This window comes from Streptomyces sp. NPDC037288, assembly GCF_055603265.1.
In genome coordinates, this window is sequence record NZ_JBVJVY010000004.1 from 58,760 (window position 1) to 111,410 (window position 52,651).

Genomic DNA, 52,651 nt, shown 5'->3' on the forward strand with positions numbered 1-52,651 from the left:
CACGCGCCGGGACAGACACCCCAAAACCCACAACTCACAGCCCAACACCAACCGACCCCCCGACCTACCCCGCACCACGCGCCGGGACAGCCAGCCCAAAGCCCACAGCTCGCGGTCCGGCGCCGACCGACTCCACGCCCCACCCCCACCACGCGCCGGAGCGGCCACCCCAAAGCACGCATCTCGGGATCCGGCACCCCCCGACCCACCCCCACCACGCGCCGGGACAGACACCCCAAAACCCACAACTCACAGCCCAACACCAACCGACCCCCCGACCTACCCCGCACCACGCGCCGGGACAGCCAGCGCAAAGCCCACAGCTCGAGGTCCGGCGCCGGCCGACTCCTCGACCTGCCCCGGCCGCGCGACGGGGGCGACTCGTCGCCCTGGGCTCAGCGCAGCGCCCCGTGGTCGCGCAAGGGGCCGACCGCAAGACCGGCCTCCCGGCAGTCCGCCACCAGGGCGGGCAGTGCGCCGAGGGCCGAGCGCCAGCAGCCCGGGGCCGCGAACCGGTCGGAGTCGTGCAGCAGGACGGTGCCGCCGCCACGCAGATCCGCCGCGACCAGGGCCCGCACGGACGCCGGGGTGGCGTCGGCAGTCCAGTCCTTGCCCCACGCCGACCACAGCACCGGCCGCAGCCCGGCCCGGTGTGCGGCCAGCCAGCGTCCGGAGGTGAGGATCCCGTAGGGCGGCCGGTACCACTGCGGACGGTGGCCGCAGACGTCGTACAGCGCGCGGACGGTCCGGGCGACCTGGGCGGCGTCCCGGGCGGGGGCGGGCCGCCAGGGACGGTCGTGCGTCCAGCCGTGCACCGCCAGTTCGTGTCCGCGTCGGGCCGTCTCCCGGGCCAGCGCGGGATGGCGCACCACGTTCTCGCCGAGCACGAAGAAGGTCGCCCGCACGCCGAGGTCGTCCAGCGCGTCGAGGAAACGCGGCGTGGACACGGGGTCCGGGCCGTCGTCGAAGGTCAGCGCGACGTGCCGGCGGCGGCCGGTGCCGCAGAGCCCGGGGAACAGCAGCAGCCGTACCCCCGGGAGCCAGGTGGCCGCCGGTCCGATGTGCGCGGCGGCGACCGGCAGCAGGAGGGCAGCCTTCCGCCATGGACGGCCGGACGTCACGGACATCGCTGAACTGCCTTCCTGGTGGTGGCGCCCCGCCTGCTCACGGTGGCGTCCTAACGGGCGTACTCGGTTCCGGTGGCGTGTCCCGCGGTCCCCGCGGTCCCCGCGGTCCCGCACATGTGTGTCCCACTGCTGTCCCTCGGCCGAGGCGCGGCCGAGTCCGAGGCTGCCCACGCCGATCAGCCCGATGCCGATCACTTCCGGGAGCACGCGCAGCCCGAGATGGATCACCTCGTCGAACAGCACCCAGCCGAGGACGACGCTGGTGATCGCGTCGCCGAGGGTGAGGGCGGGCTGGGAGGCGGTCAGGGAACCGGCGCCCAGCGCGCTCTGCAACAGCAGGAAGGCGACGAGCCCGGCGGCTCCGGTGGCGTACAGCGCCCAGTGCCCGAACATCGCGCCCGGCCCCTGGCCGAGCCGCCCCACGGCCTCCTTGAGCAGTGCCGCGGTGGTCGCGAAGGACACGGCCGAGGCGAGACCGAGCAGCGCGGCCCGGGGGGCACCCTTCGTCGGACGGGCGACCACCACCAGCAGCACCACGGCACCGAGCGCCCCGCCGCCGCCCACCAGCCAGGACCGGGGCGACGCCGTGGGCCGCCCGGCGGACGGCGACGCCGCCACGAGGAAGAGGGCCAGCCCGACGGCGAGGGCGGCGAACGCCAGCCAGGTCCGGCGGTCCGGCGCACGCCGGAAGACGACACTGCCCACGACCAGGGTGAACAGCAGCTCGGCGGCGAGCAGGGGCTGGACGAGGGACAGGCTGCCCGTGGCCAGCGCCCCGCCCTGCAGCACGCTGGACAGCGCCAGCAGCCCGGTGCCCGCCAGCCAGTTCGGGCGTCGCAGCAGACGGGTGAGCCGCCGCAGGGCAGCCCGCGCTCCCGTGCCCTCGTCGGATTCCTGCACGGCGGCCCGGCGCTGCAGCACCGAGGCGGACGCGTTGGAGAGCGCCGCGAGCAGGGCGAGCAGCACGGTGACGGCGGTCATGACCGCTCATCCGAAGCGGGCGGCGAGCCGCCGGTAGAGCCCGGGCGCGACGCCGCGCACCCGGGCCGGGAAGCCCAGCCAGCCGGGGACGTACACCTCGTCCCTGCCGTGCAGGACGGCGCTCCAGACGGCGTCCGCCACCCGTTCGGGTGACACCGGACGCGGCCATGTCCTGGCGTAGGGGGCGCCCCGCCGCTCGAAGAAGGGAGTGTCGACCGCGCCGGGGACCACATGGGTGACGCCCACCCCGGTACGGCGCAGCTCGTAGCGCAGGGCGTCGGCGAAGGTGGCCAGGGCGGCCTTCGCGGCGGAGTACACGGCCTCGCCGCGCACACCGAGGCTGCCCGCGACCGATCCGATGAGCACGATGCGCCCCGTGCCGGCCGCGACCATGTGGGGCAGCAGGGTGCGCACGAGGTGCAGCGTGGCCAGCAGGTCGACGCCGACGATCTCGTCGATGCGGGCGTGGGGCATCCCGGTGAAGTCGCCGGCCCAGCCCACGCCGGCGCCTGCCACCAGCAGGTCGAGTCGGCCCGCGTGGTCCAGGACGAGATCGGTGAGCAGACGGTCGGCGCCCGGCCGGGTGAGGTCCGCCGGCAGGGCCAGGGCGTCGACCTGGGCGGCCACCTGCTCCAGACGTGTGGCGTCGCGTCCGTTCAGCACCAGCCGCCAGCCGCCCTCGGCGGCGAGCCGGCGGGCGACGACGGCGCCGATGCCCGAGGAGGCGCCCGTCACCAGGGCGGTGCGGTGCCGGCCTGCCGGGTCCCCGGCTCCATGGACGGGATCCGCCTCGGGGACGGAGGTCGCGACCGGCCCGGTGCGGTTCGACGGTCCTGCGGGGGGCGGGGCGTGGGACATGGTGACGACCTCACTGCGACGTGTGTGCACGGGCTCGCGAGCTCCTGGGCCGAACCCTCGCGGTGTATCCAGGGCGCCACACACTGAAACACCGCGCACGGCGGAACGCGCCGGCCGGCTCCAACGAAACGTTGCCGTTTCGCTGGAGCCGCCCCTAGTGCGTACGAAACAGTTTCGTCTACTGACTGTTTCCGCACGACTTCCTCGGCGCACTGCTCACCTTCCTGCTCCACCGGCGCGGGGTGCCGCAGCAGGGCGCGAGGGCCACACAGGTCACCCCCATGTGACCGCCAAGCCGCCCGTACCCGAGGGGTCGCCGTCAGCAGGGAGACGGCGACCCCTCGCCCTGTCATGGCGGGGGATGACGGATGGCCGCCGCCGCGGCTGCTCGGCCGGCCGACCCGGGCGCCCCGCGTCCGGTGCGCACGGGAGGGGCTGTGCACATCCGGGTCTGCCGCGCCGCCCGCGCGGCTGGTGGCGAGCGGCCCCGACCGGCACGTGCGCCATCCGGGCCAGGCGGGGCCCGCCGCTCCCCCGGCCGGCACTCTTCGGCCCTGCCTCCGACGGCCGGGTGCCGACCCGGGCGTGCGTCCGCCGGCACGAGGAGGAGCCCGGTGGCACCGGCGCCCTCCCTGGCGGGACGCTTGAGACGGCACGGGCGGGTAACCCGTGGTGGATCAAGACGTCGGCGCTACGACGGGAGGCGACGCCATGCCCGGTGGGAACGGCGGGAACGAGCACGAGGACCGGCCCGAGACGGCCCTGGAGGAGGTGCTCCGGGAGGTCGAGGAGGCCGAGAAGCGCGACGAGGCCAAGGCCTCGGGAGGTGAGGCCGGGGACGCCATCACCCCGAACACCGGGGCGCAGGAGCAGGCGGGAGGGGAGTGAGACGACCGGGCGGCGGCCCACCCATACGTCACGGGGGACCCGGAGGGCTCACTGATGCCTCGCGGGCGCGGGGGTACCCGAGCCCCATGAACAGCCACCCACGAGGACCGCGGCTGCCCCGGCCCCGAGGTCCTCTGTCCACGGCGATGGCCGCGTACCTGTGCGACAGGGGCTCCCTCCCCGACCCCGAGGAGGCCGAGGCCGCGGATCCCTACGGCGACGACCCGCAACTCGCCCTCTACCTGTGCTACGAGCTGCACTACCGGGGCTTCGCCGGTGTCGGCCCGGAGTTCGAGTGGGACCCCGACCTGCTGCGCGTCCGCGCCTCGCTGGAGCGGCGTTTCCTGTCCGCGCTGCGCGCCGACACGCCGGGCCATGACAGCCTCGACGACGCGCTCGCCGCGCTCCTCGTCGAACCGGCCGAGGGCACCGGGGTCACCCACTTCCTGTGCGCCGAGGGCGAGTTGTGGCACCTGCGCGAGTACGCCGCCCAGCGTTCCCTGTACCACCTGAAGGAGGCCGACCCGCACGCCTGGGTGCTGCCCCGGCTGTGGGGCAGGGCCAAGGCGGCGATGGCGGCGGTCGAGTTCGACGAGTTCGGCGGCGGCCGGGCCGACCGGGTGCACGCGCGCCTGTTCGCCGCGCTGATGACGGACCTGGGCCTGGACACCGCCTACGGCCGCTATGTGGACGCGGCCCGCGCGGAGATGCTGGCCGTCGTCAACCTGATGTCCCTGTTCGGCCTGCACCGGGAACTGCGCGCCGCGCTGGTGGGCCACTTCGCCGAGGTGGAGATCACCTCCTCGCCGGGTTCCCGCCGGCTCGCCGAGGCCATGCGGCGCACCGGCGCCGGAGCCGCCGCGGAGTTCTTCTACGACGAGCACGTCGAGGCGGACGCGGTGCACGAGCAGGTCGTACGCCATGACGTGATCGGCGGACTGCTCGCCGAGGAGCCGGAACTCGCGGCGGACATGGCCTTCGGGATCGACGCCACCGAGTACCTGGAGGACCGTCTGGGCCAGCGGCTGCTCGCCGACTGGCGCGCCGGGCGCTCGTCGCTGCGGACGCCCCTGGAGCCGGACATGAGCCATATATCCTGAATGACCGGGTACCCGCGCGGTGTGATCGCTTTTGTGCTCCCGGGCGTGTACGCCCCCCAGGACGACACGGAGTTGCTGGCCGAGGCCCTCCGCGAGGAGGCTCCGCCGCCCGGTGCGCGCGTGCTCGACGTCGGCACCGGCAGCGGGGCGCTGGCCCTGGAGGCGGCCCGGCAGGGCGCCGATGTGACCGCGGTGGACGTGTCCGCCATGGCGGTATGGACGGCACGGGTGAACGCGTGGCTGGCCCGGCTTCCGGTACGGATACGGCGCGGCAACCTCTTCGCACCGGTCCGCGGCCACACGTACGACCTGATCCTCGCGAACCCGCCCTACATGCCGGCACCCGGTGCCGGTCGCGGCCCGCGCGGCAGGTCCCGGGCCTGGGACGCGGGCCGGGACGGCCGCCTGCTGCTGGACCGCATCTGCCGGGAGGCACCGGCACTGCTGCGCCCGGGAGGCGTGCTGCTGACCGTGCACTCCTCGCTCAGCGACCCCTACCGCACGCTGGAACTGCTGCGTGCCGCGGGCCTGAAGGCCGCGGTGACCAGGCGCCGCTGGATCGCCTTCGGTCCGGTGCTGCGCTCCCGGGAGGAGTGGCTGCGCGGATGCGGTCTCATCCTGCCGGACGAGGACAGGGAGGAACTGGTGGTCGTCCGTGCCGAACGAACGCGCTGACCGGGCCCGTCGGATCACCGTGCAGCGACGGGGGCCGCTGCTGGTGGAGGGACCGGTCGAGATCGAGCTGGAGGACGGCACGACGGTCTCCTCGGACCGTTTCCGTGTCGCTCTGTGTACCTGCCGCCGCAGTCGCCGCTACCCGTGGTGCGACACGAGTCACCGGCGCAGGGCCAAGGACACCGACTGAAACCGCTTCTTTTTCGCCGCCCCCCGGGAAAGGCCCCCCACGGGCCCGCCCGGGGAGCGGCTGTGTGCCCGGAAGCCGGCGGGCGGCCCCACTCCGCCCGTCGGTTCCGGTGCGAGATCGCAGGTACCCCGCTCCAGGGGCCGCACTCCCCAGTTGCGGACCTGATCCGGCGTGTGCGGGGACACGTGCGATCCCGGTCTTTAGAAGGCGAAGACGCCGTCGCCGATGGCGTCACGCTCACAGCTGTTGCCGAAGGTGCGCTCGTACGAGACGCGTTTGCCCTGCCAGACGCCCTGAACGGTCACGACGACCGGGCTGTACAGCTTGTTGCACCACACGTCGCCGGCCTTCAGGGCGTTGAAGTCGCCGCCGGTGCCGCGCAGTTCTGCGCAGGCCTGGGCCGCGGCCGGGTGGGTGCCGGAGGCCGTGGGGGCGCACGTCAGAGTGACGGCGCGCTCCGGGGTGACCGTGGCCGCGTCGCTGCCGTGGCCGGTGGTGAGGACCAGCGCCGAGGGGGCGTAGAGCGACGACGGGGCGGCGCCCGGTGCAGCGACGGCGGCCCCGGTCAGGGGTCCGCAAACGGCGGCGGCCGTGAGGCCGAGGGCCGCTGCCCAGCGCGCGGTGTTCCGCATTGTGTGCATCCTTCCGCTCGAACATACGAGGTGCCGGCCCGGACCCGGTCGGACCGGGGCGGCGAGCGCCACTCTGCCGAGTCCGCCGTCGAAACTCACATCGAACGCATGCGTTTCGGTAACCTTTCGTGTTGAAGTAGTGGCGTGAAGTCACGGAACCCGCACAGCGTGACCCAGGAACTGAGCGGGTCCGGCCCTTCGAACCCGTCCGGATGGCTGAAAATCAGCGCTTCGTTAATCGTCCTGAAACATTCCGACTCCGCCCTCCCCGAGCCCCTTCGTGACGCCTTGTGTTCATGAAATGATCACCGTGATCGCGGGTGGCCCCCTCCGGGCGGCCCGGGTCCGATGGCCGCCTTCCGTCCGGGAACACGGACCCGACGCCCCGGCCCGGCGGTCCCCCGCGGACTACGGCCTGACCGCCCCTCGTGAGCCGTGCGGCGGCGGCGAGGTGATCACCGAGAACCTCACCGGTCCGCACCGCCGGTGGGTGCCGAGCCGGTCGAGGTCTCCCTCTCCCCGCTGAGGCTCCGTGGCGGACGGGCCCGCTCGCCGGGCAGCCGGGACCGGAATGGTCAACTCCTGGTCTCGATCGCACAGTTGCCGGATCTGTCCGGTACGTTGACGGTCATGACCGACTTCGTTCTGGGGGCGGGCGCCTGACTGGGGGCGTCGTGGGACGAGGTGGCAGCCGATCTGCGGGCCGCCGGCCACCGGGTGCACGCCCGCACCCTGTCCGGGCTCGCCGAGAAGAGCGAGCTGCCCGCGGGCCAGCGGACCCATGTCCAGGACATCGTGGACGAGGTCGAGCGGCTGGACCTGCGGGATGTCGTCCTGGCCGGGCACGGCTACTCGGGCGTGCCGGTCGGGCAGGCCGCCGAGCGGATCGGCGACCGGTTGCGCCGGGTGGTGTTCGTCGACTCCAACCTGCCGGCGGACGGTGTGTCGTTCCTCGACGGCTTCCCCGGCGACCACATCCGTACCGCTGTGACCGGGCACGACGGCGTATGGCCGCTCCTCCCGGCGGCGGCCTACGCGCACCAGGACCTCACGGACGAGCGGATCGCCCGGCTCATCGGCGAGGGCATCCCGCACCCGGCCGCCACACTGACCGAACCGGCCGTGCACAAGCGGCCCCTGGCGGAGCTGCCGGCGACCTACGTCAAGTGCCTCCTGGACGGCCGCGATCCACTGCCCACCGTGACCGGGGCGCCGCGGGGCGGGCGCTGGGACCCGGCCGAGCTGAACACCGGTCACTGGCCGATGTTCTCCACCCCCCGCGAGCTGGCCCGCATCCTGGACGAGGCGGCCACCCGCCGCTGAAGGGCCGCCCCGCAGTCGGCAGCCGACCCCCGCCCCCTACGGCCGGTGGCCGCACGGACAACGCACCCGACGGACCCTAGGCGCGCCGCCCCGACAGCGTCGCGGGCCGCGCCACCGGTCCCCCCGTACCCGCGACCGACAGGGATCCGGGGCTCGCCGAAGGCGTGTCGGCCGTCCAGCGCTGGCCGGCGGAGCGGTCGCGGACCTTGACGACGAGGTCGGCGCCCGCGTTCTCGGCGGACGTCGCGAGGGCGAGGGTCCGGTCCCAGTGGGGCAGCAGCTCGCCCTGCGCGGTGAGGTCGTAGCGCACGTCGTCGGCCCGCGGGGAGCCGGCGTCGGCGCAGGTGCCGAGGATCACCACGCCGGCGTCGGCGTGCGAGTCCAGGCACAGCCCCGAGTCGGCCGCGCTGCGCAGCAATCCGTCGGCGTCGTACGTCCACTGCTGGCTGAGGGACGAGGAGCAGACGGCGAGGACCGGGGCGGCTCCGGCCTTCGGCGCGCCCCCGATGTCCAGGCACAGCCCGGCGGCGGCGTTGCGCAGCCGGGTGGGACGGCCGGCTGTGGGCAGCCCCGCGGTGGCGGAGGGCGGCGAGGACCGGCCCGCGGCGGTGCCGGGGACGGCGCTCGTGGAGGCGACCGGGTCGGTGCCGTCGCCGTCCGGCCATACGCTGATCGCGAGGACGGTCGCCAGCAGCCCGGCCGAGGCGACGCCGACCCCGGTGAGCAACGCCCTGGAGGACCAGGCGGTGCCGGGGATCCGGGCGAGCGGACCGGGCTCGCCGCCGCGCCGCCGGCCGCGCGGGGCCGGGTCAAGGTCCCGGGGTTCGCCGTCACCGCGCCGCCGGGCGACGGCCAGGGCGGCGCGGGCGAGCAGACCGGGCTTGCCGCCGCCCCGCCGGCGTCCGCCGGAGCGCCGGGAGCCCCCACGGCCGCGGGCGGGGCCGGGGCGGCGGCCGGGGCGGGATTCGAGGTAGCGGCGGGCGCCCCAGCCGAGCACGGCCTCGGCGAGCAGCACGCCCGGGGCGGCGTCGGCGTGGCCCAGTTGCTCGGCGGCGTGCCGGCAGTAGGAGCAGGCGGACAGGTGCTCCTGGACGTCGGGCAGCAGGGCGCCGGCGCCGCCACGGCGGATCGGAGCGTCGAGCAGGCGGTTGTAGTAGCGGCATTCCTTGCCGGGCGCGAGTTCCCGGTGCGCGCGCACCAGGCCCTCCCGGAATTTCTCGCGGGCCTGCTCGAGTGCGACGGCCGCGCTCTCGATGTCCACGCCGAGCAGCCCCGCGGGCACGGTTATCGGCTCGGCCTCGACCTCGATGTGCCACAACAGCGCCTGCTCCAGCCGGGAAAGGGCGTGAAAGGAGCGTTCCGACAGGGCGCGGTTCTCCGGTATCAGGGCCTTCGCGGCGCGCATCCCACGGCCCCCGGCGGGTTTTCCGAGTCCGGGCAGTACGGCGGTGATCCGGTCGGTGCCGGACCAGTTGACGACCGTGTCCCGGACCGTCACCAGCAGCCGGGGCCGCAGTGCCTCGGCTCCTTCGCCGAGTGCGAGCCGGCCGAGGACCTGGTGGAAGGCGGTGGCGGTGACCATGTGGGCGAGCGGCCCGGACAGCGCCAGGCAGACCACGGCGTAATCGTGGGCCGGCTGCCAGTGCCGGGCCAGCAGCAGGGCGGCGGACCGGGAGCCCTCCGCGTCGGAACCGGCCCGCAGCGGTCCGGCGAGCGACTCGTCGGACTCCCCGGGGTCGTCGCCGGGCGGCGGATAGGGCGGACGAGGGGGGTGGGGGGTGAGCACTGAGCGTGTTCCTTATGGTGCGTGCTGCGTTGATGCGTTACCTCTGCGGCGCGCGGGGAGGTGACGGGGCCGGAGCTCGGCCGGTCAAGTTCCGCATCTGCCGGAGGAACCCCGGACTTTACCCTCCGCACGGGCGTTTCAACCCTTGCACAACTTCCACACGAGCAACAGAGCACCCGCACAACATCGGAAGTTTTGAAAGAAAGTCAGAAAGCGGGCCCGACGACCGCTCTGACGCATCGGCTTCCGACAGGTCGTGCGCCCCGTGTGAAGCGCGCGCACGGACCGGCCGGCCGCGCACGCTTCCGGGGCGGGCGGGCCGGGAGTGAACTGGGGCCGACCCGCTGGGAAACCGGCCGCCGGCCCCGTCCCTCCCGCCCTCGGCCGGCGGCCCCGCTCGCCCTGCCCCGGCCGGCGGCTCCGGCGGCTTCCCCCCGCCGGCCGGGACGGGCGGGCCGGGCCCCGTCGCCGGGCTCCCGCCGTTCGCCCTGGGCAGGAGCCCGGGAGAGGTTGTGCGGCTTCCTCAGATCTGCCAGGAGCGCAGCCGGTCGGCCGCGCCGTACACGTCCGCCTTGCCGGACATCAGATCGCGGGCGAGGTCGACGAGGGCGCCGTAGGGCGGGTCGATGCCGACGCCGCTGACGAACATGTAGGCCACGGCGGTCGCGCAGGCGAAGCGGGCGTTGGCCGCGGGCAGGGGCTTGAGCACGGCGAGGGTGTGCAGCAGGGCGGCGGCCCGCCAGGCGGCGTCGGAGTCCACGCCGAGCCGGGGCGGATCCACGCGGTGCCGGGCGACGGCGGCGACCAGCGCGGAGAAGTCGTCGACCGCGGGCTGGTCGGGCAGGACCTCCTCGTGGCGCTGGAGCAGCCAGGGGACGTCGATGTGGATGACAGAAGGCATGCGTCAGGCGGCCTCGTCCTTCGCGGCGGGTTCGTCATCGGGGAAGGCCGCCGCGAACTCCTCGGCGTGCGCGGCGAAGAACCGCCGGAATGCCTCGGCACCCTCCTGCAGCGCCCGGTGCCGCGCTATGTCGGCGGCTGCGGCCTCACGCACGAGGGCCTTCATCGACGTACCCCGCTCCTTGGCGATCTGCCGCAGGTCCTCGAGTTCCCGTTCGCTGAACTCCACGTTGAGAGCTGGCATGCCCCTCACGGTACCGCGCGGGTACTTACCCGTAAATATCGCCAGGTCAAGTGCCCTTTTCCGTGGTACCCGCCGGGTGCGAAAGCCACGTCCGATTCCCGCCGGTCCCCGGGCGTTGGGCGCAGCAGACTCGGCAGCACGGAAAGACCACTGCGGCACACCAGGAGCACTCCCATGAGCACACGCATCCTCCACACCGTCCACCCGAGCCCGCTGGGCGACCTGCTGCTGACCGGCTCGGTGTCGGCGTCCGCCCTGACGCTCGGCTCGCTCGGCGTACCGGGGCGGCGCGGCGCCCCCGCCGTCCGCGCGGAGGACCGCGACGACGGCCCGTTCGCCGAGGCGCACCGGCAGCTGGAGGACTACTTCGCGGGCCGTCGGACCCGGTTCGAGCTGCCGCTCGCCACCGTCGGCACCGCCTTCCAGCGGGCGGTGTGGCAGGCCCTCGATGACATCCCCTACGGGACGACGACCACCTACGGCGCGCTCGCCGCCCGGCTGGGCGTGCCGCGTGCCGAACTCCGCGCGGTGGGCCGGGCCCTGGGCGCCAATCCCCTGCTGCTCGTGCGCCCCTGCCACCGGGTGATCGGGGCGGACGGCTCGATGCGCGGGTACGCGGGCGGAGTCGAGCGCAAGCAGTGGCTGCTCACACACGAGGGTGCGCTGCAGCCGGCCCTGCTGTGAAAGACCGCTCCGCGAAAGCGTCGGAGAGGCCCTGGCTGTGGTGTCCCGGGACGTTGGTGACACACGTGCTGGGTGCTTGAACAGGTGGGGACCTTCTGGGTTCGGTGTGGATTGCGAATGCCCCGCTGACGCCGACCGGCAGGCTGCGTCTGGCCCGGTGTGTCGTGGACGACGGCTGGCCGCTGCGGCGGGCCGGGCATGGGCGCCGTCCACGGTGCAGGCGACCGCCACCCGGTCGAGGGGCCGGGCGCGTCCGAAGTCGACCGGCACCCAGTCCTTCGCGCGGGCGCCCTTGAACGCGGCAGCAGCGCGGTGGCCGGCTTGACGAAGGCGCTGGACCAGCCGGTGGCCGGGGCACCGTCCGGCATCGCTGCGGGCAGCGTGTCCGGGTGACCGGAGTAACTGGCGTCCGCGTGCCGGTAGTTCGGGGACGCGGGGTGGCCCGCCTTGAGGTCCGGTGCGGGGGTGCGGGCGGCCGAGCGGGCCGGGGTCGGGCGCGCCCGGACCATACCCGGGCGCAGGCCGTCCGCCCGCGCGGTGACGGTCAGCGGACCCGGCGTCGTACCGGAGCGGACGATGGCGAGGGACCATCGGCTCGGCCGTCCACTGGCTCTCGAAGCACTAGGCTGGAACACGAGACGTGCCACCTGTTCACTGTGAGTGTGCGCTTGGGAGCGGCGACGATGAGCCGGGTCTATCCGTTCGACGACGCGGCGACGGCCCGGGCTGTCATCGACGACGACGGAACGCTGGTCGAGTGGAACGAGGGCGCCAGGCGCCTGCTCGGCCACCCCGCGGACGCCGTCCTGGGCCGCCCCGCCGCCCGGCTGCTCGCCGGCGACCACCCCCCGGCCCGGCCCGCGGGCACGCGCTGGGAGGGGACCGTCGGATTGCGCCACCGGGACGGCCGTACCGTGCGGGTCTGGCTGCTCGTGCACCGCCGGCCGTCGCACGACGGACGCGGCGGCGACTGGCTCGTCGTCACCCCGCTGCCCGCCTCGAAACCGCCCGCCGAGGACGACCCGCTCGCCGCGGCGGGTCTGATCCAGTCGCCGTGCGCGGTCGCCGTGTACGACGCGGAACTGCGGCTGCACCGGATGAACGAGGCGATGGCCGAGGTCGTCGGGCTGCCGGAGGAGCGCCTGCGCGGGCTGCGGCTCACGGAGATCGGCGGCAAGCCGCAGACCGACGAGCTGGAGCAGGGCATGCTCCGGGTGCTGACCACGGGCCGGCCGCTGGACGTGCAGACCATCATGCGCACCGGCGGCGAGGACCGCGCTCATGCCTGGCTCGCCCGGATGGCACCGGTCAGGGACGCGCGGGGCCGGGTGCGCGGGGTGTGTCTGGCCGCGCACGACATCACCGACAACCACCGCGCGCGGCAGCGGCTGCAGCTGGTGAACGAGGCGACCGTGCGCGTCGGCAGCACACTGGACGTCACCCGCACCGCCCAGGAGCTGGCGGACGTGTGCGTGCCCGCGCTCGCCGACTTCGTCACCATCGACCTGCTGGACCCGCAGGAGTACGGCGGCGAGCCCCCGGCCCGCCTGTCGGCGCCGGTCACCCTGCGCCGGGCCGCTCATCGGTCGGTCCTCGACGGCGTGCCGGAGGCGGTGACGGAGCCCGGGCAGACGGAGGAGTACCCGGCCGGTTCCGCCCAGGCGGACTCCCTGACCGCGGGCCACACGATCACCGCCTCGGTGGCCGTCGGCGACCTGCGACCGTGGCTGACCTGGAGCCGCGCGCGGGGCGAGCAGGTGCGCGGATTCGGCATCCACTCCTCGATGTCGGTGCCCATCCGGGCCCGCGGGCTCACCCTCGGCGTCGCCGTCTTCGCTCGTCACCGGCGTCCGGACCCGTTCGCCGCGGACGACCGGCTGCTCGCCGAGGAGATCACCACCCGGGCCGCCGTCTGCATCGACAACGCCCGCCGCTACTCCCGCGAACGCGAGACCGCGCTCGCGCTCCAGCGCAGCCTGCTGCCCCGCACCCTGCCGCGCACGGCCGCACTGGAGACCTCCTCCCGCTATCTGCCGGCCGCGCGGGCCGGCGTGGGCGGCGACTGGTTCGATGTGATCCCGCTGTCCGGGATGCGGGTCGCGATGGTCGTCGGGGACGTCGTCGGACACGGCGTGGAGGCCTCGGCCAGCATGGGCCGGCTGCGGACCGCCGTGCGCACCCTCGCCGACATCGACCTGGCCCCGGACGAGCTGCTCACCCACCTGGACGACCTGGTGATCCGGCTGTCGGAGGAGTCCGGCGGCGACGGCAGCCCCGGCGAGGTCGGCGCGACCTGTCTGTACGCCGTCTACGACCCGGTGTCACGGCGCTGCACCCTGGCGCGCGCCGGGCACCCGACGCCCGTGCTGCTGCGGCCGGACGGCCGGCCGCACCTGCTGGACCTGCCCGCCGGTCCCCCGCTGGGCCTGGGCGGGCTGCCCTTCGAGTCCGCCGAGGTGGCACTGCCCGAGGGCACGGTCCTCGCGCTGTACACCGACGGTCTGGTGACGTCCCGGGAGCGGGACGGGGACACCTGCCGCGAGCTGCTGTACGAGGCGCTCGCCGGGCACACGGACTCCCTCGACACGACCTGCGACCGTGTGCTGCACGCCCTGCTGCCGCCGGGCGGTGTTCCCGACGACGTGGCGCTGCTGCTCGCCCGCACCCAGGGCCTGCCGGCCTCTCAGGTGGCGACCTGGGACATCCCGGCCGACCCGGCGCTGGTCGCACCGATCCGCAAGCAGGTCGTGGAGCAGCTGGACACCTGGGGGCTGAGCGAGGCGGCGTTCACGGCGGAACTGGTGGTCAGCGAGCTGGTCACCAACGCCATCCGGTACGGCTCCCATCCCATCCGGCTGCGTCTGATCCACGACGCGACCACGCTGATCGTCGAGGTGTCCGACACCAGCCACACCGCTCCGCACCTGCGCCGGGCCAAGACCTTCGACGAGGGCGGCCGCGGCCTGCTGCTGGTCGCCCAGCTCACCCAGCGCTGGGGCAGCCGGCACACGCCGGAGGGCAAGACGATCTGGGCGGAGCTGCCCCTTTTCGAGGAGGACCGGTAGGCCTGCGCAGCCGTCAGCCGCCCGCCAGCCAGGGCCGCACCTGTTTGCGGGCCTCGTGCAGGCGGGACTTGAGCGTGCCGAGCGGGATACCGATGCGCTCGGCGACCTCGGCGTAGTCCAGCTGGCAGATGTCCCGGTAGACCAGTGGCGCGACCAGGTTCGGATGCGTCCGCTCCAGCCGGTCCAGCGCCTCCAGCAGGTCCACCCGGGATCCGGCGATGACGCTGGTGGTGCGCGGGTCGACGGCGTACGACGGCTCGATGGCGGCCGGCTGCTCGGCGGCCCGCCGCTTCAGCTCGCGGTACTTCTGGCGGGCGCAGTTGGCGACCACGGTGTACAGCCAGGTGCTGAAGCGGCTGCGGCCCTCGAAGCCGGAGATGTACCGGGCCACCTGGAGCAGCACGTCCTGGGCGGCCTCCTCGGCGTCCTCGCGGCACGGCAGGAAGCGCCCGCAGCGGCGCAGGACCTCCGGCCGGATCTCGGTGAGCAGCCGGTCCAGGGCCGCGCTGTCGCCGGCGGCGGCCCGCCGGGCGAGGTCTTCCATCGGCGCCTGGTCCTGCACCAGGGTCCCCCTTCGAGTCGATCTGAGGCCAGGCATGATAGCCGTATGCACTACCTGGAGCGGATCGGCCGCTACCGCCTCGAACGGCCGCTGGGCACCGGCGGCTTCGCCACGGTGTGGCTCGCCCACGACGACGAGCTGCAGGCCCCGGTCGCGGTCAAGGTCCTCGCCGAGAACTGGGCCCACCGGCTCGACATCAGGGACCGCTTCCTGTCCGAGGCGCGGCTGCTGCGCCGGGCCGGCTCCAGCCGCGTGGTGCAGGTCTACGACATCGGTGAACTCCCCGACGGAAGGCCGTACTTCGTCATGGAGTACGCCGACGGCGGCACGCTCGCCGACCTGCTGGCGGGCGGTCCGCTGCCGGTGGGGCACGCCCTCGCGCTGACGGCCGAGGCCGCCCGGGCCGCCGCCGCGCTGCACGAGGCGGGCATCGTGCACCGGGACATCAAGCCCACCAACGTGCTGCTGCACACCGCCCCGGACGGCACCCGGCGGGTGCTGCTGGCCGACCTGGGACTCGCCAAGAGCCTCGCCCAGGCCTCCGTGCTCACCCTGGCCGCGGGCTCGGCGGGCTATCAGCCGCCGGAACAGGCCGAGCCCGGCGAGGGCATCGACGAACGTGCCGATGTCTACAGCCTGGGGGCGGTCGGCTACGAGCTGGTCACCGGGAGCGTGCCGGGCCCGCCGGGCAGGGTCGTACCCCCCGGGCGGCTGCGGCCGGACCTCGGCGAGGACGTGGCACGGGCGCTGCTGCGCGCCCTGGAGCCGGACCGCACGCGGCGCTGGCCCGGCGCACAGGTGTTCGCGGACGAGCTGGACCGGCTGGCGGCGGCCTCGCCGGCGCTCCGGACCACCCGGCGGCTGGACGGCGTCCGCGGCCGGCTGAACACGGTGACGCTGACCGTGGCCGCGGTCCTCGCCGCCGCGGCGGCCGCGGCCACGGTGACCGTGCTGATCCACCACGGCGGCTCCCCGGACGAGGTACGGGTGACCGACTCGACCGGGCGCGTGGTCGTCAAGGTTCCCGCCGGCTGGAGCCGCGAGCTGCGCGACTCCGGCTGGGACCCCGGCGCGCTGGGACTCGGCAAGGGGCACCAACCGGGGCTGGTGGTCGCCGACGACCTGACCCGGTGGCCCGATCTCGGGGAGGCGGTGGACGGCGTGTTCGTCGGGGCGAGCGAGCACGGCGACGTCACCGCGAAGGTGAAGGCCCTCGCCCACTCCGGCTGCCGCTACTCCGGCAGCCGCACCTTCGCCGACGGCGACTGGCGCGGCCTGGTGCGGGCCTGGAGCGGCTGCCCGGACGGCGGCTCGGTCACGGAGTCCGCGCTGGGCCCGGCGGACGGCTCCGCGCAGCCCCAGGTGTACGTACAGGTGCGCGAGCGGGGCGCCGCGGACGCGACCGACGGGATACTCCGTTCGCTGAGCGTGACCTGACGCGCGGCTGGCGGCGGTCACGGCGGGGAAGAAAACCCTCCGTGCCGAACTTTTCCGGCGTTCGGCGCATCGGAGTGTGAGGACGGCGCACTCGGCGCCGTCAGGCACGCGGTCCGCCGCGTGCCGTGACCATCCAGGAGTGTTGAGCGACATGGTGTACACACCCCGGTCCGCGCGGCGCGGGGCCCTGCTCGTGGGCACGGTCACCGTGCTGGGCCTCCTGACCGCCTGCGGCAACGGCCAGGACGTCCACAGCAACCCACCGATCACGGCCTCCGGCACGGCCGCCCCGGCGACCGGCACCACGAAGACCCCGGAGTCCACCACGTCCGCCCCGGCGGCGTCCCCGACTGCCGTCCCCTCGTCCTCGACCACGAAGGCCACGGCGTCCACGGGCGGCGGTACGGCCACGCCCGCGCCGAGCACCCGCTGCCACACCTCCCAGCTGCGCGCCTCGGTGGGCCGCAACGACCCGGGCGCCGGCCAGGAGAACTTCCCGGTCGTCCTCACCAACAGGTCCGGCCGCACCTGCACCCTGCACGGCTATCCGGGCACGGCGTTCGTGACCGCCTCCGGCGCCCAGCTCGGTCCTGACCCCCAGCGCGAGTCGGGCTCCCCGGCCACCATCACCCTCCGGCCCGGGCAGAGCGCCTGGTCCGGGCTGACCTTCTCCAACCCCGGTGTCAGCGGCGCCCGCACGGCCACCCCGGCCGCGCTGCTGGTCACGCCGCCGGACGAGCGGGACGGGCTGAAGGTCGCGTGGACGGGCGGAGCGGTGCCCGTCTCCGGCAACTCCTCGTCCGTCTTCCTGTCGGTGCTCAGCCCGGGCACCGCTCCCTGACCCCTCCCGACACCCCCGGGACGAACCCCGCTGCCCCACTCCCCCGGCAGCGGGGTTCGTCATGAGCGCGCCACAACTGTCACAGGACGGCAACAGGCACCGCGGGCCGCGATCTTTCCGCCGAACCCCCTCATCGAACCCGTCGACCCACACCGGCGAGCAGGCCCCCCAAGGGCCGTGACTAGGAAATCGGGGAGAAGATGAGCGGGATCTCACGCAGGCGGGTGCTGACGGCGGGCGCCGCGGCGGGCGCCCTGGGCACGCTGGCCGCGTGCTCCTCCGGCACCGGCCTCTCGGTCGACGGCCCGGCGGACGGCAAGGGCACCGCCCAGGCCCGGCCGGCCAAGCCGATAGGCGACGGCTCCACGGCCGACACCGGCGCCCAGCCGCACCAGCCGAAGCCCGAGCGGCTGAAGCCGGGCCAGAAGCCCCCGCAGTTCGTGGTGTTCTCCTGGGACGGCGCGGGCGAGCTGAGCAACAATCTGTTCTCCCGGTTCCGCAAGGTGGCCGCCGACCACGGCGCGAAGATGACGTTCTTCCTCAGCGGCATCTACACGCTGCCCGAGTCCAAGAAGCACCTGTACCGTCCGCCGCAGCACCCGGTCGGCGCCTCCGCGATCGGTTACCTCGCCGACCGGCACATCCACGCCACGATCCAGCAGGTGCGGGCGGCCTGGCTGGAGGGCCACGAGATCGGCACCCACTTCAACGGGCACTTCTGCGGCGCGACCGGCGTGCGCAACTGGTCCCCCGCCGAGTGGCGCAGCGAGATAGACCAGGCGGTCGACTTCGTCACCAAGTGGAAGACCAACACCGGTTTCACCGACCTGGAGCCCCTCCCGTTCGACTACCGCAAGGAGCTGATCGGCGGCCGTACGCCGTGTCTGGAGGGCCAGTCCAACCTGCTGCCCACGGCCGCGGCCCTCGGCTGGAAGTACGACGCCAGCTCCCCCGGCGGGCTCCAGATCTGGCCGGGCAAGGTGCAGGGCGGGAAGATCTGGGACTTCCCGCTGCAGTCCATACCGTTCCCCGGGCACTCCTTCCAGGTGCTGTCGATGGACTACAACATGATGTTCAACCAGTCCGGCGGCAACCCGCTCGGCGACCGCGCCCACTACGACGCCTGGCGCTCCCAGGCCCGCGACGCCTATGTCGCCGGTTTCCAGCGGGCGTACACGACCAACCGCGCCCCGTTCTTCATCGGCAACCACTTCGAGCGCTGGAACGGCGGCATCTACATGGACGCCGTCGAGGAGGCGATCGGAAAGATGGCCGCGTACGGCGACGACGTGCGGTTCGTGTCGTTCAAGCAGCTCGTGGCCTGGCTGGAGGCGCAGGACCGGGCGGTGCTGCGCAAGCTGCGCACCCTGGTGCCCGGGCAGTCCCCGGCGGGCGGCTGGGCGGAGTTCCTGGGCCCGGCGGGCAGCCAGTCTTCGTAAGGCGTTCCGCATCGTCTGTTTTCATGGGCGGGCACCACGTGATCGATTCCGGAAGGACCCGACTGGGTCTGCTCGCCGTGCCGTCCTCCCTGGCCGCCGCGGTGGTGGCACTGTGGGGGCGCTGCAGGTCTCTGAGGTTCGCGTACGCCGAGGGAGGCCGACCATGCGGGTGATCGCCTGGCTCGTCGAGGGCACCTGGCCCGCCTGCGTGGACGCCGTGCGCCGCCACGCACCGGATACCGCCGAGGTGGTGCTGCTGCACGTCAGCGGGCCCGAGGTGCCGGGGCTGGCGCACGGCGCGTTCGCGGGGCTGCTCGGGCGGGGGCATCCGGAGAGGGATCCGGGCGACCGGATGGAGACGCTCGGCGGGACTTCGGCGGCCGATCTGCTGGACGCGGCGGCGCAGCGGCTGGGGCGGCCCTGTGCGCGCGAGGAACGGGCGGGCCGGGTAGAGCGGGAGGTGGTGGCCGCCGCCGAGGGCGCCGGTCTGCTGGTGCTGGCCCGGGACGGCGACCGGTCCCGGCTCGGGCCGAGGAGCCTCGGCCCGGCCGTCCGGTTCGCCGTCGACCATGCGCCCTGCCCGGTGTAGCTGGTGTGGCCGGAGCCGGCCCCGGAGCTGGGCACGATCCCGCCGCCGCCACCGCCGCACCGCCCTTGAGTCAGCGGTGGTGGTGCCCGCCGTCTCCGTAGCCCCCGTATCCCCCGTAGCCCCCGCCGCAGTAGTACGGGTACGCGGAGCAGGGGTCGACCGTGGCGGACGGCGTGGCTGACGGGCCGGACCCGGTCGCCTTCGGGGTCGGGCTCGGGGTCGGCGACGAGGTGGTCCCGGAGGCCTTGGGCGTGGGTGTCGCCCGGGGAACCGACCGGTGCGCGGTGGTGGCCGGCGACGGGCTGCGGTCGCTGTCCCAGTTGACGTTCTGCATCTGCAGATCGGGCTTGGCGGTGTCGACGGCCCAGCGCTGGGCGGCGCCGGGGGCGCGGGTCTTGAGGACCAGGGCGCCGGAGCCGTCGGTGGCGGCCGGGGTGAGGGCCAGGTCCTGGTCCCAGCGGGGGATCAGGGCGCCCTGGAGGGTGAAGTCGTAGCGGATGTTCCGGGCGGCCCCGCCGGTGGCCGAGCAGGGGGCCAGGCGGACCGAGTAGCCGAGGTGGGAGTCCAGGCACAGGTCGGGGGCGGCGGAGTTGCGCAGCAGTCCGTCGGTCTCGTACGTCCACTGCTGGCTCGGTGTCGCGGAGCAGGCGGCGAGTTCGGTCTCGGCGCCCTCGACGGCCTTCTTCCCCACGACGCCGACGCACCGGCCGGAGGCGAGGTTGTGCAGCCGGCCGTGCAGCGCTCCCTGGCCCGCCGCGTCGGCCCCGGCCCAGGACGCGCCGGGACTCGGGGTGCCCTTGCCCGGCGCCGGGGAGGAGGTGGCGTCGCCGGCCGGTGCGGGGCCGTCGCCGGAGCCGAGCACCGACCACAGCACCAGGGGCAGCACGACCAGACCGCTGACGGTACCGACGGCCAGGACGAGATTGCGCCGCCGGGCACGGCGAGCACGGGCGGCTCGCTGGGCCGAACGTCCGAGGACGACGGCTTGCCCACCACCGGCCGCCGCTTTGGCCCCGTCGGCACGACCGACCCCACGGCGACGCGAGGCCTCAGCCCCCGCACGTGCCGGCTCCGCAGAGCCATCCCACGGCCCGGCCTCGGCAGAGCCACCCTGATGCCCGGCCTCACCCAAACCGGTCCCGCCCGGCGCCCCGGCAGGGCCGGCCCCGTCTGCCGACTCGACAGGTCCACGCCGACGCGAGGACTCGGCGAACCCACCCCGGCGCCCGAGCCGCCCGGCCAAACCACCCCCACCCGGCACCCCGGCAGGGCCAGTTCCGTCTGCCGGCTCGGGGGCGGGGCGCCGACGCCTGGGCTCCCCCGGACCACCATGACGCGTGAACTCGGCAGACTCACCCGGGCGCCCCGCCTCAGCGATTTCACCTCCGCCCGGTGATCCCGCAGCACCAGCCCCGCCCGTGGGTCCGACGGAACCACGCCGACGCGCGGGCTCGGCGAAGCCGCCCCGCCGCCCGGCGAGACCGGCCCCGCCCGGTGACTCGGTGGAGTCGGCGTCGGGTGGGCCGGGTGTCCAGAAGGATTCCCCCGGTGGGGGTGCGAGCGGCGTCGGTCGCGGGGACGGGGCCGTCGGGTCCTCGGTGCGGCTTGCCCGGGAGTCCAGGTAGGCGCGGGCTCCCCAGCCGAGGACCGCCTCGGCGAGGGCGAGCCCGAGCCCGGTGTTGAAAGCGGCGAGTTGGTCGGCGGTCCGGCTGCAGTGGCCGCACCGCCCCAGGTGCTCACGCAGATCCGGGTCGATGTCGACGCCGCCGCGCCGGAACGTGACGTCGAGCATGCGCAGATAGCGCTGGCACTCGGCCTCCGGAGCGAGTTCGCGGTGGACCTGGAGGCTCTCCTCGCGCAGCCGTTCGCGGGCCCGGCGCAGCTCGACTCCGGTGTCCTCCTCGTCCAGGCCGAGCAGGGCCGCGGGTACGGCGAGCGGTTCGGCCTCGACCTCCGTGTGCCACAGCACGGCCCGGGAGGTCTGGGGCACCCGCTGGAACGCGCGGGACAGCAACCGCCGGCCGGGCGGCGGCAGCAGCCGGGCGGCGGCCCGTTCACCGGTGGTGCCGGACCGCAGGCCCGGGTGGAGCAGTTCCTGACGGCCGTCGGCGTCCCACTCGGCCGCGATCCTGCGGACGGCGACCAGTACCTGGGGCCGCCAGGCGGCGGTCGGGCCGACCTGCCGGAGCGACTCCCCGAACAGCCGGGTGAAGGCGGCGGTGGTGAGCATGCCGGCGGCACGCGTCCCGTCCGTGCACAACCGGGCGTACGCGAAGGCCGCTTCCCAGTGCCGGTCGAGGAGTTCGCCGACGGGATGGAGCGCCGGTGTCCCTCCCGTCCACTTCTTCAGCTCGGCGCTGAGTCGCTCGTCCGACAGGCCTGCCTCATTCACGACCGCATTCCTCCAGACGGACACGGAAATTAGTCCATACCAAGTGATATGGAAGGCGGTGGGGTTGCTCGAACGTCCACCTGAGGCAGCTCTTTTGAAGCTTGCGGGGTGTACGGGGAGCGGCCTGGCGCATACAGCGGAATTGCCATCTGCCTGCGCGCCGACAGGTGCACACTTTTACACAGCCGCACACGCACGAACAAGGGATCTTTCGACAATCGACAAATGCGTGCGAGAACTTCCCTTATTGACACGCGGTCAAATGAATCCCTTTTCTTCCCCTTACCGCCGTTCGCCTGCCCGGTAGGCGCCGGGCGGTACTCCGTAGCGTTCCCGGAAGACCCGGCTGAAGTGGAAGGGACTGGTGAATCCGGAGGCCACCGCCACTCGTTCCACCGTCAGATCGGTGGCCTCCAGCAGCCGGGCCGCGTGCCGCAGCCGGGCCTCGCGCAGGGCCCGCATCGGCGACCGGCCGGTGCGGAGGGTGAACAGGTGTGTGAAGCGGGACGGGGACAGCGCGACCCTCCCGGCGAGTGAGCGGACGGTGTGCGGGGCGCCGGGGTCGGCGGCGATCAGTTCCCCGGCACGCCGTACCCGGGCGCCGGCACCCGGCGCGGGCAGCCGCGTCCGGGCGCCGGCGGCGGCGAGCAGGACGACCTCCTCCAGCGCGCACAGGACGAGTTCCCGCGCCAGGCTGCCGTGCGCCACGGCCACCGGGTCCGGCTCGCGCGGGGTGCCCTCGGCCGGCCCGCGGAAGCCGGCGAGCATCGCGGCCACTCACGATGTCGGGTGAGCGGGTGCGGTTGCCGGAGAGCGAGGGGGCTGGGCCGTGCGGCACCGAGTTCGGACCGCACGGACCGCTGTTCAGTGGCCGCTGATCGCCCGCGCCGTGTAGGGCTCCTCCAGTTCCCCGGTCTCCTTCTCGGTCAGTTCCAGTTCCACGGCGGCCACCGCGTCCTCGATGTGGTGGGGCTTGGGGGCGCCGACGATCGGGGCGGCCACCGTGTCCTGGTGCAGCAGCCAGGCGAGGGCCACCTGGGCGCGGGGCACGCCGCGGCCGTTCGCGATCCGGGTGACGGCCTCCACGATCGAGCGGTCGCTCTCCAGGTACAGGCGGCTGCCGAAGTTGTCGTTGGCGCTGCGCTCGGTGACCGTGCCCCAGTCGCGGGTGAGCCGGCCGCGGGCGAGCGGGCTCCACGGCAGCGCGCTCACCCCCTGGTCCGCGCAGAGCGGCAGCATCTCCCGCTCCTCCTCGCGGTAGAGGAGGTTGTAGTGGTTCTGCATGGACACGAACTTCGTCCAGCCGTGCCGCTCCGCCGTGTACTGCAGCTTGGCGAACTCCCAGGCGTACATCGAACTCGCCCCGATGTAGCGGACCTTGCCCGCCTTGACCAGGTCGTGCAGCGCCTCCATCGTCTCCTCGACGGGAGTGGCGTGGTCGTAGCGGTGGATCTGGTAGAGGTCGACGTAGTCGGTGCCGAGGCGGCGCAGGCTGTGGTCGATCTCGGCCATGATGGCCTTGCGGGACAGTCCGGCTCCGTTGGGGCCCGGCCGCATCCGGCCGTTCACCTTGGTGGCCAGCACGATCTCGTCGCGGTTCGCGAAGTCGCGCAGGGCCTTGCCGACGATCTCCTCGCTGGTGCCGTCCGAGTAGACGTTGGCGGTGTCGAAGAAGTTGATGCCCGCCTCCAGCGCCTGCCGGATGAGCGGGCGGGACGCCTCCTCGTCGAGGGTCCACTCGTGGACGCCGCGGTCGGGCAGGCCGTAGGTCATGCAGCCCAGACAGATCCGCGACACGTCCAGGCCCGTCGAACCGAGCTTCACGTATTGCATCGTTGCTGCTCCTGCCTTCGGGACGATGGTCACCGACGAGCGTACGACGTGGCCCGGCGGCGGCTCCGGTCGTTGGCCTGCCGGCGCCGGCCGGCCGCGATTCCGGCGGTTCCAGCGGCTCGTGAGCCTCCGGTGGTTCCGGCGGCGAGGGGAAATCCGGCCGGCCCGCCGTGATGCGACCGCCCCCCGCGGGGTGCCGGCTCCTGCTCGCGCCCGCGGCGGGGTCGCGTGTCGATACGGCTCGTACCCCTTCCGGGCCCTTGCGTTGCTGCCCTACCCCTTCCGGGCCCTTGCGTTGCTGCCCTCAGGTGACCGACCGGCGCGGGAGCCGGGGATTGTCGTACGGTCGGATCATCCTCGGCGCAGACGACCGGCATCCGGCCGGTCTCGGCCGCCCGGAGGAGTACGCGGTGCCGACTCGTCCCACCACCCTGAGAACCCTGGCCGGAGCGGCGCTGCTGCCCCTGGCTCTCGTCACCCCCGCCTGGGGGCACCCCGCCGCCGCACCGGCGCCGGCACCCGAGAGCCCGGCCACGCTGTGCGCGGCCGCCGGCACCCTGCGCGGCGCACACGGTGAGGAGGCGCAGGTCAGCCTGTGCACGGACACCGGCTCCCCGAGACTGACCATCGCGGCCCCGGCCAGCTGCCGACGCGCGGGTATCCGGGTCCGCTACGCCTGCCGCACCGAGGGCACCTGGACGGTCCGCCACGCCGGCAAGACGCTGGACACCGGAACCCTGCCCGGTTCACGGGTGTATCCGGGGCCGGGCACGTACGACATCAGCGCCACCGTGCGGGTGCGGTCGGCGCCCGCCGGAGTCGACCTGAAGGGCACGGTGCAGACCACCCTGTCGCTGACCGCCCCCAAGGCCAAGGCCACGCACGCCGTCACGGTCGACCGGACCACGCTGCGCCGCAATGCCACCACGACGCTGACCTACACCGTCCGACGGGACAGCGACCAGGGCGACGGCAACGCGCGGCTGGGGCTGATCGGCGAGGAGGGCACCGGTGTGCGGATCGCCACGGCCGACCGGCGCTGTGTCAACCCGCTGGTCGGCCGGTACCCGTCGAAGACCCGGCTGGCGCAGTCCGTGGACTGCGCGCTGACCGAGCTGCAGCCCGGCCATCCGGAGAAGGTGACGGTCCGCGTCACCGTCGGGGCGAAGTGCTCCACGGTGGTGTCGAAGCTCGGCTACTGGCTGCCGAAGGGCCAGGCCGTGGAGACCGGAGGCATGCTGGCGGGACCGACGCTGACCTGCCGCTAGCGCGGCGGGAGCAGGTCCAGGGCCCGCTCCCAGGCGAAGTCCGGCCGACCGCCGTCCGGCCGGACTTCGCCGTCGTGGGCGTCGCCGAAGCGGACCCCCATCCCGTGCAGCCGTCGCAGGCTGTCCCGGTAGGCGGGATGCGCGGCCAGCGCGTCGGCGACGCAGGGCAGGACGGCGATCGGTACGCCCAGGCCCGCCGCCTCGCACAGAGTCCCGAGCGCCAGGGTGTCGGCGATGCCGGCCGCCCACTTGTTGACGGTGTTGAAGGTGGCGGGTGCCACCACGACGGCGTCCGGCGGCGGGAAGGGGCGGGGATCGGCCGGCGTGCGCCAGGCCGACCTGACGGGACGGCCCGTCTGTGCCTCCGCTGCCGCGCTGTCGAAGAAGCCGCCCATCGCCACGGGGGTGGCGATCACGCCGACCTCCCAGTCCTGTTCCTGGGCGGCGGTGATCAGCTTGCTGACGCCCGCGGCGATCCCGGCCGCGCACACGACGACGTAGAGGAAGGGTTTCTCGGCCTGTTCGGTCATCCGGGAACCCTACTGAAGCGGGAAGGACACCCCTCGCTCGGCCTCGGGGCGGGGCCCGTGGATGCGGCGCTGCTTGTCCTCGATGGCCACGTCGTTGATGCTCGCCTCCCGCCGGGTCATCAGGCCGTGCTCGTCGAACTCCCACAGTTCGTTGCCGTAGGAGCGCCACCACTGGCCGTCGGCGTCGTGGGACTCGTACTGGAAGCGGACGGCGATGCGGTTGCCGTCGAAGGCCCACAGGTCCTTGCGCAGCGCGTAGTCCAGCTCGCGCTGCCACTTGGCGGTGAGGAACGCGACGATCCCCTCGCGGCCGGTGACGAAGGTGTCGCGGTTGCGCCAGACGGAGTCCTCGGAATAGGCGAGGGCCACCTTGTGCGGATCGCGGGTGTTCCAGGCGTCCTCGGCGGCCTGGACCTTCTGCGCGGCGGTCTCGCGGGTGAACGGCGGCAGCGGCGGGCGGTCGGCCATGGTCTCCTCCTGGACTCGGAAGCATCGGAGAACGATCGTTCTCCCAGCTGGCTGCTACCGTAGGAGAACGCTCGTTCTCCCGTCAAGGAACACGCGCCGAGGGACACGCGTCGAGGAACACGTTCACGGGACACGCGTCAGCGAACGCGCTGGGAAGAACGCAAGGAACGCATCGAGGAGTGATGGTGTCGCCGATGGACAGCGCGGTCGCCCGGGACCGGGCGCTCGACGCCGCCGAGGCACTGTTCTACGCCCGCGGTGTCCAGTCCGTGGGCATGGACGAACTGCGCGGCGCGTCGGGAGTTTCACTCAAACGCCTCTACCAGCTCTTCCCCGCCAAGGAACAGCTCGTCGCGGCCTGTCTGGCGCGGCGGGACGAGCGCTGGCGCGGACGGCTCGCCGCGCACGTGGCGGGGCAGCGGGACCCGCGGGAGCGGATCCTGGCCGTGTTCGACTGGCTGGAAGGATGGTTCGGCGAGGACGGATTCCGGGGATGCGCCTGGATCAACGCCCACGGCGAACTGGGCGCCACGTCGGCCCTGGTGGCCGAGCAGGTGCGCGCCCACAAGGAGGCGTTCCGGGGCCACCTCGCCTCACTCGTGGACGACGCCGGGCTGCCCGCCGCGCTGACCGGACAGCTGTTCCTGCTGGCCGAGGGAGCCATGGTGACGGCGGGCATCACCGGGAGCACCCAGCCGGCGGCCGAGGCCCGCGAGGCGGCGCGGGCACTGATGGCGGCCCCCGGCCGGGACGGACTCAGCCGGCCGTCTCCGACACCGTGATGGCACTCACCGGGCAGGAGCGGACCGCCTCCCGCACCATCGGGTCGCCCGCGCCGTCCTCACGTCCGGGCACCAGGGTGCTGTATCCGTCGTCGTCCTGGGTGAAGACGCCCGGCGCGGCCAGCGCGCACTGGCCGGCCCCGATACAGACGTCCGTGTCGATGTCGATGCGCATAAGAAGAGCCTCTTACCAGGTCACGGGGAGTTCCAGCATCCCCTGGATCGTGTCGCCGGGCTTGAAGCGGACGTCCTCGGCCGGGATGGCCAGCCGCAGCCCCGGCAGCCGGGTCAGCAGCGTACCCAAGGCGATCTCCAGCTCCGCGCGGGCGAGGTTCTGACCCAGGCACTGGTGGATCCCGAAGCCGAAGGCCATGTGGTGGCGGGCGGGGCGGTGGAAGTCCAGGCTGTCGGGGTCCTCGTACTGGGCCGGGTCACGGTTGATCACCGAGGTCGAGAAGAGCACACCCTCGCCGGCCCTGATGGTGGTGCCGGCGATCTCGATGTCCTCCCGTGCCACCCGCAGCATGCCGTCCGCGATCGAGAGCATCCGCATCAGCTCCTCGACGGCGGCGGGCAGCAGCGCCGGGTCGGCGCGCAGCTCGGCCAGCCGGGCGGGGTGCTGGAGCAGGGTGTAGGTGCCGAGGGAGATCATGTTGGCGGTCGTCTCGTGGCCCGCGACCAGCAGGATGACGGCCAGCAGGACGATTTCCCCGCGGCCGAGCGTGCCCTCGCGCAGCCGGTGGTGGACGAGGTCGTCGAGGATGCCGTCGCCGGGTTCGGTCTGCTTCGCCTTGTCGTCGACCAGTTCTCCGAGGTAGCTCTCCAGGCGGTCGCGGGCGTCCCGGGTGTCGGCCGCCGTGGGCCCGCGCAGCAGCCGGCGGGACTGTTCCTCGAAGTACTCGTGGTCGGCGTACGGCACTCCGAGCAGGCGGCAGATCACCATCGAGGGCACGGGCAGCGCGAAGGCGGAGACCAGCTCGGCGGGCGGCCCCTGGGCGATCATCGCGTCCAGCAGCCCGTCCACGGTCCGCTGGATCCACGGCCGCAGCTCGGTCGCGCGCCTGAGGGTGAACGACGGAATCATCACCCGCCGCTGTCGCTGGTGTTCGGGATCGTCCACCCCGAGCAGGGCCACCCGGCGGTCGCGGACACCCGCGAAACGCTCGGTGGGCACGGGGAAGTCGGGACGGCGGCGGTCGCTGGACAGACGGGGGTCGGCGAGCAGGGCGCGGGCGGTGGCGTGCGCGGTGACCGCCCACACCTCGCGGCCGTCGAAGAGGGTGACACGGGACAGGGCGCGCCCGTCGCGCAGCGGCGCGTATCCGGTGGGCGGGTGGTAGGGACAGGTGCGGTCCTGCGGGAAGGCGACGGGGTCGGCCGGGGTCGCCGGGCCGGTGATGTCCGTCAGTTCCGTCATGGAAAGACCTCGCAGACGAAGAAGTGCGTGGTGCCGATCACCATTAGATGCCTCAGGCACCTATGGGTCGACGGCAAGTTCGGCCACTTCGGTGATGTCCGTGATCTGGCCGAAGACGAGTGGCCGCGGCGGCGGGATCCGGTCGGAGTGCGGTACGCGTCCACCCGGTCGGGGAGACCGGTCAGGGCAGCCGGCGGTGCTCGTCCGGCGGGGGCGAAGGCACGCGCGACGGCGAGACCGTCCCCGTACACGTGACGCCAGGTCGTCACCCCGTCGGCCCAACCGGCCCGCGGTGCGGATGATTCGCGGGGCCGCCGGTGTTGAATTCCGGTGGCAGACAGCCGTTGGACCGACGAAGGGGACGGATCCCATGCCTCTTGAGGGCGAGTACGAGCCCAGCCCGACGCAGTGGGTGCGCGAGCAGGTCGAGCTGTACGAGAGCTCCGGCGGGACGAAGGGTACGACGCTCCTGGACACCGGGCTGCCGGTGGTCGTGCTGACCTCGCGGGGCGCGCGGAGCGGAAAGATCCGCAAGACGCCGCTGATGCGGGTGGAGCACGAGGGCACGTACGCGGTGGTCGCCTCGCAGGGCGGCGCGCCCAAGCATCCGGTGTGGTACTTCAACATCATCTCCGATCCGCATGTCGAGCTCCAGGACGGGCCGGTCAAGCGGGACATGAGGGCCCGTGAGATCACGGGTGAGGAGAAGGCACAGTGGTGGGAGCGGGCCGTCGCCGCGTACCCGCCGTACGCCGACTACCAGGAGAAGACCTCGCGGGAGATCCCGGTCTTCGTGCTGGAGCCCGTCGAGGAGAGCTGACCGAGGAGGCGCTGACGAAGCGGATTTCGCGCCGCGCACCGGCCGGTTTCAGAAATATCCGCGCCGGTCAGGTGTGAACGCCCCGCAGCGCGGGCACCCGTGCCTCAGGCCCCGCCGCGTTCCCCCGTCGCGGCGGGGCTTTCCGCTGCCTCGCCCGCCGGCCGGTCGGTCACGTCCAGGAAGATCTGGTCGGCCTCGGGGAAGGTCCTCGCCAGGGACCGCTTGATGCGTACGGCGACCTCCTCGACCCGCTCGCTGTCCAGGCCCGGCACCAGGTCGATGCGGGCGGCCACCAGGGTGGAGTCGAGGCCCATCTTCATCGTGAACAGCGCCTCCACGCTGTCGATCTCCGGCTGCGCCCGCAGCAGCGAGCGGATACGGCCGCTCAACTCAGGGTCGGCGGCCTCGCCGATGAGCTGGTCACGGGCGTCGCGGCCCAGCCGGTAGGCGACGTACACCAGCAGCACGCCGATCGCCAGCGAGGCCGACGCCTCCCAGGCGACCTGCCCGGTCACCATGTGCAGGGCCATCCCGGCGAGGGCGAGCGTCACGCCGAGCACCGCCGTGCCGTCCTCGGCGACCACCGTGCGCAGCGCCGGGTCGCTCAGCGAGCCGAGGCCGCCGCCCTGCCGGCGCACCTGGTACAGGGCCCGCAGCAGCGAGACGCCCTCGGCGACGAGGGCCACGCCCAGCACGATCAGGCCCGCCACATAGCCGCCGAACGTCTCCCTGGTGCCCTGGCTCAGCGCCTCGGCGCCCTGGAAGAAGGAGAAACAGCCGCCCATGACGAAGATGCCGACGGCGGCGAGGAGGGACCAGAAGAAGCGTTCCTTGCCGTAGCCGAAGGGGTGCCGCCTGTCCGCGGGGCGCCGGCTGCGGCGCAGCGCGGCCAGCAGGAACACCTCGTTGAGGCTGTCGGCGACGGAGTGCGCGGCCTCCGACAGCAGCGCGGGCGAGCCCGCGAGGACACCCCCGACGGCCTTGGCGACGGCGATCACCAGATTGGCGGCAAGCGCCACGAGGACGGTGACCTTCGTACGCCGGTCGGGCGCGGGGCCGGCACCGGGCACCCCGCGGCTCTGCTCGCCGTGGCGCGTGCTGGCAGGGGTGGTGGACGTGGCGCCGGCCTCGGCCGTCCGTGCGGCCTGCTTCCGTTTTGGGGATGTCCCGCTCACCTGACGACGACTGCCCCCGAGCGGGCGGATCACACCGTGCGGGCGGCGGAAAACGGGGAAGTCGAACCCGAGGAGCACCGGGCGGCGAGGAGGAGACATGGGCGGCGACGGCAACCGTGGCTACGGCCACAAGACGTTCAGCCGGTCCAGGAGCCATTTCACGGACCGGATCACCGCCGACGGACGGGACGGCTGGCCGGTGGAGGCGGGCCGGTACCGGCTGGTGGTCTCCCGCGCCTGTCCGTGGGCGAGCCGCGCGGTGATCGCCCGGCGGCTGCTGGGCCTGGAGGACGCACTGCCGATGGCCGTCGCGGATCCGATCCAGGACGACCGCAGCTGGCGGTTCACCCTGGACCCCGACGGCCGGGACCCGGTCCTCGGCATCCGGTTCCTGAGCGAGGCCTACGACCGCCGTGAAACCGGTTACCCGGGCGGGGTCAGCGTGCCGGCGGTCGTGGACGTGCCCAGCGGACGGCTGGTCACCAACGACTACCAGCGGCTCACCCTGGACCTGGCCACCGAGTGGACGGCCCTGCACCGCCCCGGCGCACCCGACCTGTACCCCGAGGCCCGGCGCGAGGAGATCGACCGGGTGATGGCCGGGGTGTACGAGGACGTGAACAACGGTGTGTACCGGGCCGGGTTCGCCACGCACCAGAAGGAGTACGAGGAGGCGTGCACGGGCGTCTTCCGGCGGCTGGAACTGCTCGCCGACAGGCTGGCCGGACAGCGGTATCTGGTCGGCGACACCCTCACGGAAGCGGACATCCGGCTGTTCACCACGCTGGTCCGGTTCGACGCCGTCTACCACGGCCACTTCAAGTGCAACCGCTGGAAGCTGGCGGAGAACCCGGTGCTGTGGGCGTACGCCCGGGACCTGTTCCAGACACCCGGGTTCGGTGACACCGTCGACTTCGACCACATCAAGCGGCACTACTACCAGGTGCACAGCGGGATCAACCCCACCGGGATCGTTCCCGTCGGCCCCGATCTCGCCGGCTGGCTTGTTCCGCACGGCCGCGAGGAACTGGGCGGCCGGCCGTTCGGCGCCGGCACGGCGCCGGGGCCGGTGCGCCCCGGCGAACGGGTGGCCCCCGAGGGGCGACCCGCTTGAGGACCGTCCGACAAGGAAGGAGTCACACATGGCCAAGAAGAAGAACAAGCTCCCTTTCGTCTACCAGCCGATCGGATTCATGCTGAGCTGGGCGAGTGGCGCGCTGGCCGGAATCGCCTTCCGGCAGGCGTGGAAGGCGATCCGGCACGAGGACGACGCACCGGACGCCCTCGACCAGGACCGCGGCTGGGGCGAGATCCTGCTGGCCGCGGCGGTCCAGGGCGCGATCTTCGCCGTGGTCCGCAGCGCGGTGGACCGTACCGGCGCGAAGGCCATTGCGCGGTCGACCGGGCAGTGGCCGGTGGCCGGCGAAGGGGGCCGGGACTGAGGTGCTGTCCGGCACCGCGCCGTACGGGGTGCGGGGCATGCCGGCCGCGGATCGGCCGTGGTGGTTCGCGCAGTACCCCGCGCCCCTTTCGGGGCGCTCGTGCTCAGCCCTGTTTCGGAGCCGCTGCGGGTGCCAGGCGCAGGGTGAAGGAATGGCCGGCCGGGTCGGCGTAGCCGCGTTCCTCGTACGGGCCCGCCGCGTCCTTCGTGTCCAGTGGGCGACCGCCGAGGCCCACCACCCGGCGCTCGGCCTCGTCCAAGTCCTCGACCAGGAAGTCGAGATGGACCTGGAGGGAGTTCTCCGGGCGCGGCCAGCTGGGCGGGGTGGCGTTCACATCGCGGCGGAAGGCCAGCCGGATGCCGTCGGCCCCCCGGATCTGCACCAGGTTGGCCGAGGCGTCCGTCTGCTCGCCCGCCAGCAACTCCTTGTAGAAGTCGGCGAGTTTCTCGGGCTCGGCGCAGTCCAGCACCACGACGCCCGCTTTCACCACTGCCATGATTCCTCCCGGGGATGTCCTCTTCCTGCGGATATCCCCGCTCGCCGCATTCAGTCGGCGACCAGCCACCGCCCGTCCCGCATCAACTCCCGGCCGCGCAGCTCGTTCTCCTCCCGCCAGGCCTGGACGCGCTGCGGAAGGATCCTGAAGTACAGGTAGCGGGTGGACAGTTGGCGGGGATCGAAGCCGGTCTTGCCGGCGAACACCTCGGCGTCCTCCTCGGGCAGCTCCTCCGGGGTCACCGCCTGGGCCGTGCCCTCGATCATGACGACATCCCGTGTCGGGCCGAGGCCGAGACGGGCCCGGCCGCCGGCCACGAGGTTGCGTCCGGTGGGGCTGTCGGCCGGGGTGGCGATGAGCAGGGTGGCGCCGTCCCACACGAAGGACAGCGGCACGAGATAGGGAGCTCCGCCGTCGGAGCCGGCGGTGGCGACCCAGACGTCGACGTCGTGCTCCAGCCGGTGCAGGGTGTCCTTCTTGCGCTCCGCGCGGGTGCGGGCGGGCGGTGGGGTCATGTCGTACTGCCTCCTCACGATACGGATCCCGTCCAGTGTGGCTGTCCCTCCCCCGTCCCCGCACGATTGTGATCAAGGCGTGTCCGAGCGGCCGTCAGCAGCAGTTCGAGGGCTGCCGGGTAGGAGCTGGAGCGCATGCTGGCGACGAGATGGGGGGCGGTGGCCGCGATGTGCGGGTGGGTGCCGGCGGGCAGCCGGCCGTAGGTGCTCCGCCACACCTCCGCCTCCGCCTCGCGCGCGGCCGGCGGCAGGGCGGTGCCCGCGGAGTCCAGGGCGCCGAAGGCGAGGGCCTGGTCGACGAACGCGTGGTAGATCCGCACCGCCTCCGGGCCCGGGAACCCGGCCCCGCGCAGCACGCCGAGGATGCTCTCCACGGCCTGGATCTCATGGGTGCGCCCGGTGACGCGGTGGGCGCTGAGCATCGCCGCCCGGGGATGGGCGAGGGCGCCCGCGTGCATGCGCAGGCCCAGGTCGCGCAGGTCGGCGAGCCAGTCTCCGGTGGGCCGCCAGGTGCGCAGGGTGCGGCCGATCAGTTCGTCGGCGATGGCCAGCATCAGGTCGTCGGTGTGCCGGAAGTACCGGTACAGGGAGCTTGGGTCGGCGCCGAGGGCCCGGCCGAGGCGGCGCACCGAGAGGGCGTCGGCGCCGTGCTCCTCGATGAGCCGCAGGGCGGTGGCGACGATCAGCTCCTCGGACAGTACGACGCCCTGTTTGGTGGGGCGGCGGCGCTGCCGGGCGGCGGACGGGACGACACGGTCGGTCATGGGGCCTCCCTGGGGACTGCCCGGCACCTTACGACAACACCGTTGACCTGAGGAGGGCCCCGGCAGTTTCATGTCCGGTCACCGGGGCCGTCCGGGGCCCCGCGCGCGAGCGGAGAGCCGGCCATGAGCGAGAGACCCTTCGGAGTGGATCATCCCGCGCGGCCGGAGCTGCGCAGGTCCCTGAGCGTGGTGGACGGCGTCGCCGTCGCCGCCTCCAGTACGGCCGCCACGACCAGCATCGGCATCGGGCTGGGGGTGACCGCCGGCGTGGTCGGCCCGCATCTGCCGGCCCTCATGCTGCTGGCGTTCCTGCCGGTCCTCGGTATCGCCGGGGCGTACTCGCGGCTGAACCGGGTGGAACCGAACGCGGGCAACGGCTATGTGTGGGTGGGCCGTTCCCTCAGCCCCTGGCTGGGTTTCCTGGTCGGCTGGGTGAACGTCGTGGCGAGTGTGGCGTTCCTCGCCTACACCACGGCGGTCACGGGGTCGGCGCTGCTGCAGCTGGCCGGGGAGGCGGGTCTGCACCGCATCGGCCCGCTCGGTCTCGACGCGGACTCGACCGCGCAGACGACGGCGGTGGGCATCGTCGTCCTGGTCGCGGTCACCCTGACCGCCGTGACCGGTGTCCGCACGGCGGCCCGGCTGCAGACCGGGCTGCTGGTCTTCGAGTACGCCGTCCTCCTCGGGTTCTGCGGCTACGGCATCGCCACCGGACCGCACTCCTTCCGCCTCTCCTGGTTCGATCCGTTCGCGATCCCCTCGGCGACCGCGCTGGCGCAGGGCCTGCTGCTGTCGGTGTTCTGCTACTGGGGGTTCGAGGCGGCGTTCACCGTCAACGAGGAGGTGCGTGACCCGCGGGACGCCTCCCGGGCCGGGACCATCACCCTGGTGACCATGCTCGGACTGTTCCTGCTCGGCTCGGTCGCCTTCCAACGGGTGCTGTCTTCGCAGGAGCTGGCCGGTCACGGCGCGCAGGGGCTCGCGTACTACGGGGACCGGCTGGCCGACCGGCCACTGGCCGCGCTGCCGCTCGTCGCGCTGATGTTCTCGGCGGTGGCCTCGCTCCAGGCCGGGGTCATCCCGACGGCACGCGGCATGTTCGCGATGAGCCGGGACCGTACCCTCGGTCCGGTGTGGTCCAAGATCAGTGCCCGGTACGGGACTCCGGCGACCGGGACGCTGCTGATCGGGGCGCTGTCCGTCGCGGTGGCGGCGGGTGCGCTGGTGATCCCGCGCCTCGCCGACATGATCGACGCCGTCGTGAACGCCGTCGGGGTCGTCGTCGCCCTGTCCTACGCGCTGACCGCGCTGGCCGCCGCCGCGCGCTTCCGCGCCCTGCTGCGGACGGACCGGCGGCAGGGCGTCCGGGCGGTGCTGCTGCCCACCCTCAGCGCGCTGGCCCTGCTCAGCCTCGGCGGCTACCTCGGCTGGTCCTTCTACACCTCCGCCGACCACTTCGAAGTGCGCGCCGGCAACGGATGGTTCCTCCTGCTCATGCCGGTCGCGATGATCGCCTCCGGGTTCGTGGCGGCGGCGTACGCCAAGTGGGTGCGCAGGTCGCCGTACTTCCGTACCGGTGCGGGCACCGACGCCGACTCGCCCGAGCTGCTCACCGCGTCCTCCCACTGACCGACCAGGAAAGGCATCATGCACGCTGATCTGCTGTTCACCGGCGGCCCCGTCCTCACCCCCGAGGCGCACGAGGGCCGTACCGCGACCGCCGTCGCCGTCACCGCGGGCCGCATCACCGCCGTCGGCGGGGACGAGCTGCGGGACCTCGCCAGGCCGGGCACGAAGGTGGTCGATCTCGCCGGGCGGCTGCTGCTGCCGGGCTTCCAGGACGCGCACGTCCATCCGGTGCCGGCGGGGCTGGAGCTGGCCCAGTGCGACCTGAGCCGTACGACGACCGCCGCGGACACCGTGGCCGCCGTACGCGCGTACGCCGAAGCGCATCCCGAACGGGAGTGGATCCTCGGCGGCGGCTGGTCGATGGAGGCGTTCGCGGGCGGTACGCCGACGAAGGAGCTGCTGGACGCGGTCGTACCGGACCGGCCGGTGTATCTGCCCAACCGGGACCACCACGGCGCCTGGGTCAACAGCCGCGCCCTGGAGCTGGCCGGCATCGACCGCGACACGCCCGACCCGGCCGACGGGCGGATCGAGCGGGACGCCTCCGGGGAGCCGGGCGGCACGCTGCAGGAGGGCGCCATGCAGCTGGTCGGCCGGCTCACCCCGCCCGCCACACCGGCCGACCGGCTGGCCGCCCTGCTGCACGCCCAGCGGCATCTGCACGCACTCGGCATCACCGCCTGGCAGGACGCGCTGGTCGGTGACTTCCTCGGCATGGACGACCCGGCCGAGGCCTACCGCGCGGCGGCCCGGGACGGCTCGCTCACCGCGCGGGTGGTGGGCGCGCTGTGGTGGGACCGGGAGCGTGGGGCCGAGCAGATTCCCGAACTCGTGGAGAAGCGCGCCTGGTTGAGTCACGGCCGGTTCCGGGCCGGTACCGTCAAGCTGATGCTGGACGGGGTCGCCGAGAACGGCACGGCCGCGCTGCTGGACCCCTATCTCGACCGGTGCGGCTGCGCGACGGCCAACCGCGGCAAGAGCTTTCTCGACCCCGCTCAACTGCCCAAGTATGTCACGGAGTTGGATGCCCTCGGCTTCCAGTGCCACTTCCACGCGCTGGGCGACCGGGCCGTACGCGACGCGCTGGACGCGGTCGAGGCGGCCCGTACCGCGAACGGGCCGAGCGACACCCGGCCGCACCTCGCGCACCTGCAGGTCGTGCACCCGGACGACGTGCCGCGCTTCGCCCGGCTCGGCGCCACCGCGAACATCCAGCCGCTGTGGGCCGCGCACGAGCCGCAGATGGACGAGCTGACGATCCCCTTCCTCGGTCCCGAACGGGCCGCCCGGCAGTACCCGTTCGGTGCGCTGCTGCGCTCGGGGGCCCGGCTGGCGGCGGGCAGCGACTGGCCGGTGAGCAGCCCCGATCCGCTCCAGGGCATCCACGTCGCGGTCAACCGGGTCGAGCCGGGCGGTAGCGGACCGGTGTTCCTGCCCGGGGAACGGCTCGGCCTCGCGGACGCGCTGACGGCGTACACGGCCGGATCGGCGTACGTGAACCATCTGGACGACACCGGCCGGGTGGCCGTCGGGGCGCTCGCCGATCTGGTGGTGCTGGACCGCGACCCGTTCGCCGGACCGCCGGAGGCGATCGCGGGGACGGCCGTGGCGCTCACCTACGTGGGCGGGGAGCGGGTGTACGGGGCCGAGTGAGCCCGAGGGCGGGCCCGGCCCCGCCGTAACGGCTCAGCGGGCCTGCTGGAAGGTGCGGCGGTAGGCCTGCGGGGACACGCCGATCGCCGCGTGCAGGTGCTGCCGGAGCGAGGCGCCGGTGGCGAAGCCGACCTCGGCGGCGATCCGGTCCACCGGCAGGTCGCTGGCCTCCAGCAGGTGCCGGGCGCGGGCGACGCGCTGCTGGATCAGCCAGCGGCCGGGGCTGAGGCCGACCTCGTCGTTGAACCGGCGGGCGAAGGTGCGCAGGCTCATCCGGGCGTGTCCGGCCAGGTCGGACAGGGTGAGCGGCTCGTCCAGGCGCTCCAGGGCCCAGGCCCGGGTCGCGGCCGTGCCCACGGCGCCGCTGACCGGGACCGGCTGCTCGATGTACTGGGCCTGGCCGCCGTCCCGGAACGGCGGGACGACACAGCGGCGGGCGACGGAGTTGGCGAGCTCGCTGCCGTGGTCGGCGCGGACGATGTGCAGGCAGATGTCGACACCGGAAGCGGCTCCGGCCGAGGTGAGGATGCGGCCGTCGTCGACGAAGAGGACGTCCGGGTCCAGGTCCACCGTGGGGAACCGGCGGCGGAACAGGTCCGCGACCTGCCAGTGCGTGGTCGCGCGGCGGCCGTCGAGCAGGCCGGCCTCGGCCAGCACGAAGGCGGCCGTGCAGATCGACACGATCCGCGCGTCCGGGCGGATACGGGCCAGGGCCGCGGCGACCTCGTCCGGCAGCCGCGTGGGGATGTACGCGGGCGGCATGGAGGTGACCACCACCGTGTCCGCCGTCCCGAGGATCTCCGGGCCGTGCGCGACACCGATCGTGAAGTCCGCGTTGGTGCGCACAGGGCCGCCGTCGACCGAGCAGGTGAGCACCTCGTAGTGGCCGTCGGCGGCGCCGAGGATGCGGCTGGGGATGCCCAGCTCGAAGGGGTAGACGCCGTCCAGGGCCAGGACGACCACCCGCTCCGGCCGCCGGGCGCGCAGCTCCATGTCTTCCATGGCACGATCCTATCGAAGGTTGGCAATCATGCCATTTCCGGAGCGGGCGGCGCCCGGCAGGCTGGGTGACCATGAGCGATGTGAACACGATGCGAGCCATCAGCCAGGACGTCCTCGGCGGTCCCGAGGTCCTGAAGGAAGTACGAGTCGAGCGGCCGGAGCCGGGCCCGAACCAGGTGCTGGTCCGCGTACGGGCCGCCGGGGTCAACCCCACCGACTGGAAGCACCGGGCCACCGGCGGGTTCCTGGGCGAGCCGCCGTTCGTCCTCGGCTGGGACGTCTCCGGCGAGGTCGTCGAGACCGGTATCGGCGCGGCCGCCTTCCAGCCCGGTGACGAGGTCTTCGGCATGCTGCCCTACCCCTACGGCCACGGCTCGCACGCCGAGTACGTGATCGCCCCGGTCCGCGCCCTGACGCGCAAGCCGGCCGCGATCGACCACACCCAGGCGGGCGCGCTGCCGCTGGTGTCCCTGACCGCATGGCAGGCGCTGGCCGAGCACGCGGACCTGCGGCCCGGGCAGCGGGTGCTGATCCACGCGGCGGCCGGCGGCGTCGGGCACGTGGCCGTGCAGATCGCCAAGGCGCTCGGCGCGTACGTGATCGGCACGGCCAGCGCGGGCAAGCACGACTTCCTGCGGGAGATCGGCGTGGACGAGCCGGTCGACTACCGGTCCACCGACGTCACGGAGGCCGTGCGGGACGTGGACGTGGTGCTGGACACCCTGGGCGGGGACACCTCCGTCGACTCGCTGAAGGTGCTGCGGCCGGGCGGTGTCGTGGTGTCGATCCTGCCGGTGGGCTCCCAGGAGTTCTACGACGAGGCCGAGCGGCTCGGGGTACGGGCCGTGCGCATGCTGGTGGACGCCGACCGGGCCGGGATGCAGAAGGTCGCGGAGCTGGCGGAGTCGGGGAAGCTGAAGGCGGCGATCGCCGGGACGTTCCCGCTGTCCGACGCGGCGAAGGCGCACGAAGTGGGCGACACCGGACGGACCACGGGGAAGCTGGTCCTTCTGGTCGACTGACGGGTCGGCCGCTGGCCGTCGTACGGCGGTTACCGGGCGACAAGCGCCAAAGTCGAAGACATATGTCAATCGAACATGCTCAAATTCCTTCCATCGAGGGTAGCTTGACGATCGGGAGACCGACGTCCGGGCACGGGTGGGAGGTGATGCCGGCGTGCGAGACGATCCTGCACCGTTCACCCGTCACCTCCGCGTGTACGAACACCGGGCGCACACGGTCCTGGAGCTGCGGGGCGAGATCGACGTGGTCTCGGCCACGGAGATCGGCCCCCTCCTGGACCGGGTCACCGCCCGGCCCGGTGCCCGGGTCGTCATCGACCTGCGGCCGGTGGAGTTCTTCGACTGCTCGGGGCTGCGACTGCTGTACCGGGCCCGCGCCCGGGTCCTGGCCGGCGGCGGGCAGCTGCACCTGGTGTGCGCGCACCCGCTGACCCTGCGCGTCTTCCGGGTCACCGGTCTGTCCCGGCTGCTGCCCCCGCACCCCACGCTGGACGCGGCCCTGGCCCGGTCCGGGGCCGCGTCCGGCTCGCTGTGAGCCCTACGACGGCTCGAACAGGGCGCTGACGGATTCACCGTTGTGAATGCGCCGTACCGCCTCGGCGAGGGCCGGGGCGATGGAGAGCACGCGCAGCTTGTCCGTACGCTCTCCGTCCACGGGGACCGGCACGGTGTTGGTGCAGACGATCTCCAGTACGTCCGGCTGCTCGCTCAGCCGCTTCAGCGCCCCGGCCGCGAACAACCCGTGCGTGCAGGCCACCCGGACCGACCTCACACCCGACTCGCGTAGTCTGGCGAGGAGTTCCAGCACAGTGCTGCCCTTGGCGATCTCGTCGTCCAGCACGATGACGTCCCGGCCGGCGACATCGCCGATGACGGAGCTGATGCTCACCCGGTCGTCCGCGAACCGCTGTTTGGCGCCGGCCGCCACCTGGGCCCCGACGAGCCGGGCGAAGGCGGCGGCCTCCTTGGCGTTGCCGAGGTCCGGCGAGACCACTGTGGTGCGCGTGAGGTCGTACCGGCTGAAATGCGCGGCGAGTTCGCGCAGCGCGTTCAGGTGGTCGACCGGCACCGAGAAGAAGCCGTGCACCTGCGGGGAGTGCAGGGTCATGGCGAGCACCCGGCCCGCACCCGCCGCCACCAGCAGATCGGCGACCAGCCGGCCGCCGATGGAGATGCGCGGGGCGTCCTTCTTGTCGGAGCGGGCGTAGGAGTAGTGCGGCATGACGACGGTGATCCGGGCCGCGGAGGCACCCCGGGCGGCGTCGCACATCAGCAGCAGCTCCACCAGGTGCTCCTGCACGGGGCGGACCAGCGGCTGAATCAGAAACACGTCTCGTTCGCGGCAGTTGGCCTGAAGCTGCACCCCCAGACAGTCGTTGGCGAACCGGCTCACCCGGGTCGGACTGAGCGGCACCCCGAGGTGGGCGCAGACCTCTCGGGCCAGGTCGGGGTGGGCGCTGCCGCTGAAGACGGCGATGTCTCGCACGATCCGCTCCTCGCAGAATCGTCACGGGCTGGGCCGTCATGCTACTGGCGGCACCCGGTGCCCCGGCGCGTACGTCAGGGGTGCGATTGCGTCATCGCATCCGTCTGGCCGAACCGTTGACGGGGCATCCGGACAGCAGGAAGGAGGACCGTCGCGATGACGACTTCCGTCAGGCGCCTGCCCGGCTGGGCCAAGGCCGTCGCCGCGCTCGTCCTGGTGCTCGCCGTGCTGTTCGCCGGGATCCGGCTGGCCGTACTGCCCGGCATCAAGGACCTGTTCGGCACCGGGACGCACGACCGTTCCGGTCCCGCACTCCTCGAGTCCATCCAGGACATGAGCCGTTACGACGCCGCCTCGGGCAACTTCCAGGTGGTCGTCGACCTGGAGAAGGACGCGAAGTTCCTGCCCGACGCGATCCGCGGCACCCGCACCCTGTACGTCGGTGCGGGCACCGTGGACGCGTACGTCGACCTCGGCCGGGTCGGCGCGGAGGACGTGTCGGTCAACGGCGACCGTACGTCGGCCACGCTCCGGCTGCCGCACGCGCGGCTCGGCAGGCCGGCCCTCGACCCCGACCGCTCCTATGCCGTGTCCGAGCGGCGCGGGCTGCTCGACCGGCTCGGCGATCTGTTCTCGGACCATCCCGACAGCGAGCAGGCCGTGCAGAAACTCGCCGTCCGGCACATCGGCGACGCGGCGAGGAGCAGCGGGCTGACCGCCCGCGCGGAGACGAACACCACCGGCATGCTCCAGGGACTGCTGCGCTCCCTCGGCTTCACCGAGGTGCACGTCTCCTACGGCACCTCGGCGCGCTGATCAGCCGCCCAGCACCCCCGGCAGGGCCAGGGCCCCCAGCACCGTGGCGCCCAGCAGCAGCCAGGCCACGTAGTCGCCGACGTGGCCGGACTGCAGGCGCCTGAGGGGCCGGGCCCAGTCGGGGGCGGCGGTCCACCGCGGGCGGGTCACGGCGAGTCCGGCGAGGGCCACGGCCAGCGCGGTGGAGGCGAGGCCCAGCAGGACGCCGGGGAGCGTCCAGTGGACGGAGGCGTGGGCGCCGCCCGAGCCGGCCTCGTTGACGGACCGGGCGACCAGGTCACCGAAGCCGGGGCCCAGGCCGACGGCGAGGGCGGCGGCGAGGAGCACGGCGGGGACGGTCGTCATGGTGTCCGGGATGCGGCTGAGCAGGCCGCTGGTCTCGGGTTCCTCCCCGGATCCGCTGGTCTCCAGGTCGGAGTCGGCGTCCTCGGGGCGCGGCCCGAGGCCGAGGAACACGCGGGCCGTGACCCGCAGCACGGCGCCGCCGGTGATCGCGGAGGCGGCCACGTACACCACGGTGAGCGGGCCGCCGACCGCCTCCTCGGTGATCGCCTTGCCGAGCCCGATGCCGAACGGGGGCAGGCCGGCGAGGCCGAGGGCGCCCACGGCGAACAGCACGGCGGTCGTGCGCAGTTCGCGGGCCCGGCCGTGCAGGGCGTGCTCGTCGACGCTGCCGTACCGGTCGAGCAGCACCCCGGCGCAGGCGAACAGCGCGGCCTTCACCCCGGCGTGCCCGAGCATGTACAGGGCGACCCCGTCGTCCCCCTCCGGGGTGAGGACGCCGAGGCCGACGAGGAACAGTCCGGTGTGGGCGACGGTGGAGTAGGCCAGGAGCCGTTTGATGTGCCGCTGGTACCAGCACATGACGGCACCGGTCGCGGCCGTCAGGGTGCCCAGGGTCACCAGGGCGCGGGTCAGGTCGGCGGCGGGGATGCCGCCGGGTCCGGCGAAGACGGTGCCGTACACGCGCCAGACGCCGTAGGCGCCGAGTTCGACCATCACGCCGGACAGCAGCATGCAGACAGGGGTGGGGGCGACGGCGTGCGCGTCCGGGAGCCAGAAGTGGAAGGGCACCGCTGCCGCTTTCACCAGGAGTCCGGTGAGGACCAGCACGAAGGAGGCCAGGACCAGTGCGTCCGGACCGCCGTGCCCGGCCGCCGTGTCGAGGCCGCGGCCGATCTTCGTCATGGCCAGTTCGCCGGTGCGCGCGTACAGCAGGGCGATGCCCATCAGCATGCCGTACGCGCCGAGGGAGTTGACGACACCGAAGGTCAGCGCGCCCTGTACGGCCTTCGCGTCGTCGATGCGGTAGCCGGTGAGCGCGTACGCGGTGACGCTCATCAGCTCGAAGAACACGAACGCGTTGAACAGGTCGCCGGCGATGGCGAATCCGCACATGGCGCCCTGGAAGACGAGCATCAGCGCGGTGAAGGCCCCGCGGTGGCCGCGCGGGGGTTCGTCGAAGTAGCGCCAGGAGTAGGCGAGGGCCGCCAGCGTCAGCAGGGAGACCAGCGCGGCCATGCCGAGCGCGGGGCCGTCGCCGACCACGACGATGCCGACGCTCTCGCCGCCGACGGGCAGCCAGCCGCCGACCCACTCGACCATCGGCGGGGAGGAGTTCAGCAGCAGGAGCAGTGCGAGGGCGGCCGTGCCGCCGGAGACCACGAAGCCGGTGACCTCGGCGGCACTCCTCGGCAGATGGCGGCCGGTGGCCACCAGCAGGGCGGCGCCGAGCAGGGGGATCGCGACGAGCAGCGGGAGCAGGTGGTGCATCAGCCGCGCAACTCCCGCAGTTCGTCGGGATCGACCGTGCCGTGCCGTTTGGCGATCTGCAGGACGAGCGCGAGCAGCAGCGCGGTGACGGTGGCGCCGACGACGATGTCGGTCAGGGTGAGCGCCTGCACCACAGGGTCGACCACGGGCCGGGAGCCGGGCCTGAGGTCGGAGAAGACCGGTGCGGTGGCGCCGTCACGGTAGCCGACGGCCAGCAGCAGCACGTAGGTGGAGGACTGGCAGACCGCGAGACAGCCGACGGCGTGGATGAGGTTCCGGCTGGTGGCGAGGCCGTAGCAGCCGGTCAGAAAGACGTAGGCGGCGACCAGGTAGGGAAGGACGTGCATCACGTTACTCAACTCCCGTCTTCCTCCTCGATCTCGACGGCCTGGTCGAGGAAGTTGGCGAGCAGGACGACGACCGCGCTCGCCACCTCCATGCCGATGGCCGCGTTCAGCAGGGGGACGGTGCCGCCGGAGGACAGGGTGTTGAAGGTGCCGTACGGCAGCAGGGTGTTGGCGAGGAACGCGGTGCCGGCCAGGACTCCGGCGACGCCCAGGACCAGGTACGAGGAGACGGCGAGGGCGTCGGAGGTCTCGAAGACGGCGAGCGGGCGGACCCGTTCCAGCGCGCGGTAGTCGGCGCCGAGGTAGAGCAGGTGCAGGGCGGTCGCGGCGACGACCCCGCCCTGGAAGCCGCCGCCGGGGCTGAGCTGGCCGTGGGCGATGACGTAGAGGCCGGTGACCAGGGCGACGGGCAGCACGAGCAGGGCGTAGCGGCGGACCGGCCGGGCCACCTCGGCGGGTCGGGGCCGGGCCCGGTGCTCGTCGCGGGCCTGGCGCAGCAGCACCACGCAGCCGAGGACGGCGGCGAACAGGATGCTCATCTCGCCGAGGGTGTCGTAGGCACGCTGGTCGAAGTTGACCGAGGCGATGGTGTTGGCGGTGTGCCGGGTGAGGGAGGCGTGCACGGCGCGGGTGCCGTAGGGGTGGCTTGGGCCGCCGAAGCCGGGCAGGTCGAGGCAGGCGGCGACGAGCAGCGCGGCGAGGCCGGCGCCGCCGACGGCCAGCAGGACGAGTCGCAGCCGGTTCACCGCGCGCCCTCCTTTTCACGGCCACGGCGTCTGACCTTGCGCACGCACAGCATGATCAGCAGCGGGGTGAGCGCGGAGCCGACGGCCAGTTGGGACAGGCCTACGTCCGGGGCCTGGAGCACGGTGAACAGCACGGCCAGGACGGATCCGAGCACGGACAGCACCAGCGCCTGGCGGGCGGGGTCGCGCTGGGCCACGGCCGCGGTGGCGGACGCGGCCACCAGCAGCAGGACGACGACGCTCACGGCATCGTCCATACGGCACCTCCGTCCCGACGCGCCGACGGCCCGTCAGCCACCGCACACCCCTTCGAGCGGGCCGCACACGGATCCACCGCCGCGCCCCCTTCCGACCGGCCCGCACACGCATCGCCCCCCTGCGACCGGCCCGGGCGCACTCCAGTCGCCCCGTCTGCCCGCGTCCGGCCCGTGCGCGCCTCGTCCACCGCGCACCCCCGAACCCCGCGCGAGCGCAGGTCAGCCACCGCGCACCCCCCGGAATCCGCCCGACAGGGCGCGGGAGGCGATCACGTTGCCGGAGATCAGCAGGGCGCCGATGACCAGGAGCTTCACCATCGCCCGGCCCGGGCCGGTGGCGGCGCACACGGCGATCACGACCGCCGCACCCGCTCCGGCGGCGGTCCAGGTCAGCCCCCAGGCACTCGGCCGCCCGCCTTCCAGGTCGTCGGAGAGGAGCCGGGCGAAGACGAGCGTGCCGACCGGGCCGAGCAGGGCCAGCAACAGGGCGAGGTCGACGTAGGACGGGCGGCCGTAGCCCTGGGAGAGCAGCAGCAGGGCCGGGCACAGGGCCGAGGTGGTCATGTTCTGGGCGACGACCCGGCGGGCCGGCGGGCCGGTGGTGACGCCCCACAGGGCGGCCACCCCCGCCCCGCCCAGTTCGACGGTCGCCGCGAGGATCCAGCCGTTCACCGCCAGGTCACCGCCCGCCGGCCGGCCCGGGCCAGCAGCGCCCCGACGGCCGCGGCGCTCCCGCCGACGATCCGTTCCAGGGTGTCGACCGTCGTGATGAACACCAGCCACAGCAGCGCCAGTGCCCCCCACCAGGCCAGGAGTTCACCGAGGGCGAGGAGGGCCGTGCGCGGGGACGCACGCCGGGTCATCGACGACCTCCTCGGTCCGTTCTGTCCTTATGTGCAGCGATATACCCGAGTCGCCGCTCGGGGCATCCAAGCACCGCCGGGCCCGCGGCGAGGCGGCGGCACGCGGGTCCGCAGCCGGAGTGCCCCGGGAGCGTGAACGGAAACGCCGCCGTGCGCCCGGAGCCGTCCGGGCGGTGGCATCCCGCGCCCGTTGCCGGGTAACCGCCTCACGGAAAGGGGAAGTTGGAGACCGGAGGACCACATGGCCCGCACCGTCCCGCACCTGCCCGCCGCACTGCGCCTGCCGGGGAAGCGGCGGCAGGCCGAGCAGCCCCGCCCGCGGCAACCGAAGGACCGTACGGGCCGCTTCGCCTCCCGCCTGCCCGCCACGCTGCGGCCACCCGGGGCCGGCAGGGGCCGCCCGCCGGCCGAACGGCATGCGCTCGCCCTGCCCCTGCGGCTGCTGGCGATGCTGGTCGCCTTCGCGTGCATGGTGGCGTTCGCCGCCGCACTGGCCCGGATCACCCTGGAGCCGTCGCCCGCCTCGGCGCATCTGACGCACAGCAACCTGCATCCGGGCCGGTCCCTGCGGGCTTACGTGGAGCAGGCGCGGACGGCGGACGCGGTGCGGCAGATCGGCGGGAACGTGCTCCTCGGCGTCCCCTTCGGGGTGCTGGTGCCGGTCCTCGCACCGCGGGCCCGTGGGGTGCTTCGGGTGCTGGCGCTCACGGCGCTCGTGATGCTGATGGTGGAACTGGCGCAGGGCGCGCTGATCACCGGGCGGGCCTTCGACATCGACGACGTGCTGCTCAACACCGCCGGGGCGCTCCTCGGCTGGCTGCTGCTGGGACGGCGGCTCGGGCGGGCGGTGCACCGGCGCGTGCGCCGGCCAGTGGACTGACCGGGCGTCAGCAACAGGTCCGTACCAGAGTATTGACGCCTGCTTATCTCACTCCTTAAATCAAGAGGCATTCCCGTAGGCCCCCCAGCCCCCCACGCCGAACGGAGAGTCATGGCCTCCCCACGCCTGCTCCGCAGATGCCTCCTCGCCGCTCTGTCCGCCGCGCTGGTCGGTTCCGCGGCCGTCGGCCCCGCGCACGCACGGGCCGCCGCGCCGGCGGCGGCGACCGTCACCGCCTTCTCCGACACCTTCGACGGGCCCGCGGGCTCAGCGGTCGACTCCTCGAAGTGGACACTGGAGACCGGCGACAACGTCAACAACCACGAGCGGGAGTACTACACCTCGGGCACGGGCAACGCGGCCCTGGACGGGCAGGGCCACCTGGTGATCACGGCCCGCAAGGAGAACCCGGCCGGATACCGGTGCTGGTACGGCAGCTGCCAGTACACCTCCGCCCGGCTGAACACGGCCGGGAAGTTCAACGCCCGGTACGGCCACGTCGAAGCGCGGATGAAGATCCCGCGCGGCCAGGGCATGTGGCCGGCGTTCTGGATGCTCGGCACGCCCGTGAACTGGCCCGACTCGGGCGAGATCGACGTGATGGAGAACGTCGGTTTCGAACCCTCGACCGTGCACGGCACCATCCACGGCCCCGGATACTCCGGCTCCGGCGGCATCGGCGCCGCCTACACGCTGCCGGGCGGACAGGTCTTCGCGGACGCCTTCCACACCTTCGCGATCGACTGGGCGCCCGGCTCCGTCACCTGGTCCGTGGACGGGAACGTCTACGAGCGGCGCACCCCCGCCGACCTCGGCGGAAAGACGTGGGTGTTCGACGGCAAGCCGTTCTTCCTGATCCTGAACCTGGCCGTCGGCGGCTACTGGCCGGGCGACCCGGACGGCAGCACCCGGTTCCCGCAGCAGCTGGTGGTGGACTCGGTGTCCGTGACGACGAGCGACAGCGCGGCCGGAGCGCCGATACGCGGCCTGGCCGGCAAGTGCGTGGACGTGGCGGGGGCGAATCCCGCGAACGGCACACCGGTGCAGCTCTACGACTGCAACGGCACGGCCGCGCAGTCGTGGACGGTCGGCTCGGACGGCACGGTCCGGGCGCTCGGCAAGTGCCTGGACGCCACCGGCAACGGCACGGCGGACGGCACGCCGGTCCAGCTGTGGGACTGCACCGGCGGCCCGAACCAGAGGTGGACCGTCACCGGGGCGCACGACATCGTCAACCCGCAGGCGGACAAGTGCCTCGACGTGACCGGGAACAACGCGGCCGACGGGACACGCCTGCAGATCTGGACGTGCACGGGCGGCGCCAACCAGAAGTGGACGGTCGGCTGAGCCGTCTGCTCAGTGCGGCGTCCAGGTGTACTTGTCGCCGCCCACGAAGCGGACCACGTCCGGGTCGTCAAGGTCGTGGATGGTGATGCCGTAGGACGCCGCCGCCTCCAGCACGTCGGTGACGGTCCTGGCCTCACCGACCACCTGACCGTCGATCTCCATGATCCGGAACGGCCGCTCGCCCGGCCTGCCCGGGCACACACCGAGGACCAGGATCCGCGGATGGGAGATGTGGGGAGCTGCTTGTTCGGTCATGCCATCGAGGGTAGAACGCAACCCGCGCCGACGGGTCATCCGCCGGAGCCGTCCAGGAGATCGAGAACCGCCGCCTCGACCGCGCCCCGGGTGGCGGGACGCCCGAAGCCCCCGTGTTCCCCCAGCCGGGTGAGCACGGGGGCGACGGTACCTGAGGCGGGCGGGATGGTCAGGGCACGGTTGCGGGCGAGCTGCCCGGGGTCGGTGAGCGGCTGCCCGCCGGTGTCGGCGTAGCGGAAACCCCTGCCGCAGCGGATGCGTCGGCAGCCGGGGCCGTCGCAGGAACCGGTCCGCAGTCGCGTCGGCTCAGGGACGCCGCCAGTCGTCACCGGTCAGGTGCGAACCGGCCTGCGGGCCCATGCGCAGCATGCCGCCGTCGACGCTCCAGGAGGCGCCGGTGACGTACGAGGCGTCCGGGCTCGCCAGGAAGGCGATCACCGCGGCGACCTCGCGGGCGTCGCCGGGCCGCCCGAGCGGCACGCCGGGCCGGCGCTCGGTGTGTACGTCGATGTCCTCCTGGCCGGTCATCGGCGTCGCGATCTCGCCGGGCGCGACCGCGTTCACGGTGATGCCGTACTCGGCGAGCTCCAGCGCCATCACCTGCGTGAGCAGGCCGAGTCCGCCCTTGGCCGCGCAGTACGGGGCCGCGCCGACGCGGGGCTGGTGCTCGTGGACGGAGGTGACGTTGACGATTCGGCCGCCGTCGCCCTGCCGGATCATCCGCCGGGCCGCGTGCTGCCCGCACAGGAACGGGCCGACGAGGTCGACGTCCAGGACGCGGCGTACGTCCGCCAGGGTGAGGTCCAGGTACGGGGTCATGGTGCCCGTACCCGCGTTGTTGACGAGGACGTCGATACGGCCGAGCTCGCCGCAGAGATCGTCGATCGTGTCGGCGGCCTCGGGCAGCCGGGTGAGGTCCAGCTGGGCCACGGCTGCGCGGCGGCCGGTGCGGCGCACTTCCTCCGCCGTTGTTTCGGCGCCCTTCTCGTCGGTGTGCCAGGTGATGCCGACGTCCAGGCCCGCCTCGGCCAGACGTACGGAGGTGGCTCGGCCGATGCCGCTGTCTCCGCCGGTTATCACGGCTGTCCGCTGCGTGTCCGGGCTGGGCATGGCGTGCCTCCTGCGGGACGTGATCCTGGACGAGTCACCGCAGTACCCGGGGGTGGGACGAGCAAACGGGTCCCGTCCGCGTGGCCGGGATCCTCGCCGGACTGCGGGCGTGTCGTGGCTTGTCGCGCAGTTCCCCGCGCCCCTTCGGGGCGCCTGGGGGAACCTGGGTTGCATGGAGCCCGTGGCTGCGCTGGAGCGGATCGCCTTCTTGCTGGAGCGGGCGTTGGCGCCCACCTACCGCGTGAAGGCGTTTCGTACCGCTGCGCGTGTCCTCGCCGGCCTGCCCGCGGCCGAGGTGGCCGAGCGGGCGGCCGCCGGGACGCTGGAGGCGCTCAAGGGAGTGGGGCCGAAGACGGCGCAGGTGGTGCGGGAGGCGTTGGCCGGGGAGGTGCCCGGGTATCTGCGGAAGCTGGAGGAGGAGGCCGGTACGGCGTCCCGGTCCGGCCCGGGAGCGGAGTTGCGGGCGTTGGTCCGCGGGGACTGTCACACGCATTCGGACTGGTCCGACGGGGGAAGCCCGATCGAGGAGATGGGCCGGACGGCGGCCGGGCTCGGGCATGAGTGGACCGCCCTGACCGACCACTCCCCCCGGCTGACCGTGGCCCGCGGCCTGTCGCCGGAGCGGTTGCGCGAGCAGCTGGAGGTGGTGGCGGAACTGAACGCGCGGTGGGCGCCGTTCCGGCTGCTGACCGGCATCGAGTGCGACATCCTGGAGGACGGCTCGCTGGACCAGGAGCCGGAGCTGCTTGAGCGGCTGGACGTGGTCGTGGTGTCCGTGCACTCCAAGCTGCGGATGGACGCCCGGTCGATGACCCGCCGGATGGTGGCCGCCGTACGCAGTCCGCATGCCGACGTGCTCGGGCACTGCACCGGGCGGCTGGTCACCGGCCGGGGGCGCCCGGAGTCGGAGTTCGACGCGGACGCGGTGTTCGCCGCCTGCGCCGAGTCCGGTACGGCCGTGGAGATCAACAGCCGTCCGGAACGCCTTGACCCGCCCCGCCGGCTGCTGCGCAGGGCCGTGGCCGCGGGGGTGCTGTTCTCCGTGGACACCGACGCGCACGCACCCGGCCAGCTGGACTGGCAGATCCTCGGCTGCGCCCGGGCCGAGGAGTGCGCGGTGCCCGCCGAGCGGGTGGTGACCACCTGGTCCGCCGACGAGGTGCTGGCCTGGACGCGGGAGGGGCGGGTGCCGGCGCGGGTGACGGGTTCCTGACCCGGCCCGCGTGGTACCCGGTGGCCGGCAGGCGCCAGGGAAGGAGCCGGGATGGAGCGAGCCGCCGTCTTCGATGTCGACGGGACCCTCGTCGACACCAACCACCTGCATGTCGTCACCTGGTGGGAGGCCTTCCGCCAGGCCGGACACGACGTGCCCATGCACGCGGTGCACCGGGCCGTCGGCCTCGGCTCCACGGATCTGATCGCCCACCTGCTCGGCGACGGCCGCGACACGGACCGGGACGGCGAGCTGAGCGCCGCGCACAAGGCCCTGTACGGCCAGTACTTCGACCGGCTGCCCGCGCTGCCGAGGGCCGGGGAACTGCTGCACCGGCTGCACCGGGACGGCTGGACGGTCGTCCTCGCCACCTCGGCGAGCGGCGCCGAGCTCGGCGCCCTGCGCCGGGCCATCGACGCCGACGAGGCGATCGCCGACATGGCAAGCGCGGAGGACGTGCGGGAGGGCAAGCCCGCGCCGGAGCCCGTGGAACACGCCCTGGAGCTGGCCGGCGTCCCGGCCTCGCGCGCGGTGTTCGTCGGGGACACCGTGTGGGACATGCGGGCGGGCAGCAAGGCGGGGGTGCGCTGTGTGGGGGTGTTGTGCGGCGGGATTCCCCGGGCCGACCTGGAGGAGGCCGGGGCGGAGGCGGTCTATGCCGGCCCCGCCGATCTGCTCGAGGGACTCGACGGGAGTCCGCTGGCCCGAGCATCATAGGAAGTGGTGCAGGTCACATGGCACGCGTTCGCCGAGAGGCGACCGCCATCCGTGCCCACCACCTGAGCGCCCCGGTCGTGATTCCCCCGTCGCGGCCGGGGCCCATTCGTGATCAGCGGCCGGCCGCCGCCGCACCGGCCGTACCGGCGGCCGGTACGGCCCCGGCCCCGATGAACTCCCGCAGGTCGGCCGTGAGCCGGGGCGCATGCGTGGCGAACAGGCCGTGCCCGCCGTTCTCGTACACCTTCAGGATGCCGTCGGGCACCAGCCGGGCCACGCGCTCGCCGGTGAGCGCGAGCGGCGCGGAGGTGTCGTGGGTACCGTGCACCACCAGCACCGGGAGATCCAGCGCGGGCAGCTCGTCGGTCAGGTCGAGCGCGGCCACCACGGTCCGGACGCCGTTCGCGGCTCGCGGGGTGGCGCTCAGGCAACGGTCGATCAGGTAGCGGACGTAGGGCGGGGACATCTGGTTGCCTGGCAGGTGGGCGGCGAAGAAATCGTCGGCCAGAGCCGTGAAGTACGCGGCACGGTCCCGCCGGAACACCTCGTCGTCGGCCCGCACGGCCTCCGGGTCCACACCGTCCGGGGTGCCCGGCGAGCGGACGACCCCGGGGCTGACTCCCGCGACGAGGGCGACACGGGCCACGCGGGCGGCGCCGTGCCGGGTCACACAGCGGACCACCTCGCCGGTGCCGACCGAGTGGCCGATCAGCGTGACCCCGCGCAGGTCGAGGTGGTCGAGCAGACCGTTCAGGTCGTCGGCGAGGGTGTCGAGGTCGTAGCCGGACCAGGTGTCGTCGGAGCGGCCGTGGCCGCGCCGGTCCAGCGCGACGCAACGGTAACCGGCCTCCGCGAGGGGCAGCATCTGGTACTCCCACATCTTCACACCAAGGCGCACATGGCGGCCATGACCTGGGGTTATGCCTCTGTTGCATGATCGCCTGGGAGACGTGTGGGAAAAGGCGGATGCCACCACACCCCCATCCCCCAGAAACGCTCCCATCGATCCTGCAGCGTCTCCGCGATCCGAAGCTCCATCCCGGGCGTCACGTTCGCGTACAGACCCTCGACGCCGGCCACCTCGTGACCCATGCGCGCCTCCATGGCCGTGCGCCCATGGCCGTCATCCTCTAGCCACTCCCGGTGAGCATGCCGCAGCAGGTACACCCGCTTCCCCGCCATCTCCGCGACGGGAAAGATCTCACCGCGACGCCGCTTTACCCGCACACCCGTCGACCGTTCGCGCGCCGGCGACCCGTACCGGATGGGATCCCAGTACGTCTTGTTCCAGTTGGAGCCCAGCTGCCCGCCGTCCACGCCGGGGAACACCCACTCACTGCCATGCGAGGCGAGCAGTGCGGTGTGCATCTCATGCAGAAAGGGAGGCAGGATGAGCGTGCGATGCGAGTCGTACTTGGGATCCACCTGCTTCTTTTGACCGCCGACATACTGGCATTGCCACTGCACTCGGAGCGCCGGCATCTTCTCATAGCGCTCCAACGATTCCTCACGCAGCTCCGGATCCGGTTCCGAGTGAGGCCAGTTCGGCGATGCATATTCTCGCCGGAGCCCGGCCATCTCCCCCGGTGGCCGCATACCGGTAAACGCGATCGTCCAGATGTAGGTCCAGCCGGTGAAGCCCCACACGTGGTAGGCGTTTGACGCAAGGCCGTGAAGGACGGCCATCTCCATGGGACGCTTCTTCTCGCGCTTCTTCTTCTGGTACCGGCCGCGACGTGCTTCAACAGCTACGGGCGTGTCACTGCGCAGCTTGTACTTGGCGTGGGCGTCCTTCATCAGGATGCCGAAGAACCACAACGTCTGACTGCAGTACGACTCGGCCATCTCCTTTTTGGCTACCTTGGCTTTGAGGTTCTTCCGCCAGGCCTCGTACTCCCAAGTGGTGATATCGCCAACCGCTTTGTCACCCCAGTAGGGGATGATCTGAGAGCGGATCAGGGATCTGTACTTTTCTACGGTCGTCTCGCGGACATCTTGCGCTTCATGCCACATCCAGCAGTATTCGGCCATCGGGGTCCTCGAGGATGCCCGCGGGATGGACTTTCCGTGCCGGACTTCGTACTCGCGGTCTAGGCCGTAGTTGTATGCCTCGGCTTCATCGCGGAAGGGAACTCCGGGCTCCGGGCCGCTCGCTGACTCGTACTTCTTCTTCTTGGTGGCGTTGCCCTCGGCATCGAGAATGTACTCTCCACCCCACCACTTAACGCGGATGCTGTTGCCGCGTGCTTCGACATAGGGCATGAGTGCTCCCCCCGGTTGAACTTTGTGAGTGGGAAGCGTGGCGGGCACCC

At 73.1% G+C, this 52,651-nt stretch carries 55 protein-coding genes and 3 pseudogenes; 26 read left to right on the forward strand and 32 right to left on the reverse strand.

The window, feature by feature from the left end:
- Nucleotides 1-395: 395 nt before the first annotated feature.
- From ACZ7GZ_RS05900 to ACZ7GZ_RS05910, 3 genes and pseudogenes are all read right to left on the reverse strand, one after another.
- A complete protein-coding gene (locus ACZ7GZ_RS05900) occupies nt 396-1,127 on the reverse strand; it encodes a polysaccharide deacetylase family protein (protein ID WP_471021732.1) in 732 nt (243 codons plus the stop codon).
- 117 nt (nt 1,128-1,244) lie between these two features.
- A pseudogene (locus tag ACZ7GZ_RS05905) lies at nt 1,245-2,108 on the reverse strand (DMT family transporter); the annotation flags it as partial.
- A 6-nt stretch (nt 2,109-2,114) separates the two neighbouring features.
- Nucleotides 2,115-2,966 (reverse strand): SDR family NAD(P)-dependent oxidoreductase, encoded by an 852-nt coding sequence (locus ACZ7GZ_RS05910; RefSeq protein WP_471021733.1) that lies wholly within the window; start codon nt 2,964-2,966, stop codon nt 2,115-2,117.
- A gap of 711 nt (nt 2,967-3,677) precedes the next feature.
- Between ACZ7GZ_RS05910 and ACZ7GZ_RS05915 the strand changes: the two genes are divergently transcribed.
- The 4 genes from ACZ7GZ_RS05915 (at nt 3,678) to ACZ7GZ_RS05930 (ending at nt 5,819) form a co-directional block, all read left to right on the forward strand.
- Nucleotides 3,678-3,854 (forward strand): hypothetical protein, encoded by a 177-nt coding sequence (locus tag ACZ7GZ_RS05915; RefSeq protein ID WP_471021322.1) that lies wholly within the window; start codon nt 3,678-3,680, stop codon nt 3,852-3,854.
- An 86-nt stretch (nt 3,855-3,940) separates the two neighbouring features.
- A complete protein-coding gene (locus tag ACZ7GZ_RS05920) occupies nt 3,941-4,954 on the forward strand; it encodes an iron-containing redox enzyme family protein (protein ID WP_471021324.1) in 1,014 nt (337 codons plus the stop codon).
- A complete protein-coding gene (locus ACZ7GZ_RS05925; protein WP_471021327.1) occupies nt 4,955-5,629 on the forward strand; it encodes a HemK2/MTQ2 family protein methyltransferase in 675 nt (224 codons plus the stop codon).
- Nucleotides 5,610-5,819, forward strand: a complete 210-nt coding sequence (locus ACZ7GZ_RS05930; protein ID WP_360081524.1) for a CDGSH iron-sulfur domain-containing protein — start codon at nt 5,610-5,612, stop codon at nt 5,817-5,819. Before ACZ7GZ_RS05925 ends, ACZ7GZ_RS05930 begins: the two co-directional genes overlap by 20 nt.
- A 200-nt stretch (nt 5,820-6,019) precedes the next feature.
- On the opposite strand, the gene ACZ7GZ_RS05935 is transcribed toward ACZ7GZ_RS05930, so the two are convergent.
- A complete protein-coding gene (locus tag ACZ7GZ_RS05935) occupies nt 6,020-6,451 on the reverse strand; it encodes a subtilase-type protease inhibitor (protein ID WP_471021330.1) in 432 nt (143 codons plus the stop codon).
- Nucleotides 6,452-6,937: 486 nt separating this feature from the next.
- Between ACZ7GZ_RS05935 and ACZ7GZ_RS05940 the strand changes: the two genes are divergently transcribed.
- A complete protein-coding gene (locus tag ACZ7GZ_RS05940; RefSeq protein ID WP_471021331.1) occupies nt 6,938-7,114 on the forward strand; it encodes a hypothetical protein in 177 nt (58 codons plus the stop codon).
- A complete protein-coding gene (locus ACZ7GZ_RS05945; RefSeq protein ID WP_471021736.1) occupies nt 7,115-7,774 on the forward strand; it encodes an alpha/beta fold hydrolase in 660 nt (219 codons plus the stop codon).
- A gap of 76 nt (nt 7,775-7,850) precedes the next feature.
- Here ACZ7GZ_RS05945 and ACZ7GZ_RS05950 read toward each other — a convergent pair whose 3' ends face one another.
- From ACZ7GZ_RS05950 to ACZ7GZ_RS05960, 3 genes are all read right to left on the reverse strand, one after another.
- Nucleotides 7,851-9,560: an RICIN domain-containing protein gene (locus tag ACZ7GZ_RS05950; RefSeq protein ID WP_471021332.1), complete on the reverse strand. Its 1,710-nt coding sequence runs from the start codon at nt 9,558-9,560 to the stop codon at nt 7,851-7,853.
- Between the two features lie 523 nt (nt 9,561-10,083).
- Complete coding sequence (locus ACZ7GZ_RS05955; protein ID WP_471021334.1) at nt 10,084-10,461, reverse strand: toxin Doc; 378 nt, start codon at nt 10,459-10,461, stop codon at nt 10,084-10,086.
- A gap of 3 nt (nt 10,462-10,464) precedes the next feature.
- Nucleotides 10,465-10,704 (reverse strand): hypothetical protein, encoded by a 240-nt coding sequence (locus ACZ7GZ_RS05960; protein WP_471021335.1) that lies wholly within the window; start codon nt 10,702-10,704, stop codon nt 10,465-10,467.
- Nucleotides 10,705-10,878: 174 nt separating this feature from the next.
- Between ACZ7GZ_RS05960 and ACZ7GZ_RS05965 the strand changes: the two genes are divergently transcribed.
- Entirely contained in the window at nt 10,879-11,388 is a 510-nt protein-coding gene (locus ACZ7GZ_RS05965) for a methylated-DNA--[protein]-cysteine S-methyltransferase (protein WP_471021336.1), read from the forward strand.
- A gap of 683 nt (nt 11,389-12,071) precedes the next feature.
- The gene (locus ACZ7GZ_RS05970) at nt 12,072-14,453 is read left to right on the forward strand and encodes a SpoIIE family protein phosphatase (protein WP_471021338.1); all 2,382 of its coding nucleotides are present in this window, start codon (nt 12,072-12,074) and stop codon (nt 14,451-14,453) included.
- Between the two features lie 13 nt (nt 14,454-14,466).
- Here the strand turns inward: ACZ7GZ_RS05970 and ACZ7GZ_RS05975 are convergent, their stop codons facing one another.
- Nucleotides 14,467-15,015, reverse strand: a complete 549-nt coding sequence (locus ACZ7GZ_RS05975) for an RNA polymerase sigma factor (RefSeq protein WP_471021339.1) — start codon at nt 15,013-15,015, stop codon at nt 14,467-14,469.
- 45 nt (nt 15,016-15,060) lie between these two features.
- Here ACZ7GZ_RS05975 and ACZ7GZ_RS05980 point away from each other — a divergent pair, with 45 nt between their 5' ends.
- The 4 genes and pseudogenes from ACZ7GZ_RS05980 to ACZ7GZ_RS05995 all read left to right on the forward strand — a co-directional run bounded on the left by ACZ7GZ_RS05980 (nt 15,061) and on the right by ACZ7GZ_RS05995 (nt 19,390).
- Complete coding sequence (locus ACZ7GZ_RS05980) at nt 15,061-16,452, forward strand: serine/threonine-protein kinase (protein ID WP_471021340.1); 1,392 nt, start codon at nt 15,061-15,063, stop codon at nt 16,450-16,452.
- A 151-nt stretch (nt 16,453-16,603) separates the two neighbouring features.
- Nucleotides 16,604-17,293 carry a DUF4232 domain-containing protein gene (locus ACZ7GZ_RS05985; protein ID WP_471021341.1) on the forward strand — a complete coding sequence of 230 codons (690 nt, stop codon included), beginning with the start codon at nt 16,604-16,606 and terminating at the stop codon, nt 17,291-17,293.
- 200 nt (nt 17,294-17,493) lie between these two features.
- Nucleotides 17,494-18,732 (forward strand): polysaccharide deacetylase family protein, encoded by a 1,239-nt coding sequence (locus tag ACZ7GZ_RS05990; protein ID WP_471021343.1) that lies wholly within the window; start codon nt 17,494-17,496, stop codon nt 18,730-18,732.
- A 163-nt stretch (nt 18,733-18,895) separates the two neighbouring features.
- A pseudogene (locus ACZ7GZ_RS05995) lies at nt 18,896-19,390 on the forward strand (universal stress protein).
- A 1-nt stretch (nt 19,391) separates the two neighbouring features.
- Here the strand turns inward: ACZ7GZ_RS05995 and ACZ7GZ_RS06000 are convergent.
- The 3 genes and pseudogenes from ACZ7GZ_RS06000 to ACZ7GZ_RS06010 form a co-directional block, all read right to left on the reverse strand.
- Nucleotides 19,392-21,713 (reverse strand): RICIN domain-containing protein, encoded by a 2,322-nt coding sequence (locus ACZ7GZ_RS06000; protein ID WP_471021344.1) that lies wholly within the window; start codon nt 21,711-21,713, stop codon nt 19,392-19,394.
- Between the two features lie 282 nt (nt 21,714-21,995).
- Nucleotides 21,996-22,436: pseudogene (locus ACZ7GZ_RS06005) on the reverse strand (helix-turn-helix domain-containing protein); the annotation flags it as partial.
- A 141-nt stretch (nt 22,437-22,577) separates the two neighbouring features.
- On the reverse strand, nt 22,578-23,546 hold the full coding sequence (locus tag ACZ7GZ_RS06010; protein ID WP_471021345.1) for an aldo/keto reductase: 969 nt from the start codon (nt 23,544-23,546) through the stop codon (nt 22,578-22,580).
- 335 nt (nt 23,547-23,881) lie between these two features.
- Between ACZ7GZ_RS06010 and ACZ7GZ_RS06015 the strand changes: the two genes are divergently transcribed.
- Nucleotides 23,882-24,814: a hypothetical protein gene (locus ACZ7GZ_RS06015; protein ID WP_471021346.1), complete on the forward strand. Its 933-nt coding sequence runs from the start codon at nt 23,882-23,884 to the stop codon at nt 24,812-24,814.
- Here ACZ7GZ_RS06015 and ACZ7GZ_RS06020 read toward each other — a convergent pair.
- On the reverse strand, nt 24,811-25,344 hold the full coding sequence (locus ACZ7GZ_RS06020) for a flavoprotein (RefSeq protein ID WP_471021347.1): 534 nt from the start codon (nt 25,342-25,344) through the stop codon (nt 24,811-24,813). The genes ACZ7GZ_RS06015 and ACZ7GZ_RS06020 overlap by 4 nt on opposite strands.
- A gap of 9 nt (nt 25,345-25,353) precedes the next feature.
- On the reverse strand, nt 25,354-25,812 hold the full coding sequence (locus ACZ7GZ_RS06025; protein ID WP_471021348.1) for a nuclear transport factor 2 family protein: 459 nt from the start codon (nt 25,810-25,812) through the stop codon (nt 25,354-25,356).
- A gap of 194 nt (nt 25,813-26,006) precedes the next feature.
- On the opposite strand from ACZ7GZ_RS06025, the gene ACZ7GZ_RS06030 reads away from it, so the two are divergent.
- Nucleotides 26,007-26,594, forward strand: a complete 588-nt coding sequence (locus ACZ7GZ_RS06030) for a TetR/AcrR family transcriptional regulator (protein ID WP_471021349.1) — start codon at nt 26,007-26,009, stop codon at nt 26,592-26,594.
- On the opposite strand, the gene ACZ7GZ_RS06035 is transcribed toward ACZ7GZ_RS06030, so the two are convergent.
- Both ACZ7GZ_RS06035 and ACZ7GZ_RS06040 read right to left on the reverse strand, forming a co-directional pair.
- Nucleotides 26,569-26,769, reverse strand: coding sequence for a ferredoxin (locus tag ACZ7GZ_RS06035; RefSeq protein ID WP_471021351.1), 201 nt, complete (start codon nt 26,767-26,769; stop codon nt 26,569-26,571). The two genes, ACZ7GZ_RS06030 and ACZ7GZ_RS06035, sit on opposite strands and share 26 nt — an antisense overlap.
- Nucleotides 26,770-26,781: 12 nt before the next feature.
- Nucleotides 26,782-28,011, reverse strand: a complete 1,230-nt coding sequence (locus tag ACZ7GZ_RS06040; RefSeq protein ID WP_471021352.1) for a cytochrome P450 — start codon at nt 28,009-28,011, stop codon at nt 26,782-26,784.
- Nucleotides 28,012-28,381: 370 nt separating this feature from the next.
- Between ACZ7GZ_RS06040 and ACZ7GZ_RS06045 the strand changes: the two genes are divergently transcribed.
- On the forward strand, nt 28,382-28,831 hold the full coding sequence (locus ACZ7GZ_RS06045; protein ID WP_471021353.1) for a nitroreductase family deazaflavin-dependent oxidoreductase: 450 nt from the start codon (nt 28,382-28,384) through the stop codon (nt 28,829-28,831).
- Nucleotides 28,832-28,935: 104 nt separating this feature from the next.
- Here ACZ7GZ_RS06045 and ACZ7GZ_RS06050 read toward each other — a convergent pair whose 3' ends face one another.
- Nucleotides 28,936-29,901, reverse strand: coding sequence for a cation diffusion facilitator family transporter (locus ACZ7GZ_RS06050; protein WP_471021737.1), 966 nt, complete (start codon nt 29,899-29,901; stop codon nt 28,936-28,938).
- Between the two features lie 202 nt (nt 29,902-30,103).
- Between ACZ7GZ_RS06050 and ACZ7GZ_RS06055 the strand changes: the two genes are divergently transcribed.
- A complete protein-coding gene (locus tag ACZ7GZ_RS06055) occupies nt 30,104-31,120 on the forward strand; it encodes a glutathione S-transferase family protein (RefSeq protein ID WP_471021354.1) in 1,017 nt (338 codons plus the stop codon).
- Nucleotides 31,121-31,148: 28 nt separating this feature from the next.
- Nucleotides 31,149-31,448 (forward strand): DUF4235 domain-containing protein, encoded by a 300-nt coding sequence (locus ACZ7GZ_RS06060; protein WP_471021356.1) that lies wholly within the window; start codon nt 31,149-31,151, stop codon nt 31,446-31,448.
- Between the two features lie 103 nt (nt 31,449-31,551).
- Here the strand turns inward: ACZ7GZ_RS06060 and ACZ7GZ_RS06065 are convergent, their stop codons facing one another.
- Genes ACZ7GZ_RS06065 through ACZ7GZ_RS06075 form a run of 3 tightly spaced genes read right to left on the reverse strand, consistent with a single transcriptional unit; the run spans nt 31,552 to nt 33,223 of the window.
- A complete protein-coding gene (locus tag ACZ7GZ_RS06065) occupies nt 31,552-31,944 on the reverse strand; it encodes a VOC family protein (protein ID WP_471021357.1) in 393 nt (130 codons plus the stop codon).
- A 50-nt stretch (nt 31,945-31,994) separates the two neighbouring features.
- Nucleotides 31,995-32,459: a pyridoxamine 5'-phosphate oxidase family protein gene (locus ACZ7GZ_RS06070; RefSeq protein ID WP_471021358.1), complete on the reverse strand. Its 465-nt coding sequence runs from the start codon at nt 32,457-32,459 to the stop codon at nt 31,995-31,997.
- Between the two features lie 14 nt (nt 32,460-32,473).
- Nucleotides 32,474-33,223: a TetR/AcrR family transcriptional regulator gene (locus ACZ7GZ_RS06075; protein ID WP_471021360.1), complete on the reverse strand. Its 750-nt coding sequence runs from the start codon at nt 33,221-33,223 to the stop codon at nt 32,474-32,476.
- A gap of 123 nt (nt 33,224-33,346) precedes the next feature.
- On the opposite strand from ACZ7GZ_RS06075, the gene ACZ7GZ_RS06080 reads away from it, so the two are divergent.
- Together ACZ7GZ_RS06080 and ACZ7GZ_RS06085 are read left to right on the forward strand one after the other, a co-directional pair.
- Nucleotides 33,347-34,852, forward strand: coding sequence for an APC family permease (locus tag ACZ7GZ_RS06080; RefSeq protein WP_471021361.1), 1,506 nt, complete (start codon nt 33,347-33,349; stop codon nt 34,850-34,852).
- A gap of 18 nt (nt 34,853-34,870) precedes the next feature.
- Nucleotides 34,871-36,505 (forward strand): amidohydrolase, encoded by a 1,635-nt coding sequence (locus tag ACZ7GZ_RS06085; RefSeq protein ID WP_471021362.1) that lies wholly within the window; start codon nt 34,871-34,873, stop codon nt 36,503-36,505.
- Between the two features lie 33 nt (nt 36,506-36,538).
- Here ACZ7GZ_RS06085 and ACZ7GZ_RS06090 read toward each other — a convergent pair whose 3' ends face one another.
- Nucleotides 36,539-37,507: a GlxA family transcriptional regulator gene (locus ACZ7GZ_RS06090; RefSeq protein WP_471021363.1), complete on the reverse strand. Its 969-nt coding sequence runs from the start codon at nt 37,505-37,507 to the stop codon at nt 36,539-36,541.
- A gap of 71 nt (nt 37,508-37,578) precedes the next feature.
- Between ACZ7GZ_RS06090 and ACZ7GZ_RS06095 the strand changes: the two genes are divergently transcribed.
- Both ACZ7GZ_RS06095 and ACZ7GZ_RS06100 read left to right on the forward strand, forming a co-directional pair.
- A complete protein-coding gene (locus ACZ7GZ_RS06095; protein ID WP_471021364.1) occupies nt 37,579-38,529 on the forward strand; it encodes an NADP-dependent oxidoreductase in 951 nt (316 codons plus the stop codon).
- A gap of 154 nt (nt 38,530-38,683) precedes the next feature.
- Nucleotides 38,684-39,064: an anti-sigma factor antagonist gene (locus ACZ7GZ_RS06100; protein WP_471021365.1), complete on the forward strand. Its 381-nt coding sequence runs from the start codon at nt 38,684-38,686 to the stop codon at nt 39,062-39,064.
- Nucleotides 39,065-39,067: 3 nt separating this feature from the next.
- Here the strand turns inward: ACZ7GZ_RS06100 and ACZ7GZ_RS06105 are convergent, their stop codons facing one another.
- A complete protein-coding gene (locus ACZ7GZ_RS06105) occupies nt 39,068-40,015 on the reverse strand; it encodes a ribose-phosphate diphosphokinase (protein WP_471021367.1) in 948 nt (315 codons plus the stop codon).
- 156 nt (nt 40,016-40,171) lie between these two features.
- Here ACZ7GZ_RS06105 and ACZ7GZ_RS06110 point away from each other — a divergent pair, with 156 nt between their 5' ends.
- Nucleotides 40,172-40,831, forward strand: a complete 660-nt coding sequence (locus tag ACZ7GZ_RS06110) for a DUF4230 domain-containing protein (RefSeq protein WP_471021368.1) — start codon at nt 40,172-40,174, stop codon at nt 40,829-40,831.
- Here the strand turns inward: ACZ7GZ_RS06110 and ACZ7GZ_RS06115 are convergent, their stop codons facing one another.
- The 6 genes from ACZ7GZ_RS06115 to ACZ7GZ_RS06140 form a co-directional block, all read right to left on the reverse strand.
- Nucleotides 40,832-42,604, reverse strand: a complete 1,773-nt coding sequence (locus ACZ7GZ_RS06115; protein ID WP_471021370.1) for a complex I subunit 5 family protein — start codon at nt 42,602-42,604, stop codon at nt 40,832-40,834.
- Nucleotides 42,604-42,951 (reverse strand): sodium:proton antiporter, encoded by a 348-nt coding sequence (locus ACZ7GZ_RS06120; protein WP_471021740.1) that lies wholly within the window; start codon nt 42,949-42,951, stop codon nt 42,604-42,606. Before ACZ7GZ_RS06120 ends, ACZ7GZ_RS06115 begins: the two co-directional genes overlap by 1 nt.
- A gap of 8 nt (nt 42,952-42,959) precedes the next feature.
- Complete coding sequence (locus tag ACZ7GZ_RS06125) at nt 42,960-43,697, reverse strand: MnhB domain-containing protein (RefSeq protein ID WP_471021371.1); 738 nt, start codon at nt 43,695-43,697, stop codon at nt 42,960-42,962.
- On the reverse strand, nt 43,694-43,954 hold the full coding sequence (locus ACZ7GZ_RS06130) for a Na(+)/H(+) antiporter subunit B (protein WP_471021372.1): 261 nt from the start codon (nt 43,952-43,954) through the stop codon (nt 43,694-43,696). The genes ACZ7GZ_RS06125 and ACZ7GZ_RS06130 overlap by 4 nt, the downstream gene beginning before the upstream one ends.
- A 219-nt stretch (nt 43,955-44,173) precedes the next feature.
- Nucleotides 44,174-44,626, reverse strand: coding sequence for an MrpF/PhaF family protein (locus ACZ7GZ_RS06135; RefSeq protein ID WP_471021374.1), 453 nt, complete (start codon nt 44,624-44,626; stop codon nt 44,174-44,176).
- Nucleotides 44,623-44,817 carry a hypothetical protein gene (locus ACZ7GZ_RS06140; RefSeq protein WP_471021375.1) on the reverse strand — a complete coding sequence of 65 codons (195 nt, stop codon included), beginning with the start codon at nt 44,815-44,817 and terminating at the stop codon, nt 44,623-44,625. The genes ACZ7GZ_RS06135 and ACZ7GZ_RS06140 overlap by 4 nt, the downstream gene beginning before the upstream one ends.
- 241 nt (nt 44,818-45,058) lie before the next feature.
- Here ACZ7GZ_RS06140 and ACZ7GZ_RS06145 point away from each other — a divergent pair, with 241 nt between their 5' ends.
- Nucleotides 45,059-45,697 (forward strand): VanZ family protein, encoded by a 639-nt coding sequence (locus tag ACZ7GZ_RS06145; protein WP_471021376.1) that lies wholly within the window; start codon nt 45,059-45,061, stop codon nt 45,695-45,697.
- A gap of 111 nt (nt 45,698-45,808) precedes the next feature.
- Nucleotides 45,809-47,044, forward strand: a complete 1,236-nt coding sequence (locus ACZ7GZ_RS06150) for an RICIN domain-containing protein (protein ID WP_471021378.1) — start codon at nt 45,809-45,811, stop codon at nt 47,042-47,044.
- A 9-nt stretch (nt 47,045-47,053) separates the two neighbouring features.
- On the opposite strand, the gene ACZ7GZ_RS06155 is transcribed toward ACZ7GZ_RS06150, so the two are convergent.
- Genes ACZ7GZ_RS06155 through ACZ7GZ_RS06165 form a run of 3 tightly spaced genes read right to left on the reverse strand, consistent with a single transcriptional unit; the run spans nt 47,054 to nt 48,409 of the window.
- Complete coding sequence (locus ACZ7GZ_RS06155) at nt 47,054-47,299, reverse strand: hypothetical protein (protein WP_471021379.1); 246 nt, start codon at nt 47,297-47,299, stop codon at nt 47,054-47,056.
- A 35-nt stretch (nt 47,300-47,334) separates the two neighbouring features.
- Nucleotides 47,335-47,628 (reverse strand): hypothetical protein, encoded by a 294-nt coding sequence (locus tag ACZ7GZ_RS06160; RefSeq protein WP_471021380.1) that lies wholly within the window; start codon nt 47,626-47,628, stop codon nt 47,335-47,337.
- A complete protein-coding gene (locus tag ACZ7GZ_RS06165) occupies nt 47,606-48,409 on the reverse strand; it encodes an SDR family oxidoreductase (protein ID WP_471021381.1) in 804 nt (267 codons plus the stop codon). The genes ACZ7GZ_RS06160 and ACZ7GZ_RS06165 overlap by 23 nt, the downstream gene beginning before the upstream one ends.
- Nucleotides 48,410-48,581: 172 nt before the next feature.
- On the opposite strand from ACZ7GZ_RS06165, the gene ACZ7GZ_RS06170 reads away from it, so the two are divergent.
- Both ACZ7GZ_RS06170 and ACZ7GZ_RS06175 read left to right on the forward strand, forming a co-directional pair.
- The gene (locus tag ACZ7GZ_RS06170; protein WP_471021382.1) at nt 48,582-49,622 is read left to right on the forward strand and encodes a PHP domain-containing protein; all 1,041 of its coding nucleotides are present in this window, start codon (nt 48,582-48,584) and stop codon (nt 49,620-49,622) included.
- A 51-nt stretch (nt 49,623-49,673) separates the two neighbouring features.
- Nucleotides 49,674-50,339 (forward strand): HAD family hydrolase, encoded by a 666-nt coding sequence (locus ACZ7GZ_RS06175; RefSeq protein WP_471021383.1) that lies wholly within the window; start codon nt 49,674-49,676, stop codon nt 50,337-50,339.
- A 112-nt stretch (nt 50,340-50,451) separates the two neighbouring features.
- On the opposite strand, the gene ACZ7GZ_RS06180 is transcribed toward ACZ7GZ_RS06175, so the two are convergent.
- On the reverse strand, nt 50,452-51,219 hold the full coding sequence (locus tag ACZ7GZ_RS06180; RefSeq protein WP_471021741.1) for an alpha/beta fold hydrolase: 768 nt from the start codon (nt 51,217-51,219) through the stop codon (nt 50,452-50,454).
- 38 nt (nt 51,220-51,257) lie between these two features.
- The gene (locus ACZ7GZ_RS06185) at nt 51,258-52,601 is read right to left on the reverse strand and encodes an N-terminal phage integrase SAM-like domain-containing protein (protein ID WP_471021384.1); all 1,344 of its coding nucleotides are present in this window, start codon (nt 52,599-52,601) and stop codon (nt 51,258-51,260) included.
- Nucleotides 52,602-52,651: the final 50 nt, after the last annotated feature.

Excerpts from the sequence above, each read along its gene's own strand:
- ACZ7GZ_RS05900 (WP_471021732.1), bottom strand. The coding sequence starts at position 1,127 with ATGTCCGTGACGTCCGGCCGTCCATGGCGGAAGGCTGCCCTCCTGCTG.
- ACZ7GZ_RS05910 (WP_471021733.1), bottom strand. The coding sequence starts at position 2,966 with ATGTCCCACGCCCCGCCCCCCGCAGGACCGTCGAACCGCACCGGGCCG.
- ACZ7GZ_RS05915 (WP_471021322.1), top strand. The coding sequence starts at position 3,678 with ATGCCCGGTGGGAACGGCGGGAACGAGCACGAGGACCGGCCCGAGACG.
- ACZ7GZ_RS05920 (WP_471021324.1), top strand. The coding sequence starts at position 3,941 with ATGAACAGCCACCCACGAGGACCGCGGCTGCCCCGGCCCCGAGGTCCT.
- ACZ7GZ_RS05925 (WP_471021327.1), top strand. The coding sequence starts at position 4,955 with ATGACCGGGTACCCGCGCGGTGTGATCGCTTTTGTGCTCCCGGGCGTG.
- ACZ7GZ_RS05935 (WP_471021330.1), bottom strand. The coding sequence starts at position 6,451 with ATGCGGAACACCGCGCGCTGGGCAGCGGCCCTCGGCCTCACGGCCGCC.
- ACZ7GZ_RS05955 (WP_471021334.1), bottom strand. The coding sequence starts at position 10,461 with ATGCCTTCTGTCATCCACATCGACGTCCCCTGGCTGCTCCAGCGCCAC.
- ACZ7GZ_RS05960 (WP_471021335.1), bottom strand. The coding sequence starts at position 10,704 with ATGCCAGCTCTCAACGTGGAGTTCAGCGAACGGGAACTCGAGGACCTG.
- ACZ7GZ_RS05965 (WP_471021336.1), top strand. The coding sequence starts at position 10,879 with ATGAGCACACGCATCCTCCACACCGTCCACCCGAGCCCGCTGGGCGAC.
- ACZ7GZ_RS05970 (WP_471021338.1), top strand. The coding sequence starts at position 12,072 with ATGAGCCGGGTCTATCCGTTCGACGACGCGGCGACGGCCCGGGCTGTC.
- ACZ7GZ_RS05980 (WP_471021340.1), top strand. The coding sequence starts at position 15,061 with ATGCACTACCTGGAGCGGATCGGCCGCTACCGCCTCGAACGGCCGCTG.
- ACZ7GZ_RS05985 (WP_471021341.1), top strand. The coding sequence starts at position 16,604 with ATGGTGTACACACCCCGGTCCGCGCGGCGCGGGGCCCTGCTCGTGGGC.
- ACZ7GZ_RS05990 (WP_471021343.1), top strand. The coding sequence starts at position 17,494 with ATGAGCGGGATCTCACGCAGGCGGGTGCTGACGGCGGGCGCCGCGGCG.
- ACZ7GZ_RS06010 (WP_471021345.1), bottom strand. The coding sequence starts at position 23,546 with ATGCAATACGTGAAGCTCGGTTCGACGGGCCTGGACGTGTCGCGGATC.
- ACZ7GZ_RS06020 (WP_471021347.1), bottom strand. The coding sequence starts at position 25,344 with ATGACCGAACAGGCCGAGAAACCCTTCCTCTACGTCGTCGTGTGCGCG.
- ACZ7GZ_RS06025 (WP_471021348.1), bottom strand. The coding sequence starts at position 25,812 with ATGGCCGACCGCCCGCCGCTGCCGCCGTTCACCCGCGAGACCGCCGCG.
- ACZ7GZ_RS06030 (WP_471021349.1), top strand. The coding sequence starts at position 26,007 with ATGGACAGCGCGGTCGCCCGGGACCGGGCGCTCGACGCCGCCGAGGCA.
- ACZ7GZ_RS06035 (WP_471021351.1), bottom strand. The coding sequence starts at position 26,769 with ATGCGCATCGACATCGACACGGACGTCTGTATCGGGGCCGGCCAGTGC.
- ACZ7GZ_RS06040 (WP_471021352.1), bottom strand. The coding sequence starts at position 28,011 with ATGACGGAACTGACGGACATCACCGGCCCGGCGACCCCGGCCGACCCC.
- ACZ7GZ_RS06045 (WP_471021353.1), top strand. The coding sequence starts at position 28,382 with ATGCCTCTTGAGGGCGAGTACGAGCCCAGCCCGACGCAGTGGGTGCGC.
- ACZ7GZ_RS06055 (WP_471021354.1), top strand. The coding sequence starts at position 30,104 with ATGGGCGGCGACGGCAACCGTGGCTACGGCCACAAGACGTTCAGCCGG.
- ACZ7GZ_RS06060 (WP_471021356.1), top strand. The coding sequence starts at position 31,149 with ATGGCCAAGAAGAAGAACAAGCTCCCTTTCGTCTACCAGCCGATCGGA.
- ACZ7GZ_RS06065 (WP_471021357.1), bottom strand. The coding sequence starts at position 31,944 with ATGGCAGTGGTGAAAGCGGGCGTCGTGGTGCTGGACTGCGCCGAGCCC.
- ACZ7GZ_RS06070 (WP_471021358.1), bottom strand. The coding sequence starts at position 32,459 with ATGACCCCACCGCCCGCCCGCACCCGCGCGGAGCGCAAGAAGGACACC.
- ACZ7GZ_RS06075 (WP_471021360.1), bottom strand. The coding sequence starts at position 33,223 with ATGACCGACCGTGTCGTCCCGTCCGCCGCCCGGCAGCGCCGCCGCCCC.
- ACZ7GZ_RS06080 (WP_471021361.1), top strand. The coding sequence starts at position 33,347 with ATGAGCGAGAGACCCTTCGGAGTGGATCATCCCGCGCGGCCGGAGCTG.
- ACZ7GZ_RS06085 (WP_471021362.1), top strand. The coding sequence starts at position 34,871 with ATGCACGCTGATCTGCTGTTCACCGGCGGCCCCGTCCTCACCCCCGAG.
- ACZ7GZ_RS06090 (WP_471021363.1), bottom strand. The coding sequence starts at position 37,507 with ATGGAAGACATGGAGCTGCGCGCCCGGCGGCCGGAGCGGGTGGTCGTC.
- ACZ7GZ_RS06095 (WP_471021364.1), top strand. The coding sequence starts at position 37,579 with ATGAGCGATGTGAACACGATGCGAGCCATCAGCCAGGACGTCCTCGGC.
- ACZ7GZ_RS06110 (WP_471021368.1), top strand. The coding sequence starts at position 40,172 with ATGACGACTTCCGTCAGGCGCCTGCCCGGCTGGGCCAAGGCCGTCGCC.
- ACZ7GZ_RS06115 (WP_471021370.1), bottom strand. The coding sequence starts at position 42,604 with ATGCACCACCTGCTCCCGCTGCTCGTCGCGATCCCCCTGCTCGGCGCC.
- ACZ7GZ_RS06120 (WP_471021740.1), bottom strand. The coding sequence starts at position 42,951 with ATGCACGTCCTTCCCTACCTGGTCGCCGCCTACGTCTTTCTGACCGGC.
- ACZ7GZ_RS06130 (WP_471021372.1), bottom strand. The coding sequence starts at position 43,954 with ATGGACGATGCCGTGAGCGTCGTCGTCCTGCTGCTGGTGGCCGCGTCC.
- ACZ7GZ_RS06140 (WP_471021375.1), bottom strand. The coding sequence starts at position 44,817 with ATGACCCGGCGTGCGTCCCCGCGCACGGCCCTCCTCGCCCTCGGTGAA.
- ACZ7GZ_RS06145 (WP_471021376.1), top strand. The coding sequence starts at position 45,059 with ATGGCCCGCACCGTCCCGCACCTGCCCGCCGCACTGCGCCTGCCGGGG.
- ACZ7GZ_RS06150 (WP_471021378.1), top strand. The coding sequence starts at position 45,809 with ATGGCCTCCCCACGCCTGCTCCGCAGATGCCTCCTCGCCGCTCTGTCC.
- ACZ7GZ_RS06155 (WP_471021379.1), bottom strand. The coding sequence starts at position 47,299 with ATGACCGAACAAGCAGCTCCCCACATCTCCCATCCGCGGATCCTGGTC.
- ACZ7GZ_RS06165 (WP_471021381.1), bottom strand. The coding sequence starts at position 48,409 with ATGCCCAGCCCGGACACGCAGCGGACAGCCGTGATAACCGGCGGAGAC.
- ACZ7GZ_RS06170 (WP_471021382.1), top strand. The coding sequence starts at position 48,582 with ATGGAGCCCGTGGCTGCGCTGGAGCGGATCGCCTTCTTGCTGGAGCGG.
- ACZ7GZ_RS06175 (WP_471021383.1), top strand. The coding sequence starts at position 49,674 with ATGGAGCGAGCCGCCGTCTTCGATGTCGACGGGACCCTCGTCGACACC.
- ACZ7GZ_RS06180 (WP_471021741.1), bottom strand. The coding sequence starts at position 51,219 with ATGTGGGAGTACCAGATGCTGCCCCTCGCGGAGGCCGGTTACCGTTGC.
- ACZ7GZ_RS06185 (WP_471021384.1), bottom strand. The coding sequence starts at position 52,601 with ATGCCCTATGTCGAAGCACGCGGCAACAGCATCCGCGTTAAGTGGTGG.